We start from the raw sequence: 55,813 nt of genomic DNA on the forward strand, positions 1-55,813 counted from the left end.
TGAAACTCAGTATGTTGTTTAAGAACTGAACAACATGGGGCTACCATGTCTTCTCATCGAATTAAGCAACAAAGCCCCTTTTTTCCATCGTATAGCGAGGACTTGGCTATTAGACTCCTTTTCTAAGGTCATCGCATTAAAGGGGGTCGCCGTTGCAATTTGAACGGTGCCATTTTCAAGCGCAACCGCGAGCTGACGATAATTTTTAAATACCTTTACCGCCCCTTTTGCGTAACCATATTCAGCCATATTTTCAGTTACATACTGGGTAAGGGGCGTCGCTTTTTTGATTTTGCTTTGGGCTTTATTCGACACAATGCCAAACGTGAATGTTTTCTCAATATTATCTTGTGCACTGACGACAAAAGGTGAACTCAGCAAAGTGAGTAATAACAGAGTGCAGGCAGGTTTCATCCGGCTTCAACTTCCTTCTGGTGCATGTCAGTAATATTTAGTATTTATCAATGTGCCGAAATCAATCTTAAAAACAGTATGATGTACAAATTTCGTTGTGTGCGCACTTTTTATAATGTGACTTGGTCACTTATTCCGTTCAAATAGTACCGAATTTGACGTTTATGTACAGGATGAATGTATCACCGTGAGTCTGAATTCACTGGATTCTTGGTCAAGCGCTGTATTGGCTGTGAGCTAATGCGCCTTATGTATCGCTATTTTGTACTAAGAAAATTTTTCCAATTGTTTTTGATACTTTTTCTCGAGAGCTTCATTGCCTGCTGCACGTTCAAGTTGAATCATGAGTTGCAAAGAGGGCTTCTTCACGCCATACATTTGATTGAATCTCATTAATCGAATTCTAGCTTCAGTATAATCACCGCTATCAATTTCTATTTTAGCGAGTTGCAAAATCGATTTTGGTCTATGGGGATCATGATCGATAGCTCTAGTAAAGTAGTATCTCGCTTTGTCTTTATCTTGTGATTTTAGAGCACAAAAAGCTGCATTCTCATAGCTCGCTGGAATAAGGTAGTAATAAGGCTGCTCAATGGCTCGATTAAACATCTGATCGGCTTTTTCGAAGGCACCTCGCTTGCAAAGAAAAGTACCGTAGTTATTGAGCACATTTCCGTTTTTAGTGTGTTGGCGTAGAGAGCGTTTATACATCTGTTCGGCTTTAATATCTTCACCAACCGTTTCGTAGTAGTGAGCCATAGATAATTGCGCGCGATAGTATTGAGGTGCGTGGTTTAAGGCTTGTTGTAAGTTATCATGCGCGCGAATCATGTTACCGCCGTCTAAATAACCTAAGCCAAGTGCGATACGTGATTCTGCCATTGCCACAGGATCGGCTTTAACGACAGGGCTTCCATCTTCTTTCACCGTCACGCAACCCACGAGTGCAAACTGAGACAATAATATTAGTGCACCGAGCTTTGCTGTTTTCATTCTTTATCCCTACATCCCTGAATCTTTCTGCATGATATGAATTACTTAGCAAAAGCCTATTGAGGAAAAAACACTATGCGATCAGGTTTGCAAACTGTTATGAAAAAGCCGCCATATGGCGGCTTGGTTCACATATTACATTTCGGTAATGATGAGTGCTTTGTTTGCTTATTTTGAAGCTAATCGTCTTTAGTGAAAGCATCTTCACTGAAGTGATCGAGGTCGTACGGTGTTTGCTGATAAACACAGTAGTTCAGCCAGTTTAAAAAGAGGAGGTGTCCATGGCTTCTCCAGCTTGCAATTGGTGGGTTATCTGGGTTGTTGTTTGGGTAATAGTTGACAGGAATAGCGGGCTCCATACCTTCGCTTAAATCTCGGATATATTCATTATGTAAGGTGTGAGAATCATACTCAGGGTGTCCTGTGACAAAGACATTGCGTTTGTCTTTTGTGGTGGCCAAGTACACACCTGCGACATCCGATGTCGCTAAAATGTCTAAGTCAGTATGCTCTTCTAGAAAGTGAGGCGAAAAATCTGCGTAACGCGAGTGAGGAGCCAAAAACGTGTCATCAAATCCACGTAAGATAGGGTGAAATTGATGATGGATTTGGTGATGATACACGCCTGAAAGTTTTTCTTTACGCGTTTTTTTAGGTAGATCGTAGAGTAGCTTTAGTCCTGCTTGCGCAGCCCAGCAAACATAAAGAGTGGATGTCACATGATCTTTTGCCCACTCCATGATGGTTTTGAGATGATCCCAATAAATGACATCTTCAAATTGCACCAAACCTAATGGAGCTCCAGTAATGATCATGCCATCGAAGTTTTTATCTCTCACCATTTCAAATTGGCGATAAAACGTGTCTAAATGTTCAGTTGGCGTATTTTTACTCGGGCGGTTATCAATGCGCAGTAATTCGACGTTAACCTGTAGTGGGCTGTTTGAGAGTAGACGCAGAAACTGAGTTTCAGTCTCTATTTTTTTTGGCATCAGATTAAGGATCAGCACTCTTAAAGGACGTATTTCCTGACTCGCTGCACGCGTTTCACTCATCACGAAGATGTTTTCTGTCCTTAATACATCGGTAGCTGGTAATTGATCTGGAATTCTAATTGGCACGACTTTCTCTCCCTAAGTATAGTCAATCTAGACGTCTATACTTCTAAAGCTAACTTAATTAAGTTTAGATGTCGATACGAAATCCGACTTTTCAATCTACTCTTTACATTATGGTAAACCGTACTCGGGGTTGTCACACAATTGTGACTAAAGCAGAGTTTCTGATGAGATAGGTTTGAAACGCAGTGTGTACTATTTGCTGGTAATTATGCGATCACGTTAATATGTGAAGGTGACTTCGTAGTAAGGAAGTCTCAAATTAATGAGCCATACTAAAAACAATCAGCTCACCATTTTGCATTAATGTGCATATTTGGAAACATCGTCAGTGGAGGACATTATGTTCGGTATTTTCAAGAGAAAGACAAAGATTCAGAGCATAGCTCAAGAAGTTCCTTGCGTGCTACTGCATTCGTTTGGTGATAAAGACATTTATACGCCGGAAGAGATTGATCAAGCTCTTCAAAAGCTGGGTTATGATAAGAGCAAGGATATCAGTCATTATCAGTATGCGTATGGAATGTTTGCCGATGAAGCCTCTTACGAGCTCCTAGAACTAACGGATGAGCTAGGTAATTATGGTCATTTCCAACGTGAAGTAGGTAAGATGCTACTCAATACACCTGAGCCGATTGATATGCATATCTACTTTGAAATTTCTCGTCAGCACAAAAACGTCAGCCTTTCACCTGGTCATCAAAAAGTAAGCGAAAGTGATGGTGTGTAAACATCGTTAGTGGTATTCCATCGTGAGATGAGTTGGGTATAATGCGCGGCCTAATTATCCGGACATGTTGTCGGTTACATTTCTGTTGAGCGTTAATGCCTTATGTTCAAAATGCTTGTCTCTATGCCACCAATGTTGGCGCTGTCGATAGCGATTGTATGTGAAGTGATTGCCACTTCTTATATTCCCAAAACAGAGCAATTTACGAAAGTAATGCCGAGCACAGTCGTTTTGATTGGTTACGGCATCGCTTTCTTCTTGCTTTCCGTCACAGTGCAAACAATGCCTGTCGGGGTTGTTTATGCCATATGGAGTGGTGCTGGGATCGTTTTGGTTGCGACGGTTGGTTACTTTGTTTACGGACAGCGGCTAGACTTACCAGCCCTAGTTGGTATTGGGTTTATCATCGCTGGTGTGTTGATCGTAAATTTATTATCCAAAACAGTAGGGTACGAATAACGCCACTCTACTTGTTAAGTGAATAAGAAGCCGCAGCGAGAAATTGCTGCGGCTTTTTAGTACAAATTCAATCGCTAATGGCGAGTATTGATATGATGTCTTATTGTTGCATTCATCACGGTCGCATTATGTGATTGAACAATAGGCATTATTTAGCGCATTGAAAATACAAAGTTATGTTTCTTCAAACTTTAGGAAAGGGCAGTAGATAAATCACTCCGATAGATGTTAACGTGGCGACTCATCTTTACTGCTTTTTCATTCCCTACATATTTCTGCAAAGTTCTTATTGTGTAGTGTGTCGAAGAACCATAGAATCCGCGCGCTTTAATTTATGTTATTAGCGTTATCAATGATAAAAGTGCAGTCCATTATCATTGTTTTTATCACTTATAGATGGGCACATCTGACAATACTTACATGAACAAATACAAAAAGCCTGCATTCAAGGCCGAATTTCTTTTGCCTCGTTACTGGGGAACGTTAATTATCATTAGCGTGATGTACTTACTTAGCCTCCTTCCTTTTAAAGTTCAACTAGCTTTGGGACGCAACATTGGTCGTTTAGCTATGCGAATCATGAGAAAACGTCAAGTTACTATCAGACGCAATCTTGAGCTTTGCTTCCCTCATATGGAAGAATGCCAACGCGAAGCAATTCTAAAAGACAACATCGACAATACTGGCATCGCACTTTTTGAGACCGCAATGGCATGGTTTTGGTCAGATAAACGGGTAAACAAACACGTCACGATAAAAGGCATGGAGCATCTAGAGGCTTTAGAGAAGTCAGGCAAAGGTGCATTAATGTTGGCCGTACACTCAATGAATCTAGAGTTAGGTGCTCGAGCTTTTGGCATTAAAAAGTCTGGAACCGGTGTTTATCGCCCAAACAATAATCCGTGCTTTGATTATTTTCAGTATAAGGGACGCTCTCGCTCTAATCGTACACTGATTGATCGTAAAAACGTCAAAGCCATGCTTGAATCACTTAAAACGGGTGAGCGGGTTTGGTATGCACCGGACCACGATTATGGTAACCGACGCTCGACATTTGCACCGTTATTTGCCGTTAAAAATGCTTGTACTACGACAGGTACAAGTTTGTTGGTTGATTCTACAGATTGCGCCATTGTGCCTTTTACGATGGTAAGAGGAAAAGACGGACACTATACCCTAACCATTAGTGCGCCCGTCGACGGTTTCCCGAAAGAGGATCATCAACGTGCCGCCGCATTCGTGAATCAAATAGTTGAAACATCAATCATGGCAAGTCCGAGCCAGTATATGTGGCTTCATCGTCGGTTTAAAACTAGACCAGAGGGTGAGGACTGTTTGTACAAGCCTAGGCTCATCCCTAGCTTGGCATAACACATAGAGAGCCTACAAAAAGCCCAAGGAACATACGAACCTTGGGCTTTTACTTTCTATTCTTTTCGCTTTATAAGTAGCGATCTTTTAGGTGAGCTTGAAAGTGTTTAGCATTCAGTGTTTCACCCGTGGCTTGTTTTACCAATTCATCAGTGGTGAATAAGCTACCTTTACTCCAGATGTTTTCCGAGAGCCAATTGAATATCGGAGCTAAGTCGCCAGAACGAATAACCGCATCTACATCGACGGTTTGTTTCATTGCTGCCATAAATTGTGCAGCGTACATCGCACCGAGCGTGTAGGACGGGAAATAGCCAAAACTTCCGTCTGTACAATGTATAGTGAAAACTTACGGTTTATGGTATGGTGTAATTATGAGAAAAGTATACAGCTATATGCGCTTTAGCCGCCCAGAGCAGGCTAAAGGAACATCAATCGAACGCCAGTCGAGTTTCGCTGAGCAATACGCTCTTGCGCATGGTTTAGAGCTTGATAAGAGCTTAACTATGATGGACAAAGGGCTTAGTGCATTTCATGGAATGCATAGGACTAAAGGCGCGTTTGGTCAATTCTTAGCAGCAGTAGCGGCAGGCAAAGTTCCGTCTGGCTCAGTGTTGGTGGTTGAGTCATTAGATCGTTTAAGTCGTGAAGACCCGTTGATTGCTCAAGCTGCGCTCACCGATTTAATATTGTCTGGCATCACCGTCGTTACAGCCGCAGATAATCAAGTTTATTCTCGGGAAGAGATTCAACAAAACCCATTCAAGTTAATCATGTCTCTTGTGGTAATGATTCGCGCGAATGAAGAATCTGAAACTAAACAGCGTCGATCTAACGCTTTCTTAAAGAGTGCTTTGAATCAATATCAAGCGAATGGGAATATTCGACGACTCGGTGCTGACCCTAGTTGGCTTGATTTCAACAAAGACGATAATACGTATTCCTTTAATGCACGTGTAGACGTAATTCGCCGAATACTGAGTTTGTACAATCAAGGAATAGGTTCTCTCAAGATAGCTAGACAACTGACAGAAGAAAGCATACCGACACTATCAGGTAAGCGTAACGCTTGGGGACAGACAACAGTTGCAAACATCGTTAAGTCTCATGCTCTATATGGAATGAAGCGAATTAACGTTCAAGGTGTTGACTACGATCTTGAAGATTTCTATCCCGCGTTGATTACAAAATCAAAGTGGTTGGCATTACAACAACACAGATCAAAGCGAAGTAAAACAATGCATGGTCGAGGTGAGGTTGTTCACTTGATTACTGGTCATGGTAAAGGGTTTGCAACTTGTGGGTATTGCGGTGGTGGGTTAGGTGCTCAAACACAAAAGCAATATAAACGCTCGGGTGAATACAGTAGAACCGTTACAAGATTACATTGTTTAACGCATAAAGAAACAAGTTCATGTTGTTCATCTGTGTTTCTTCAGCCTATAGAAAGTGCGGTATTGTTTGCAGTTTGTATCGGTGTTGAACCTCAGTCTTTAGTGCCTACCGTTAACAATGTTAACTACTCTGCTTTAATCGACGAAGTAGAGAACAAAGTTAAACATATTGTCGAGCAGGTTACAGCAGGTGCACCTTGGGATTTGTTCAAAGATGTTCACGACAGACTGAAGTTGGAAAAGCAAAAGCTGATTAAAGAACGCGATTCACAAAAGCCAGATGTTAATCAAAGTGATGTTCAAAAATGGGTGAACAAGCTGGTGGAATTGGCTGATAAAGCACGAGCGAATGATAAAGAAGCTAGATTGAAATGTAGAACGCTAATCAACAGCATTTGTAAGAGTATCGTGATTAAGTTACGGGGTCATGATTTAAAATCAGAGCCAGTGGTTACGATTACGTTTGTCACTGATGAGCAGTTTGAATTTAAAGTCGGCAAGAATGGAGCAGTACAGTTTGTTGATAATGGTATGGCAGTCAACAGAAGGCTAAAACCGCTACTGGCTTAGTGTGTTCATTGATGATTTGAGAGGGAAGCTTTTCGCTTCCCTTTTTAGTTTTGAATAGGTCTACTCAAACAGCGAATTGGCATCGGTGCCTAACACGACACACAAATCCCTGATCATCTCGTCAGTCACACGAATCATTCCACTTTCAATCTTGGCGAGCTTACTTCGCGTCATATCAATACCGCGTAAACTACATTCACGCTCTACATCTGCTTGAGACCAATCCCTACTTAGCCGTATCTCTTTGATTCTAATGCCAGTAATGTTCTTTTTTTCTGTGACTTGGTTCATGATTTTTTCTGCACCATTATGGGTGCAGATAGCGTTACATATAAGATAGTACCTCATTGCACCCATACGGGTGCTAAGTGCTTTTATTTTGAGGATGTTATGAGCAAAAAAGTAAAACTAGGCGTAGTCAGTGCGCTATCGGTGGCTGTATTGGCAGGTTGTCAAACTACTACAGTGCAGAGAAGTGTTGAGAAGCAAATTGAAGACAATCGATACCAATTTGTTAAGAACCCTAAAACGGTTGAAGAAGTATTTGGTGACATGACTTGTAACGAGTTTATGCAAATAGACAAAGGTCAGAAAGTTGAACGTTTTGGCGATTTGAACTCTACTGGGTTATTAATAAAACAACGTGATGCGGCTTATATTACTAATTCAATGTTGGCTGCCATTCATTGGGACAAGCGTAGATTCAATCACCCATACGGCAATACGTTGAGTGCTGAAACTACGAGAGAGTGTTTAAAGAAGGGTGGTGAGTCACTTGTTCATCAAGTGATTTCAGAGTCTAAGTTTTTAACACCAGACGTGATGACCGATCACGGTGACTACAAAGTAGCGAGTACAAATGATGTTCTTTATGCTGTGTATACAGGTTCTAAAGAAAGAAACGCAGTACTTCAAGTGATCCCTAGTGTTATACCTAAAAAGGGGAGCCGAGAATATAGAAATAGAGATAAAATGGCTAAGATTAACTCATTCTACATTCATACAGATATTAAGTGTGAAGACATGAATTACTATAATGTTTTGCCTAGTATCAATAATAAAAAGTATTACGTTCAGAACACTTGTGGTGAAAACAATAGAATGCGCACGTTCATTAGATACAATGCTGGTGATAAGTCTGCTTTGAATCTTCATGAACTCATTTCAAAAACGAATGACGACATCGTTATTGATTATGATGGAATGAAAACCTATCGTTTTAGTTCAAAGGGTTATACTTCTGCTTTGAATCACGGAAGAAAATTAAATCAAGTGTTTCAGTTTGGCTATGAAGATGAATGGTTTAATTACAAAGTGAAGCAATCTGCTTTGTTAAACAAGTAAAAAACAAGACTCGTCTTTATTAAATTTGACTGAATTAACGTCGTATTCAATAAAAAGCCGCCTAAAATGGGCGGTTTTTTATTGGTTTCAATCTGTTGAATAAATATATCTGTATTAATGAACAGGTTGAACAAGTATGAAAAAAGAAAATCTTCATTTCACTGATAACGAGAAAGCCAAAGAAGCAGGGCGACGTAGTGGTGCTGCGAGGCGCAAGAAAGCCGCTGAACTACAAAAGCTAGAACGCAAAGCAGAATTGCGAAACATCGAAAATCGAGAGAAGAAGTTAAAAGATATGTCAATGCCTTTGACTGGTGCTGGTGACATCGACACAAGTCAAATTCTTAAAATGGTGTTGTCTGGTGCGTTTGGTGTAGTACTAGCTGAAAGAGCAATCACAGCGATCTGTGAAGCTGAAATAAAACGAGTTACTAACCGTGCGTCCAAGTTGGAACTGTCAATCATCAATGACTTGTCGCGGTCGGAAAAAGAAGCTCTTCTTGCTTCACTTGAAGCTGATTTGGAGGCGCTATGAGTTTCTTAAATTTAGTTCGAACCAATAGCAGTAAAGAAGAAGATGAACAGAGATGGACTGGCAATTCTCTTGATTTGTTGAGAATGGTCGGTTCTTTAGATGAGTATCGTCGAGAACAGCTTAAAGACCAAGAATACCAAGAAGAAGCTGAGAAACGAATCAACGCCATTCGAGAGAAGATGAAACAACACGAGCAAAGTCGTTTGGTGTCGCAAGAAGAAGCGTTACTTGAGCAATCAGAGCGAGAACGGAAACGTAGAGAACTACTTGAACAATTGGGTGGTATAGATGAATAGATTACTAGCTGGGTTGTTAGTCATTGTTATGCCTTTAGCGATTTCAAATATTTCGTTTTCAAATAACTATGGTGAACTGCATTCAACACTTGATACTCTGGCGACACAGCAAGAAGTGGTGTTGGAAAGAACAGATATCATTCTTGATGATATTGATCTTGTAAAGGCAACGACTAAACACAATGGTGAGCGAATTGAATCACTTGAAAGGCTTCTTGCCGATTAAACTAAGCCCTCGTAGAGATACGAGGCTTTTTTGTATTCATTTGACTACTGTCTAAGAACACATTTTAATGAATACGGTGACTGTATTCATTACGGTTGCTTTTTCCATTGAACACAGCCTATTGTAGTCTCATCTAGAGTTAAATGAATACAAAGAGTGAAATATGAGCAAGGTTGGCTATGTTCGGGTGTCTACAGTTCAACAAAATACGGTGCGACAACTTGATGGTGTTAAATTGGACAAAGTGTTTATTGATAAATGCAGTGGCTCAACAACTGATAGAGTAGAGCTACAGAGATTGAAAGAATACGTACGTGAAGGTGACACAGTTATGGTTCATGACATCTCACGTCTTGCTCGTGACATGAAAGATCTATTAGGTTTGATTGAGTTCTTCAATTCTAAGTTGGTAGCGGTTCAGTTTATCAAAGAGAACATGCTTTTCAGTGCTGATAAAACCAACCCGATGAATGAGCTGTTGTTGAACTTGCTAGGTTCGGTATATCAATTTGAGCGTCAAATGCTGCTTGAAAGACAAGCTGAAGGCATAGCGAAAGCAAAAGCGGCAGGGAAGTACAAAGGGCGCACTGCGACAGTAGATAGGCAAGCGATATTAGATTGTCTTGAAAGTGGTCTATCGATTCGCAAAACAGCGCAGAAGCTAGGTGTTGGCGTGTCAACGGTGCAGAGAGCAAAAGCAACGATTTGAACTTATCATTCAAAAGACGAATAGCGGCAGAATGCCGCTATTTTTGTATCTGAAGCGGAATAAATGTGAACTTGAGCTTCGTAAGCTTAGTCTTTGTTTGGTAGCATCGATTTTTTTGTAGTAACGAAGAAGTAAAGCAATGAAACTAATAGAAAAATATGCACCAAAGACACTTGATGAACTGGTATTGAATGAAGCAGCACACCGTCTAGTTAGTAAATACCTAGAAGATGACTCAGCATTAGATAACTTAATCTTCCACAGCCAAGAGAACGGAACGGGCAAGACATCTGCTGCTAGAATGATTGCTGAAAAGTGGTCAAAATCGGTATTTTCTGAGTTCACAGAACAAAGAGAAGCAATTCTTGAGTATAAAGGTTCGCAGTTTGGTACAGGTGATGTTTCTGCTTTAGAAAAAACGCTATCTATGAATGGCAAGAGAGTTATCATTATTAATGAAGTAGATCGAATGTCGACTCAAGCTTTGACTAATTTGTCTGAGACAATAGATGAATTTACAAAATCTGATTCAAACACGTTTATTATGACAACTAATAAGTTCGACAGACTGCCTAGTATACTAACGAGTAGATGCCAAGAGATCGACTTTACACCGAATGGAATAGAAGAAGGAGTTATAAAACGCCTAATTCATATCTTTAAACAAGAGAGAGGTGAACCGACAGAACGTGATATAACTGTAATTCAAGACATAGTTGGAAAGCAACGAGGTAGTGTTCGTCAATCTATTATTGAACTTGGGAAGTATATGACTACAGAAGAATATGTTTTGGCAGATAAAGCGGATCTGGACGATCTTGATTCGATTCGAGCCCAAATGCAAGAATATAAAAAAGCAATGGAGAATCTAGCTTCAAAAGAAGAGCAGATACTCCAAGAGCAAATGGAAGGTTGTTTTGATAGTGCTCTCGAATCAATTAAAGACTATAAGATTGAACAATTTATCGAATATCTTGTTGAAAAGGGTGTTTATTCTATTGGAAGTAAAGAGAAAAAAGAACAAAAATCAACAGCAAAGAGAGAAAGTAAAACAGGTGGTAACTATTATTACTTTAAAGATGAAAATGGCAAAGAACATTTCTTGAATACAATGGCTTCCAAGACAATAAAAGTCACTGAGCCGTGGAGAACGCTTGTTAAAGAAACTGTGATCGAAAATGGAAATCATGTGCGTGGTATTCAAGACCATCTTATCAGATTTGTAAAAGAAGAAGGTGGTAAGTACACGTTTTGGACAGATGCGACTTTGGGCGGTGCAGAAGATCCAAATGATGAAGGCGCAATTGAAACTAAATTCAATGGGCTCAAAGTGAAAACAATCGAGTCAATTAAGCACGATTTAGTTAAACCAGAATCAGAAGCAGCGTAAAATAGCCTAGAAGCCCCGAGTTCGGGGCTTTTTTATTCTTCAAGCATTTCAAACTGTTGCTCTACTTCAGCCCAGTTTTTCTCAGCTAAGGCAGCACTGGCTAATCGGTATTCTTCTGCGGTGATAATGTCTTCGGTTTGTTGAAAGTTCTCATTGCAGAACATTAAGGGATAGAACTGAGTGATCTTCTCAATCGTGAACCTATCTGGCAGCAGTCTAAAGCCTCTATCAAGTAGTTTAACTATGTCTTCAAGATATTCGACATGCTCTGGTTCAACTAACGGCTTAATCGCTTTTAGCAAGTCGCGGTTGTAGTTAATCGCTAGTGAACTGATCATTTTATCGATTTTTTGTTGGTTTACTTCTGGCTCTTTCTCGAATAAAGCTTCAATCTCATTCTCTCCAATAACTAGTTCGATTTCTTCTACTTGCCAGTTCGCAGTTAGACTAGCCTCAACAGGGATACGTTTTGGTTTCGACTCAGGCACTTGTGTTTCCTCAGTGTGATTTTTAATAATCGATAGTATTTCGTCTTTTGAACGACTAAATGTATCGCACGCATTCTGGACAATTGCGTCGAAACTGAGTTCGTCATTGATTAAAAGAGTTGAAGTCTCTTTTAGTTTGCCGTGTACGTTTTTCGCGTCGCCGTTATGAACGTCACCAAGTTCATTGCTGCCTAAGTGTTTAACACAAGCAATGGTAACTTCATGAGTATTGATATCGGCAAATAGTACTTGGGCGGTAGTCGCGTCAAGAGCAATAAAGTAATTGCCAGTAACTGCCGTATACAAATCGGAAGTGTTGTGCAGTTTACTAGAAATCTTATTAGCTAGTTGCCTGTGTCTTAAATCAAGCTGTTTATCTTTGCGATCGTATTCAATCAATGTGCGAACATTCAACTTGTCTGCTTTCTTCAAAGTCACACGTTTGATCAAGTCTTTATATGAGCGTTGACCTGTTTGTTCTTGTAAGCGAACTTGAATCAAGTTGTTGTTAGTGAATAGTGTTGCTTTTTTAGTTAGTAGTTGGTTCATGTGATACCTCATTACTCGCATTGGAGTTGTTCTTCAGTTTTGATTGGGTTAAGTCGCAAATAATTTGCGTAATCGATTTGTTCTTGTATTCAGGTAGTTCTTGCAGTGCCTCAGCGATAGCAATCGGAACACTGACTTTTAAGTATGCCTTAGCTCTCATTTTCAATTTCTCTCACGATTTTGTAGATAGTCGATGTTGATATTTTGCATTGCTTGCTTATCTCATCGATGGTTAATTCGCTGTTCAAGTACAAGTCGTAAATGACTCGCTTTTGTTCTGGGGTTCTACGTGGCTTTCTGATTCTCATCTTTTCAATTTCTCTCTTTTTTGTATTCTTACAATTCTATTTATATCGATGAAATCGATGAACGATGTGGTTTTAGTAAAAAAGTTGAAATTATTTTTAAATAGACAAGGTGAGGAAGAGGAGTAGGTTATAACTTCGCGTACGTTTTGACGTACATTTTTTGATGAAATCTCGACATGACTGTAGACATGATTTTATTGAAATCTCGACATGATTTTCGACATGGTTTTATTGAAATTTCGACATGACTTTCGACATGGCTTTGACATGATTTTTGACATTGTTTTCTGACGCAGGATTAATAAAAACAACAGGTTAGTGGTTGAGATTCAAGGGGAACATAAACACAAACAACGAGAAAGAGAACGAGAGTCCAAGGGAGGACAACAAGAAGAGAACTGGGAGCGAAGCGACCGACGCGAAGCGTCTAATTGGTCGTTCTTGGAACGCGGCTTCAATAGGTCTTCAATTGGGGCTACGCCCGTTCGCCTTCGGCTCACCTTGTTATCGCTTATTACAAGTAGATGGTACTTGTGGTTCTTTGAACAGTCTTGACTGGTAGACTAAGAGACTGCTACGCAGTCACCGTCTTTCGATAGCACTACGTGCTACCGGACAGTATAGCTTTTGATTGTGTATTGGTTTGTATTGACTTGTATAGCGCAAGCTAGAAGCATCTTCAATGCGATTCTAAGATGGTTTCGACTGGTCGGCAGTACACTTTGTCTGGTGAGTCTTTAAATTCGCTTAGAATCGATTCTAGATGGGATTTGACTGGTATAGCGTAAGCTACTGGTTTCAACTGGAAATGACTCATTTCTAATATTACTAATATCTCTAACTTCACTAAAACTACTAATACTACTAAGATGATGCGGAATTTTTCCGGTTCTTCCAATTTGGTTCTTCTGGGTCTTCAATTGGTGCCTTCGGCACGTTCGCTTCGCTCACAATGTATTTGACTTGTATAGCGCAAGCTAGAAGCTCTTCAATGCGATTCTAAGACGGTTTCGACTGGTTAGTTGTATGTTTTACTGGATATGTCTTTGAAACCGCTTGGAATCGATTCTAGATGTTTTTAAGCTGTCTCCAGTAGCTTATAAATACGATTGAATTCGTTAATCGTTAATTCATTCAATCGTAATACCTCTCGTTTTGTTAAGCAGCCGTAAGGCTGCTTTTTTTGGGCTTGAATTTTTAGTGCCGTTAAATACAACAACAAACGAACAAGAGGTAACAATATGCTTTGTCCAAGCTTATTATCAAGTCAAAATATCGATCCAGAAGAACATTTTTCAAATCAACAATTCGACCGTTCCTATTTGATTAAACGAATATTCGAGTCCATCAATGAGACTCATAAAAAAAGAAAAAGAGGTTTAACTGATGCTGACAAGAAGTACTTTGACCGCTTACTAACGGCTATCTTCGAATGGAGCCAAGAAGAGCTACTAGAACTTGCAGATGCAACACCTAGCGAATTCAGAAAATTGATGCGTGGGTGGTAAGGTATGCTTGTTGAATCAATCAGAGCTGCAACACATGAACCACCGATGCGCTTTAAAACCGACGTAACAGAAGCGCGTCAGCGTGTTGTAGACCTCGCTGTTGCTGAAGTGCGTATTAAAGCTGAGCAAGGCGAAACTGTTGCAGTGTTGACGCTAGACCATATCGCTAACGCTCAATATCGGCTAGTTGACTGGCTACGGTCTTATTTCATCAAGGAAGGGTTTGATTTTAGCGTGTCGTCAACGCCAGAGCGTATAACGGTCAGTATCAAGTGGTAATATACGGTTTTACTTTACAGGTTTTAGATTAAGATTATGATTTTATGGGGTTTATTTCTAAAGTGTGTGCTTTTTATACACCAAGCTTTAATATCTTTCTAACTAGTCAGCGTAACAACATTGTGGTATAAAGCGTCCACTTATATGAATAGCATGTTTGCATGGAAAGAATTGACAAAAATATCATCATATTACTGTTGGTTGTGATCGCTACGTGCTTAGTGATTACTACATACTTTATTGTTTCTGACTTTTATGCTTATGATTTTGAAAAGATAAAGGCTTATTGTCTTGATAAGTCAGAAGGTTGTGATGCTATTGCAGTGGCTTACCAGCTTGGTAGGCTTGATTTTGTAAGTGTTTGTTTGGCTGCATTAGGTGTGATAGTCGGTCTGTCCGCCGTGTTTGGTTTCTTGGGTATAAAAGAGAAATCTGAATATTTAGCTAAAAAAACATCAGAAGAGTCGACTCTTGCAAAATTGGAGGAGTATGATCAAATGTTGCCGTCTATACTTGAAACTAAAGTTACGGAACTGTTCGATGATTATATGGCTCTAAGAAAGGAAGAGTTTAATTGTGGTCAATCGCCTCAAGAAAACTGGGGTGACAACGTGGAGGATGATTGAGATGAGAATGAAATCACAAAATCGTAAATCGTCTTTTGAAACAGTTTTAGACTACATGAAGGCAGATATGCCTGTTGATTTACATCGCCTGTGTGATGAACTTGGCATTAGGCTTTCTTATGTTGAAATGGACGATGAAATATCTGGTGAAATTGAAAGCAGAAAAGATGGTACTTTTGCCATTAATGTTAATAAAAATCATCACCCTAATCGTCAAAGGTTTACAATTGCCCACGAGATTGGTCATTTCATACATCACAGATCGTTAATTGGTGATGGAGTCGATGACAATAAAGCCTATCGTAGTGTCAATTCTGGTAAGTACTTCAATCGAAGTATTACTTCTGGACATGAGCGAGAAGCCAATACGTTTGCAGCCTCTTTACTTATGCCTAAGGAGTTGGTTCATAACCTTAGAAAGCAAGGTATGTCTATAGAGAGCATGGCTTGCCACTTTGGTGTCTCTAAAGCTGCAATGTCATACCGTTTACAAGGCTTAGGTCTTTGACCTAAGCGTGTTAAGAATTTTATAAAAGTAGTAGGCGAGCGTTAGCTCGCTTACTCGTTGTTCCGTTTCAATCTTCTTTACCCAATATCTTATCGATAACTTGTTCTATCTGCTCAAATGAACCATTCATTCGCGCCTTTCTTAAAGCCACTAAATCAGACAACTTGCCAGTTGAACTGTTAAGAATTGAAGTGGCATCATGCTTTAACAAATCATCGGTAAAGTCAGACACGTCCATTTCTTCTTGAACTCTATCTAGTTCAAATAAAGCATTAAAAACAGCAAGTTGAGTAGTTACTTTTGAACCTAGTACGGACTTAATCGAAACGTCACGAGCTAATTGACCGATAGCTGTTGCTGAACAACTAGCTGCTTTAGTTCTCATTAACTGCTTTTCGTGATCAAGTACTTGTTGTGGCGTACGGCAATGAATGACTTGCCAACGTAGTTCGCCAAGTGCATCAACTTGACCAGTACTCAAGTACTGTGATGCGGCAACCGAGTCATCAATAGCGCGGCTATGTTGTTTAAAGCTAGTTAACTCGACAGGCTTAACCGTAATGCTTGATTTAGTAACCTTCTGTTCTTCAGCTTCTTCTAAGCGTTCCAATTTTAACTCGGCAGAGTACAAGGCGGCTTCAAGTTCAGCGATTCGTTTTTGTTCTTTAGTTAGTCGCATGTCCAATATCCTTTAATTATGTTCTATTGATTCGAAGCCAGTCTCGGAAAGCGTGGCTATCTGTTTTAGCTACTGGTTTAGGCATGCTAGAGTAGTGCTGACACTCGCGCATGAACTGGTCGAGGTGCTTGCCATGAAGCAAGTACTTAATATCATCGGCTAAGTCTTCCATATTCCTTTTACTGCCTATTCGTTTTTCGACTGTTGCTAGGTATTCAATTGATTTGTCTTTTAATGCGATTTCAAATTCGTGTTGATATACCTTTACAGCGTTTGGTGACTGTTGTTCAAGTGTTGCTAATCGACTAACAACGCTATACAGAAAGCCACTGTCCAACGCTGAAGCTGCCTTTTTTAATTCTTGAAAATACATGTTTTAAATCCTGTTTTTTATGATTATTGTTTGTGCCTTCGCTAGCCAGTAGTTGGCAGCTAACAAATCTTCTCGTTGTGACACCGTAATGTCTTTACGTTCTAGTTGACGTTGAACCCAGTTCTTAAACTGAGAATCAGTAAACGTCATTTGCTCGCGGTCTAACGTCGTTCTACCAACAGCGAACTTAAGATCGTCGTTTGCTTTGTCGTAGGCGTAGAGTACTTGTGACTGTTCTTTAGTTCGTTTGCGTTCTTCATATTCGGCTTGCTTTTGAACTTGCTTTAGTTCATTTGAATGAGCAGATAAGAGTATTTCAAGCTCTTCTTCGTCTAACCAAGTATTCAATCCACCAGCGACACGACAAGAAGCGGGAAACGCTTCAGGCGCTTGATGCTGAATGGCATCAAGCACCGAACTAGCAAGCCAACGATTTGAAGTGTCACGTTGAACGTGATTTAAGTTAATCTGCATACCCAAGCACCTCTAGTTGTTCTTTGAAACGATTAACATACTTAACCACTGTATTGCGTGAGCAAGCATTTTCACGAGCTAGTGAACTAATCGATTTGATACCTAAACAAGACAAAATCGCTAGTTCAGCACTGGCTATCTCATCAAACCGTTCTGGTCTGCCGCCTGCGTTTTTCATGTTATTGCCTCTATGTTGTAAATTTAGAAATACCGCTTTTCGCACCACTAGCGCGGCTAACTAGCAGGAATTGGAATCATTCGGTGCATGAGCAAGAGCAACTTTGCTTCATACAGTTATTTATAAAGAGTTTTTGAGCGGGTTATTGAACAAAAAGCCCTCGACGTGATGCGAGGGCTAGAGGGACTAAAGTTTAGCGTTGATGACCGCTTGTAGTTGTTTACTAGCGGCTTCTATGTTGTCTATTGCTAGAAATGCCGCTGCCTTTGATGTCTGGTCACAGAGCTTTTCTATTGCTTCAAGCTTGCGAATGGCTTCGGCGTATAGCTTCTTGTCGATCTTGCCTTTAATAAGAGTTAATTTGCCGCCTTTAGTGCTTGAACGTCGGTAGTCTTCTAGAGTCGTTAAAAACTGGCTGGTCAGTTGTCTTGTTTCTATCGCAAGGGTTTTAAGCTGCTTAGATTGATTGGCTTGATCGTTGGTGTCGTTAACAACTTCTTTGGCGAGTTGTTGCAGTTCTTCAAATGAAGCCACAAGAGTCGTTGTGTATGAGTTGATCTGGCGACTTAACTTTGTTGCTTCACTTGGCTCAAACAAGCTTGATAAAGCACGCTCAAGTAGTAGTTTTAGTCTTTTGTTGAGTACTTTGCCTGTTTTAGCTGTGTTCTTTGTCAACCATTTACGAGCCGAGTCGATAGCACGAGATTCAGCAAGGAATTCGTCGAATGTTAGGGTGGTTGATGTTGGTTTCATGTAAATATCTCCCGTTTTGAAGATATTTATGGTTAGAATATCATGATGAATTGGGATACTGTGTTATCTACAATAAACTTAATATCAAATGGTTAGTATAAGTATGAGACAAATAGTAAAGCTAATTTTGGTTTTTTGCGTATTTTTTACTCAGGGCGTTTATGCTGGTGAGTCGCTTTCTACGGAATCAACTATAGCGAAAACTGAAGCACTTCATATTGCCGCAGGTTTAATGAGTTGGTGTGAGGTTAAGCATGGAGGCAAAATCGTAACTACTTTTAGGAACACTGGCTATGATGCGCGAATGATTTTGGAAATTACTGGGGAATGGAACACTGAGCACATCAGAAAGATTTTGCTTGAAGCCCAAAAGCGTTCATTTGGCAATAAAGATTGCTTGCTGGCACTTGAAGAAGCTAAACATATTGTTAATACAGCATTAGAAGATAGTAGTCTTGATAGGAAACAGCTTAAAAGTCTATACATGACGTTTCTTAACAAAAAAAACGACTAGTCAGGCCTAATAGCCTAAATGGGCTCACCAAAACTCTAGTTAGTGAGCCTTTTATATTGATATGACTTAAAGATAACGACTTCGTAAGTGTTCTTTAAAGTAGTTGGCGTTCAGTGTCTCGCCAGTTGCTTGTTTAACTAGCTCGTCGGTAGTTAATAAGCTGCCCTTGCTCCAGATCTTCTCTGACAACCAATTAAAGATTGGCGACAAGTCACCAGAGCGTATAGCGCCGTCAACATCTACGGTCTTCTTCATAGCTGCCATGAACTGTGAGGCATACATAGCACCTAGTGTATAACTCGGGAAGTAACCGAATGCACCTTGAGTCCAGTGAATGTCTTGTAAGCACCCGTCTTTGTAGTTATGCACTGTACATTTGCTTTCTGTCCAATGGATATCTTGCATACAGCCATTTTTGAAGTTTCCTTCGGTTGATAGCCCCAAGTACGCTTTCATCTTTTCGTTCCAGAGTTCTGGTACATCTGTATGTTTGATGACGCCGTTCATGAGATCTCGCTCAATTTCATATCGAAGAATAACGTGAGCAGGATATGTTAGTTCGTCAGCATCTACGCGAATAAAGCCTTTTTCTACGCGAGTGTAAATTTTGGCTAAATTGTCTTTTTCGAATTCACTACCAGAAAAATGGTTAGAAGCCAGTCGAGCGAGGTGATCGATAAACGCGCTGCTTCGTCCTATTTGCATTTCAAAGAAGAGTGATTGTGATTCATGAATACCCATAGAGCGAGCTTCTCCCGCGGGTGTTCCTGATAAATCTTTTGGTAGCCCTTGCTCGTATCGAGCATGGCCGGTTTCGTGGACAATCCCCATCAATGATTGGACAAACTCGTTTTCATTATAACGTGTCGTAATACGCACATCTGTCGGTACACCGCCACAAAATGGGTGGGTACTCTCATCAAGTCGACCGTGTTCAAAATCGAATTGAAGTAGCTTCATGACTTCCAAACCGAGCGCTTTTTGCTTTTCCGTAGGGTAGTGCGCAGTTGGCAATAAGATGTTGTCTGATTGTTGTTTTTCAAGCGCTTCATCGATCAAAGTAGGAAGCCAGGTTTTCACGTCAGCAAAAAGAATGTCTAACGACGCAGACGTTGTGCCAGGCTCATAAACATCGAGCATGGCATCATAAGGAGTCGTGCCATTTGCTTCGGCTCTAATTTGCGCTTCTTCCTGCGATAGCTTTACGACTTCAGCCCAGTTCTTTTCAAAACCAGCCCAGTCATTTTCTCCACGTTGTGTACGCCATGCATGTTCACATTTGGAACCAGCAAGAGATTGAGCTTGAACTAATGATTCTGGTAGTAAGTTAGCTTGCTGCCACCCACGCTTCATTTCTCTTAGGATAGATTTTTCTTTTGTAGACAGCGTCTCTTCTTCTGCCTGAGCGAAAAGCTCTCCCAAGTGCGGTTGAGTCATTAAAGAATGGATATGTACATCGAGCTCTGCCGTGGCATTCGAGCGTGCTTCAGCGCCACCAGGTGGCATGACCGCCGCTTGATCCCAATCTATGATGGCTGATAGATGCTCAAAATTTGCCACTTTTTGGAATGTTCAACGAGTTTTGTAAATGCGTTCATGTGACTACTCTTATTCTTTTGTTCTTTCCCTAAACACCCGATAACGGGTCCTTCATATGGTGTTGCACTAAGCAACCTGCGTTAATTTACTAATAATTAACAATTAACTCCAACCCATTGTCCATAAACTCACCCAGTTGTATAGCTCTCTTAAAAAAGAAGCTTGCGAATCTTGTGGATTGGCGGTATTGATGAAGGATTAACAATTAATTATCACGATAATATGGATATTTTGAATTTCGAGGCATTTATTATTGCCATTACGATTTTAACGTTAACGCCAGGTTTAGATACTGCACTTGTTATCCGTAACACTAGCCGATCGGGCCTAAAAGATGGATGTACAACCAGTCTAGGGATTTGCTTTGGCTTATTCGTACATGCTTTTTTTTCTGCGGTTGGTATCTCGGCGATTCTTGCGCAATCAGCAGAGTTGTTCCAAATCGTAAAAATGATTGGCGCAGCTTATCTTATCTGGCTTGGTTTGAGCAGTTTAAAAGTGCTAATGTCGTCGAAAGATGGATTGACCGTGACCGAGCAGATTCACGAAGTGTTTAATGGTAAGCGCTCTTTTAGAGAGGGCTTTCTTTCTAACGTCTTGAACCCGAAAACGGCGGTCTTCTATTTGGCTTTCTTGCCACAGTTTGTGAATCCAGAAGGTTCACCCTTGCTTCAATCAATGATGATGGCATCTGTACACTTTGCTATTGCGATGGTTTGGCAGTGTGGTTTAGCTGGCGCGCTTAACTCGGCTAAAAATCTACTAAAGAATGCAAGCTTTATGAAGTGGATGGAAGGCGCGACGGGCGCAGTATTAGTCGCACTTGGTGTGAAGTTATTAATTGAAAAACCCGTTTAATGCGTAATATTTATCGATTGTTGATACTACTCGCTGTATTTATTGTGGGGATAGGTGCCGCTGTAGCTTGGCATACGTGGCCACAAGTACAGTTTGCGCAACGCGGCATGATCTGGTCTTGGCACTGGGGCTACTTCGAGCCTTTTGCTAATGGAATACAACAAACGCGAACTCAAGACACTAAACAGTTATTGCTCAGGCGTGTGTATTTGCATGACGCTATTGTCGTTTTTGTTTCGACAACTATGGACAATAAATTTGAGGTCGACGTTGTAAAAGAGCAAACCTGTGAACCTAAAACGACGACTTGGGCTTCGGTCTCTGTCAATCATCAACGTGTCAGGCATGTACCTATGGTGTGCGATGCGTTTGGGCAAGGCTACTTTTATCGCTACATCGGGAAACATCTGGAGTCGATTGAGGTTGGTGTCGGCGACTCGTTTGTAACAGAAGCATTTTTAGACTGGCCGCTATCAGAGTTGAAAGCGGATCAATTCAAGCAAAAAAATGCGAAGTTTTTTGAAGAACGTGGAGAAAACGTTGAGCATCAATGGTTGAGAGATTAACCATTTAACCGAAGATAAATAAAGCCCGCTAAATAATAGCGGGCTTTATGTTTTTACCATTTCTAATGTGCTTTGCTCTCTGTGACTGACAGTTTGTGACCGCAAACCTGCCGTTTCACTAAGCTTTCACTGCTTCAACTTCACCTGATTGCGATGTTGAGCTAAAGAACAGTTTGGTTTCTGCCAGTACGACGTGACGCAGTGCGATCAAACCAATCAGGTTAGGAATTGCCATCAGACCGTTTACGATATCAGCCAGTAGCCAAATCATATCGAGGTGAAGGAATGCACCAGATGCCACCAAGCCAACGAAAATCAGTTTGTATGGAAGCACAGCTTTAGTTCCGAACAGGAACACAACGCAACGCTCACCGTAGTAGTTCCAACCAAGAATGGTGGTAAAAGCGAAGAACATCAAACCGATTGAGACGAGCATAGGGCCAAATGTATCTGCATTTAAACCCACCGCAAAAGCATGAGTCGTCATCGCGGCACCTGCTAGGTCACTTTGCCATGCACCGGTCAGGATTAGAGCAAGGCCTGTCATGGTACAAATAATGATGGTATCGAAAAAGGTACCCGTCATTGAAATTAGGCCTTGTTTAACACAAGAGTCTGTCTTCGCTGCTGCTGCTGCCATAGGCGCGCTACCCAAACCTGATTCATTTGAGAACACACCGCGAGCGATACCTGATTGGATTGCCAACATGATGCTTGCACCTAGAAAACCACCAGTCGCTGCTGTTGATGTAAAGGCTGAAACCAGCACTAATTCAACGGCATTGAACAATTGGTCTGCATTCATGATGATCACGCTTAAACACGCCAACACATAAAATACAGCCATGGTAGGAACCACTTTTCCTGCAACCTTAGCAATGGATTTGATGCCACCCAAAGTTACGAAAGCAACCAAAAGAGTTAGTACAAAGGCAGATAGCTCACGGTTAACACCAAGAGATATCTCACTTGCATCCAGAATCGCGTTTACTTGTGGAAACGTACCGATACCAAAACAAGCAACACCCAAAGCAAACACTGCAAACATGATCGCGAGAGCTTTTGAGCCAACACCGTATTGCAAGTAATACATTGGGCCACCAATCATTTGGCCTTTATCATCGACTCTTCGGTACTTAACCGCCAACAAACATTCGGCGTATTTAGTCGCCATTCCGAAAAGGGCAGCGAGCCACATCCAGAATAGAGCGCCTGGTCCACCGAGTTTGATTGCTGTGGCAACACCAACAATGTTACCAGTACCAATTGTTGCTGAGAGCGCAGTACAAAGAGCTGCAAAGCTAGAAACGTCACCTTGAGTATTAGATGACTTATCTTTACTGAATACCATCGCTAGCGCTGTTGGGAGGTGTTTAAACTGGATCAAGCCAAGGCTAAAAGTGAAGTAAACACCTGTACCTACTAGCAAAATAAGCAGCGGTGGACCCCAGACAAAATTATCGATGGTTTGTAGTAAAGATTGTAGGTTGTTCATGATTTCCCCTTAATAAAACAACTAATAAGGAGAAGAGGGAAAGGACGAGATCAACGATCTCTAAAAGAACTAAGCTATTGGTTGTAGGCGGGAAGGCCAAGCCAAAATAGTTAGGTTGTAACTTTCCACTCCTCTGTCCTTTTGCCTGAGAGTTTCACCTTGCGTGAGTGCAAGACTTGCTCCTTCGGCGACCGATTTAACGGTTCTCTCCAGAGGTTCCTCCAACTACAGTCTCCGCTACCTAGGTAGCACCTGAAATAGTTAATTCTTCGGCGAGTTATGCTAATCAAATGTTAAAATTTGATTAATAACCACTCTCCTGCAGTCTTCATCGGAACAATTACCTTTGATTTATATAAGTTTCTCAGTTGTTACTAAGTTGTTACATAACTCTCAGATAATCAGATAGTTAGCCTATTGCTAACAGCGCATAATTTACCAACTATGAGATATAGGTCAAGTATTTTTCATAGTGTTTTAAGTCGATGTACTCCAATTTGTACCCCAACTTGTGTATTCGATAGTATAAAAAAACCCCACCAATAAGGTGGGGTAATGTCATTACTGTAAGCCTTAATTTGAAGCTGATAGGTTTTGATAAAAGCCTATCATCCTTTGCTCTTCAGCGTTGTCTATCTCTGTTCTCACTACAGGGATGATGTTACCTGAACTGTCAATATCACTCCGTACATGAATATTAACGTCTACTTTCTGCTGATTAGAAGTTATTTCCTTGCCAGTTCTACGTAGATGCTCAAGTACAGGAGTGTCCCACCATTTAGCAGTCTTAGAATCGCCGAACAATGATGTAAAGCTCATACTGCCGCCCGGTCTTGCTTCCCAAACTGCAAGCAATCCGGTTAGGTACACATTCAAACGTGAGAAGAGTGATAATGTTCCACGAAGACCAGTGTTAATACCACCAACACCTTTAGCCATTGATGAAGCAGCTTGGCTACCACCAGTGAAGAATCCAACCGCCTTACTACCAATATTCCAAAGCATCTTGAATCCTTTAATGAGCTTAGCTAATCCAAATGATAAACCTAATACTTTTGCGCCAAAGGTTGCAAACTTGGTAATTCCTTCGTCAGTAGCTCCTGTTAGGTCTTTGAATGCATTATATAAATCAATACATAGAGCACCTAACATAGCGAATGGAAAGGATGCGGCTTTGATAGCTGAGCCAAGTCCTGTACCAATCACTTTAGCTAAACCTTTACCTTCACCTGCTAACAGGTTGAAACTCTTGGTAATTGCCATTAGAGCGGGTTTTAGACCAGAAAAGAATGAGTTAGTAATCTCTTTGATATTCGTCTGAGCAATCGACAATTGGGGTTGTAATCCTGTGCGCAAGCTCCATGCTAATTGATCGTTAGCATTAGCAATTTTGCTTAACTCTTTACCAAACTGAGGCATGATTTCGTGGGCGAGGATTTCTCCACGTTCCATTAACTTCCTAAGTTGTTGTTCTTGCTCTGCTGGGGTTAAGTTTCTGCTTATCTTGCCAATTTCTACGGCTGCTGAAGTCATCGCCCTTGTACTGATACCAAGACTTTCACTTAATTGACCTACCAACTCCTCACTTTGGACGCGACCTTTTGAAATTATTTGCGTGGCGGCGGTGAAAACACGTTGTTGCTTTTCTTGTGATAAACCGAGGGCAGTGCTTGCCTCGGATATACCTACGAAAACTTGACGTAAATCAGCTTGTGAGAGCTTATTACCTGCTGCTGCCTGAAATTGGACGTATGCACTAGTTAAGTTTTGAATATCTAAACCGAGCCGTAAAGCTTCCTCTCTGACAAACTTGAAGTTCTCTTTCGCCTTCACAGCGCTACCCGAAGTCACCAACATAGATCGTTCTAAGCTCTCAAATGTGAGTCCTGTTTGAACCACTGCATGACTACTAGCTGCTACAGCATAAACACCAGCAAGGTTAGCGGCTAAATTCTTAGAAATGCCTTGTTGCTTTTGAAGTTCACGAGTTCGAGTGCGTTCACGTCGATTCCGGTCTGTTATTTCATGCTTAAGTCGTTTTTCCAAAGCAAGTAAAGATTCAACGGTTTTAGCATCACGCAATTTATCGATGAGTATCTTTTTTTGAACCCCAGACATTTCACGTAATTCTCTATTTGAACTGACGAAACGACGGATCACCTCTCGTTGCTTCTTCTCAAAGCTTTCCTGATTTCTAAGCTTCTTCTTAGCTAAGGCATCCTCCTGTCTCATCTTTTCTGCGAAAACTGTCTGTGAAGCTTTCAAACCTGATGTTTCTGTCAAACCTGCAATACTTGATTGAAAACCAGCCTTACTATCTTTTGCAGCTTGACGTTTGTTCTGCTCACGTATCTTTGCATCTTCTCTGCGTAGTTTATCTGCCAGTTTAGTTCTTGATGCAATCAGTTCTTTCTCTTGTCGTCTACTGGCTTTTACCATTGAAGCTGTTGGAGCATCACCTAACTCTTTACCAAGTTTTTGTGCATCCTTTTTTAGTTTTCTCCATGAAGGTAAGTGATTACGCCAACTCACTTCATTTACAAATTTGTGGAGTTTTCTAGCCATTTGCACCTCTATTATTGAATTCTTTAATCACTTGTTCGTTTGATTTCTGCTTTTGGAGGTCAGTTATTCCGTTGTCGTTGTAGAACTCCCACACTTGTTCGCTCATCGATTTCTTTGTTTCGCTCTGTGATTTTGCACTAGAGTCGCTTTGAGAAGTTTTAGACTGTGCATCAATAGATTTAGAGGTGTCTGCAAACTGCAAAAGTGTTGAACGGGTATAACTGACGTTTCTTATGTGTTCGAGGTTTACACTGTATTCCATAGACCCAGTGGTTCCGTGTTGCCTTGGCTGATATGACACAATCACATATGAGTCCAAATTAAAAAATTCGTTCACGATCGTAAGCTTGGAACTGTTGTTGAACCACTTAAGTAGAATTTCGTGTGCATTAGTTGGGCGTTGTGAGTTATCAGTACCACTTATTAGATTACCGTTAAAATCTTTAATGGGGTTCTGGCTAATATAGAACGTCATATTTAAAGTCGGGTTTTGACGAATAACATGATTTGCGATAACGCTTTTATCTGAAATTGGGTATTTACTTGCATTAGCATTCCAAGTTGGAACGAGTTCTGTGAATGCATCGGCGTAGAAACGCCCTTGTTTGTCGTCCATTAGATACGTAGGGACAATCATTTTTATTTATCCTTATTTATTTTCGTAGTTCTTTATCAATTAGCCTTTTTAAATACTGCAAAAGCTTTCTATACTCATCTTCTTTTGTTTTTGGTTGCTTTGTACCAAAGAAGGTATTAAAGAGTGCAATTATTAAGAAGGGGATAAGGAACAAAAAGGAAGGGTGTAAGTTATTTAATAGATCCATAGGCATTTTATTAGCCCCTCAGTTAAAAAGGGGCATTTATCATTTTATTTGTTATATTCGATACTCTTGTAATCGAGAGTTTCAGCTTTAGATTCATGAACCCAAAGTTTACGCTGCTTACCATCTGCTAAATATTTTCGGATGGATACAAATTTAAGATAATTTAAAACTTTTTCAATATCTTTATTCGCAGCATCACCACACATTGCTTGTACATCTTCAAAGAACCAATAATCTTTTGATTCAATCTCATCAAAGTATTGTGAGAAATTAACATACATATCATTTAGGCTATTAGCTTCACTAGCGGCTAATTCAGCAATAGCTTTATCATAAGCTGCTTTCTGTTCAGAATGCTTGTTTTTAGCCCATTCTTGAGCTTTGACAACATCCATTTTTTCTTTACGTTCGATTTCGTTGAGTTCATCTAGAATTAATACAACTTGTTCTTTGATAGTTTTAATATCTTCCTCAATCAAGCAATCAGGCTTCTTCATGATAAGCTTATTAACACTCAATTGATGGAATAAATTGTGTTCTTGACTAGAGACTGTTTTATATCCTTCTTTCAACAATTCATCATGAGTCACTAAAAGGTGTTGCAAACCTTCTCGGATAAATTCATGGTGATATGCACACAGTTTATTCTCTTTTACAAGGTTGCTACCACTTAAAAGGTATGTAATTTCATCCTTACGTGAACTAAATGCTTTAGGTGCGGACGTGGAGATATAAGGAAGGTTATAAGAGGCTAGGTTGAAATTAACCACCTTATCAACACGTTCCTGATCAATTTGTTCTGGTTTAGTCACTTGAGTGCGATAATATTCTTTGATAAGTTCTTCAACAGTTTGGATATTTGGTAAGGTGTCGGTTGCAATGCTCATTTATTGTTATCCTTATTTTGTTTTTTAATTAGGGATTGGAGAGTACGGAGTTTCTGTAAAACTAGTTTGGTTTCTTCTGCCATATTACAAACCTCGTTTCTCTTTAGCTCTACGAACTGCCGCTTCAAGTTTAAGTTTGTGTTCTAATTTCTCTTGCTCGTAACTTAGTTCTTGTTCTGGTTCACTCTTAACTACAGGCTTTGAAACACTCGCTAATGCGGTAGCTTTGGCTTTATCAAAAGCAGGGGTATTGCTATTACTTGCGGTTGCTTTGGCGGTTGGTGTAGGTTTATGGCTGTATACGCTATTACCATGCATGTATGTTAGAAACTCTTCTTGAGTCAGCAATTTATCGACAAGTTTCAAGCTTAATGCTTTATCAGCACTGTAAACTTTTGCTTGAGTATCAATGACCTGTTGCTTACTAAGTGGACGATAGTTAGCTACATGTTCAACAAATTTGGTGTAAGTTTCGTTTACTGATTCTTGTAAGTCGTCTAAAAACTCTTGTTTAAAGCTACCGTCGGCTGCATAAGGGATTTTATTATTTCCAGCGTATACGAAGCTACGTGAAATACCTTGCTGTTCTAGTGCTTTACTGTCGTTTTGCAATTTTATAACCACACCCACCGATCCAATGCTGTAGCTCTCTGGGTCTGCAATAACATCATGTGATGTTGAGGCTAGGGCGTATGCGGCGCTACAGGCTTCACCATCAATCCAAGCAGTTAACTTAATACCGTTAGCGTCAGCGATTTTTCGTAGTTGTTTGGCACAGTAGAAGCAGTTAAAAGCTTCGCCACCACCGGAGCTAATATTCAAAACTACCTTTTTCTTACCTGAATCAGCTAGGCTTTGCATGTTGGCAATTAGATCACTGTAGTTAGTTCCACCACATAACGCTTGGAAATTTGTTGGTCTGGCGGTGAGGACTCCAGAAACGTCCAATACACCAAAACCTTGCTGTTCTAGTTTATCTTTTAATGGGTTTGGTGAACTCAATGCTTCACCAGATAGTGCTAGTTGGCGCGCCTCTTTGTTTTCGATAACCTCTGCGATTGTTTCAAAAAAGTTTAGGCTGCAAAGTTGAGGTTTTTGTAAAACTGCTTTACTTAAGTAATTCATGATATTCCTTATTATAGTTTTATGATTTTATAGATTCCGGAGATATTGAGAGGTTTGCCAGTTTTGCAATATAGATAGAATGTAGACTTGCTGACTTCAAGGTTGTCTTTAATCCTCTTATATAAGTCATGTAAGCATTGAATTATTTTCTCTGTTCCATCTGAAAAATAAATTTTATATGTACCAACTAGAGTTTCTTTAAAGTTTTCACTTTGGGATTTAATGCTACAGTTCTCTTTACAATAATCGCCAACATCCCCGAAACGACAAACGGAGACTACTTCTTTTTTACGCCTTTCAAAGTATTTATGGTTTAATAGAAATTCATAAAATTCGACAATTTCAAACTTATTCCTTACATCTCTGTAATTAGGGTGATTCTTGCATCTCCCCGTAATCCCGTAATAAATTTCTAGAGTTTTGTTTAGTTCTTGATCAGAAATGTTCGGATAAGACTCTAATAACGTTTTCTTATTATTCCTTTTCATCATATTGTTTCTCTATTATTATTCTATGTTGCTGCTATTGAACTGGGGGGGTTAAAGATCTATTGATTTTATTTTTCTAGAAGCTTGATACATTTTTAAAGCGGCATCGATAATTTCAAATTGCTCTTCATCCTCATATAGATTTCTAGCTCTCAATCGCATGATATATACATTTTTAATGCTACGACTTCCGGTTATCAATTCATTTAATAGTTCTTCAGGTGAACTATATAAAATCCGTTTTCTAGGCATGGGTTGACCTCCATTGTTAAATTGGATTAGGTTTAAATTAAGTGAGAGTATAAGATTGTTAATTCACTGTGGAAGTGATTAGAAGGTATAGAGTAATTGTAAACTTTTTGACTACAATTAAATGGTGCAAAACCTCAACTTTATATTAGATAGAGGAAAGGAGGAGCCTCATCACTAATAAAATAAGTTGAGTAAAACGCTTGGAGTAACGTTTTTAGCATTGCAACACTAGAGATAACAAAGGAAAATTTTATCGAAAACATAGGAAGGATGTCGAATAAAAATATAGAACTCTTTTAAATCACTCTATACAACTATTATATCAAAAATATATTTATTTGTATAGTAAATACATTAAAATAATATAGACTATTACTTATTTTTGTGTTAGCTGATTATGAGTTTCTTGAATTAAAATACATAGTTCAGCATGGGGTATCTTAGTATTATAAAACCAATCGTAAACGGTAGGTTGTTTTTTACAGTTTATAACATTCTTCATATATGGAATTAATCGGTTTACTTCGGTTAAAGTTGTCATGTGTTTATCTACACTTGCGCCAGCGTCGAAGTCTTTGAGCATCTTAATGAACCTTGCACTCAGTGTCTTAACGGGTTTTTGTCTCTTAGGAGGTGATAAAGAACGTTCTAACCAGTTATTCAAATAAGGCATTCGCGCCTTTTCAGGTTTGCTTTTATAAGCGTTGAAACCTACATCTAAAAGAACGGTTTTGCATGTCTGTGAGTGTTTTAGGTAAGCTTGAAACCTCATCTTAGAAACTGATAATCCACCACCCATAGGTATCAATTGAGGGCTTTGCTCGATGACATAATCAGTGTTAGCTAGGACACAAGCTAAATCTTGTTTGTAGATTGGTAGCCATTCATCAACCAGTGCATTAAGTTTTACCTGTTTCTTTGGCTCTAGTTTTGAAAGGAGCATTTCGTACTTTTTGTGTAAGTCTTCCATTTCACACCAACCTTGCATAGTTAAAACGGCGGCGAAATTGCTTCAGCTTTCTAATTCGGTATTTCTTCACGTTATGATTTCCTTATTGTTATTACCTCCCCATACAAAGGTGTGAACGTGTCTACAAGCTATTCAGCATGTATACGAGAGGTTTTGTATTCGGTTGTATTTAGAGAGAGGGGTTAGGTTGGGTTAGGTTGCCTTATGAGTTTGGTAAAACTCGTACAACTCGATATCTAATCGATCTGTCACTTCTTCAATGTCTTTATAAAACTCCCTAGCTATTAATTTGCCAATCACACTAGGGTATCTTATCAACAAGGCTAGAAAGTCATCTGAATCCAGTTGGTCATATACAAAAACGTCATTCTGTTTTGATGTTGGAACTTTAAATTCGTTGTCATTCAAATCTAACCACTGATCTTCATATAGCTCGATAATCTCCTTTGTTTCCTTAGTGGAAATAGGTAACTCAGTGAGCATTAGTTCAACCGAACTATTTACAAAAATCTCCTCGATCTTGTGATCTTGGCGAGTAATAAAAATGGTGTCATAACCTTGCTCTGGCTTTAATACCGTGAAAGTGTTCATATCATTGTTTCCTCTTGTTTGGAGTGATACATACAAGTAGCCCTACATTGTGCTTCATTCAAGCATGTATCAGGTTTGTTTTAGTGTTGTTTGGATTAGCCTGTAGAGGCTGAATAAGGTGTTAGCGTTGCGCTAAAAGGGGATTGGTTAGAATGGGATTACGGATTCGTGTTCGGGACAATCACGGTTTAAGCAGTACCCGAGATCATCTAAATTGTCACCACAAACTTCACAGATTAGCTTTTTACGTATAGCTTCTACGGTTGTTTGATCTGGTGAGTAGTCATCCCAAAAATGTGTATGTAACACTGTGAGCCAACGTTTTGTGTCTACTCGGTTAAGTTCACCTCTCGCCAGTGGTGCAGCAAACCAACCAACTCCTTTAGATTCAACATCTATATCTGAAACATCGACATTTCCGATCAGGCTGACCAGCTTGGACTTGTCACCTTTCGGTGCTGTTACTTCTGTTGATGTTTCAACAATCTTTGTTGTTGCTTCTGCTTCTTCAACAGGTGCCAGGTGTTTTACTGGTTCGGGTTTTCCATCACTAGACTGAACAAAACTATATACTGCTACGTCCTCTCGTTCTTCTGTTTCTTCATCCACCATTAAACACTGTTTGTAACTTGCTAACTCTGCAGCACACATATAGTAAGTAGGGCATGGATCGTTAGTTGTAGTGTTTATATCATCGACAAATCCGAAATTTGCATCTGTTTCGTCGTCATAACCATCTGGTTCCGTAAGAGCAAACATATAACATTCGACGTGTGGGTGTTCGGTGAAGTATGATTCTGTTCCGTAACAAGGTTGCTTTCTGTCTTCTTCTCGTTGTTTCTGTTCTTCTAATCGTTCAGCTTTAGCCTCATTACGTTGCTCGGTTGCTTCTGGTGTATCGAAAGTAGCGAGGGCTGGGTTAATCACATCATAATCTCTCAACACATTATCAAGCTTACGGATTGACTTCTTACCAGCATTTTTTATCGAACCTTTAGAAGTTGTTGCCACATCAAGCAAACCAATCTGCATTAGCTTTTTTATACGTGCTCTGTTACTTCCACTAGAACGATATGAACTACCAGTAACAGCAGTGCAAATCCTGTCTAGGCTTTCGAAGTAGGGAGAATGTTTAACGTTCTTGAAGTAGGCTTCACGTTGAGTAATAAAGGTAATGATCTTGAAGTCCACACCATCAAAAGGAATGATCTCTCCTGTCTTTTTATTCTTAAATCCAGTTGCCAGCGTATATCTAGCATCAATCTGAACAAATCCAATATTCTTGTTATAGTCGTTTACCATTGTGTGTATTCTCCTTTGCCTCCACTTGGGCACTTGTTTCAGAAAGTTGACGTTGTAATTGCTGCATTAGCTCGATTGTTAATTGAGTCGGGCTGAGTCCTGTCTGATCTGCCAAATCACCAACCAATTTGTCGTATGGGTGTTTGAGTTGAATTTTCATTTTTAGATTTCCTCTTTAATATTCTGGTTGAACTCTTCGAGCAGTCGAAACATGCTGACAGCTAGAGCAAAGTAAAAAGCTTCTTCGTGCTTACCTTCTTTATTTCGAACATATTTACGTTGACTAACATTAGATGGAGTGGTGTCACCATTCATTAACCGCCGAAGTTGTAACTGAGTAATAAGCGGTAGGGTAGTTAAGTTGATTTCATCTGGTAGTGTGTATGTCATATTAAAAATCCTTATATTGCAGATACGAGAAAACCACCAACGTGTGGTTCTGAACAAGTTCAGCACGTAGTGTGTAAATTAGATTGTGAGGTGGTAAGGTGATCGGGGACGATCTGGATGCTAGAGTAGTAAACTGAATTACTATTCTTATATAATAACACTAAATGAGAATGATTGTCAACAAATATTTGTGATGAATGTCGCTTTTTAAGTTATTTGAGTTGACTTTTGTTTATATCTATACTTACCAATCTACCATTTAAAAATAGTTTGTCAAGCGAGGGTGGGTAAGTTGTTGAAATCACTGGCAACGCTGTTTTATAGCGTTTCCGAATATATCAACCACGGACAACGATTTCCGACAACAATGTCGAAAAGTCCATCCCATCTTGACGGATTTTTGGTAACACTTCTTCACATACCCAATCTTGGAATTTTTCAGCATCAGGCTTATTAGAACGCATGATTAGGCGGTAAATATCGAACTCCTCAATCCATACTTTCTTACTGATAACTTCATTATGTGTGTAACCCTTCTGCATTAAAGCTTGATAAGGAGTAATATTGGCACCTAAGTCCTTGAATTCTGTGGACTGTCTGTTATATAGATTGTCCGATTTATCTTTCTCTAAATCTAGGTAAGATTTTTTAATCCCATGCTTACATAAGTTTTTAACTGCCTGTGTTGTATTCTCATAACCTAAGATCGTAGCAATTGTTTCAGCCTTAAAGTAAGGAACAACCTTCCCCTTATGATTCTCCCACATAATTGTTTCAATGTTCATACCATCGTAATCAAAAATCTGCATTTCTTTGTTCATATATTATTTCTCCTTATTTAATTTCAATAATTTCACAATTGTTTGTTAGAGATGATACAAATGAATCTACTTCATCCTCGTATACATCAATCTCTTTTGTTTCCCACACTTCTTTCTTGAACACCCACCAACCTTTTGAAGATACAAGTTCTTTGTATTTGATCGTCTTTGTTGGTGTTGGTAGGAATTCTACAAGGGGCAAAAACCAGTCCGTATTTCTGCCTAAATCTAGGCAATTCTAAAAGTTAACGTCGTTTTGAAACTGCCTAAAATCAGGCAGATTTATCCTACCAATAAGTAAAAGTGCCTAAATTTAGGCAATCTTAACCTCAAAACTGCCCGCTAGAGGTCACCTATGTTATATATACAGATAATACTAAGTCAGATCAGAGACTCGTAAACTCGTCAAACCAATATATGTCAGATCTTCACTACGTTCATAGACTCATTACATTCGTCCTAAACACCATATGTTAGATCTCGTTCGCTGTGCTCACTCAAGACTCACCATGTTCGTCTAACCAACACAGTAATATTTGTATTAACAATATTAATATATAGATATGTAAGATCAGAGACTCACTGTGTTCGTCTGCCCTAAAGGGCTTACTAATATGTTATATAGAAGAGACTCGTAACCTCGTCCTCAACGCTACGCTTATGTGTTTTCTATGTTCACTGTGTTCACTAAGAAAAGAAACCCTGTGTTGTCTTTAAGCTCCGCTTACACATGTTGTGTGTTTATCACTTCGTGATAGTGAATGTGTTTTATAGCTCCGCTATCTATGTATATGTAAGATTCACGATACAACCCACCTGTAAAGCTCATAGACAAGCTATTTCACTTTCCATGTGTGATGTGTTCATCTAACCCCTAAAGGGGCTGTGTGTTGCTTTCATAAATCTTGTGTTATTCAAAGAGTTCGCAGTGTCGTAATCCAACACATTGCTATACTTAACCTCATGATACTTTTAACTCTGTTCAACGCTGAGACATCACCATGAAACGATTATTACTAGCTGCTATGTGCTTACTTACGGCTACAGGACAAGCAGAAACCATCTGTAAAACCGATGCGATAGGAATAACACGTTGTAAGGACTCCAATGGGGTAGTGATGGATCAATCTGTAAGAAAGATCCTCACGGTGCTGTAAGGTGCAAAAATTGAAGGTGTTATGGTTGAACTGCTTTCAAGGGCTCTCATTTATCTTGTGGAGAGTAATCAATCAATGGTGAGAGTTGAACACAGACACCGCCTTGATCAATCTGGTATTTAAAACCAGCTTGAACATTTGCTTTATTTAGCCACTTTATCACTCGATCGCCTAGTTGCTTTTCTGTTGGGCTATATAATCCAAAAGAGGCTGGTAGAATGATTATGTTTTCATATGATTCAAATAACCTATTTCTTCCATCTAATTCTGGTCTGTAAGTAAACTCTGTTTTAAAGTACTCAGTGAGTAACTTCGTCAATAAATTATTAATCTGATTATTATCCAGCATGTTTTATAGACTCCTTTTTATGACACTAATTGTATATTAGAACACCCAGTAAGTTTAATCAGTACATCGCTCACAAAGAAGGATCAACATATTTACAGTTCTATTCATAGGTAGTAAGCAGTACAGATAATTGATTCAGATTTATAGAAGGTTTGTTTAGCAAACCCCTCTATCCATTCTTACCCCCACAGATTAAAACTTTTCATAAATGGTAATCAATTTACCAAAAATGCAACATTCGATACTGAATAATAATTCAATCAATGAATATAGACCATGTGTGCAATATAAATGAAAATACTCAGATATTAAGTCGATTTTGGGCACTGGATGTGTGAGTGTGGGGTAATTGGTGTGCAAATGCTTCTATGCGACTCAGACAAGCGTTTTAGCGGTGAATTAATATAGTTGGGTTAATATTGATTAGGACGTTCTGAGAGGCTTTGAGGAGTTATTACAGGGAGGTAGAACAAGTTCTAGCAGACAATAAAAAACCGCCATGATAGGCGGCTTGATTGGGAGGAGGTATTTAAGTAATCAGTAGATTTCTACTAGCTTCAAAGCGTTATTAATATCTTCTTGTTCAATACCAATATAACGCAATGTCTCGGAGCTTGAACGGTGCTGCAATATACGCTGAACCATAGCGATATCACCAGTTAAGTTATAGTAGTTGTAACCCCATGTTTTACGGAATGAATGAGTACCAATGTGCACACCTACAATTAAACTTACTTCTTGAAGAACCTTAGCTATTTGTTGTCTAGAAATAGGCTTGTCAGCACCTCCAGAACGGTTTGAATCACTAGTGAATAGGAACGTGTGACCTTTACCTTTCGCAACGTCTACACGCTTTTTGAGTAGTTTCTGCAAGGTATCAGTCATTTGAAAGGTATCACTCTTACCTGTCTTAGATGCCTTAAACTTAACGGTGTTACGCTGTACGTCTACATCATCTACCTTTAGACCTAGAATGTCACTGATACGTAAAGGTAGGTTGAAACCCACTTTGATCACATCAATCACAACTTCACTGTAGTTCTTCCCAGCAAAACTGATCACTTTCTTAACTACATTCTTATCTTTAATCGCTTGTACTGTTTCCATCTTAATAATCCTCCCATAGGTTACTTATAAGTAAACATAGTACATTTGTGTCAATTAGAAAAGAGGTTTGTAGATATGAATTTAAAGAAGACAAGCACTGGTAAGGGATCTCTAATTGACACAATCTGTTTCTGTCAATTAGAAATGAGAATGCCTCTCATGTATCACCACTATCATTTGTTACTTAAATGATTCTTAAAATGTCCACAGAAAAGGGTAGTGATTGGTGAGATAAATAGAGTGTCTTCTGTATGCAGGTAAGGTGCATAAATATTTCTACATTTCTACGATTTTCACATCTGGGCGTGTGTGCCGTGCTCAGTGACTCGATCTCTCAATTTTGAACTTCAAAACCTTAGTTTATAATACTTTCCTGTAACAAAGGATATTTTAGATATAAATGAAACACCCATTCATTTATATGTTTATGTGTAACAAAAATTTTTATATATTATAAATATTTCGCTAATCATGATATAATTGTTACATGCTATTATGTAAGGTGTTAGATATTTTTATAGATATTCCACACTTTTAAGCAGCACAAAATCACCTCGATATTTCATTTTAAAAATCATCATAAATTTACGCTTATTTTATTCAGTTTTTACTAAATTTAATTCAACCATATTATGGTAAGTTATTGATTTATAGATAAGCAGTACACCTTTATTATAACATTCAGGACTCTTACTCATGAACCGAAATCAAAAGATTTTGTATGTTCAAGGGGAGATCTTAAGCCTAAATTCCAGTCTATTAAGCAATACAAAAATTTCACCAGAAATTAAGCATGTAATATACCTATTAGGTTTAAATCTACCTTATTCATACATTGAAGAAACAACTGGATTTAAACAATCCTACCTAAGAAAAATTAAATCTGTACACAAACAGGTTGTTGATTGCTTACAAGAAGAAACAGCCAATCTTTACAGTATTAACGGCATTAACTAATAAGGATAATAATAATGAATAGTAAGCCTTTACCCGTTGTAACAAACATCGGAAACCGTCACTCTTTACAAAACCACCTCGATACACTTCTTGATGTAGCATCGGCACAGGATAAGAACCTGCAAGCCATTAATAAAGCTTATAGCGGATTAATCAAATCTCTTATTTCCGCCGCCCAAGGAAAAGAAGAAATCAATAAATCACAGTTAGATTGCATCAAGATCTTACTAGCCGAACATAAGCACCTTAACAAAGTGGTAGCGGATATTGAGGAGTTGATTAAAAAGGTTCGTATCTACCAAGATGAAGAGGCTAAACACACTCCAAGTAAATCTGCTTCAAAACAAAAAATTTCACTCCCTAAAATTCCACTAGATACACCAATGTACGGAGGCGAAAAATAATGCACGTTAATTACTTCGGTGTTCATGCAGAACTTTGTCACAGCTTACTATCTGTATGGGGATATGATGAAGAAACCCTTAATCAGCATCATATCTACCTACCACTGATTACGTTATCCTCACCAGAAACGAAAGCTACGCTATGGCGGTCGATTCTGCAGCATCAAGAGGTATTACAAGTCGTTCTAATCAACAATGAAGATTACGGTGTTAAATACCTTTTATACGTCCTTCAAGAGTTCTGTACAGCTTGTAGCGATAAAGTAGGGTGTTTATATGATGATGTAGAAGAAGGGACGTTACAAGCCGCTTGGGAACATGTGGAACAGCATGTGATCCCCTCTTTGGGTGATGAGAAATGTGTTATTACGTTTGGTGCAGTGTAATATCCTTGCTCTTACTACTGAAGTGTCACAACCCAGTTACCACCTTTATCTTCAATTTCATATTCATAGTAAAAGTTGTTACACACCACCGTAAACCCTCTAGATAATATCATTTCTCTAATTGCTGAAATTGAGTCACATTTGTAACCAGTAAGTTGAATCATACGCACCATTTGTGGGATTACTTCTGGGTGCTCTTCAACTCCTTTTGGTAGGTTCACTCCAGATTCAAGCAGGTTCATTGAGTTATTATATGTCGTCCTTGCTGGTTTGCGCTCGGTCTCTGCTTGCTGAACAATCACTATTTCTCTTTGCTTTTTCTCGAATTGATTAATTCTACTTTGTAGTAGGGTTTTAGAGCTATTAACCTGACTCAGAACGTTTTTATACCTATCTTGCTTCAGGCAAAATGTGTCCATACTTGGAGATAGATATTTAAATTTTGAAACTTCTTTTAATTGATCAAGTTCAGAATCTAGGTCTAACAGTGATTTAGTTAGCGTCACGCCCTTCAAATCATTATCTTTAACTTTTTGGTAATTTTGGTCACAGAAAGATAGACGTTCACTCTGTTGTTTTTCTATTGAAGCCAATAGAGCAGCGTTACTTTGTTCTATTGACTCCAATTCCTGTTGATGTTGTTCGAGTTTTATTCGAGCATACTCATCACTAAAAAAGTTCAATTGCGGTTTGTATTTGCTGATTTCCCCTTTAAATTCTTTACAAAGTTCTGCAATTTGATCGTTATTGAATGGATTCTCGATGCAACGAGTAGAACCAATAGACTTTAAGTTATTGATTGTATCTTTTAATGCAGTTCTACACTCAATCTGAAGATTACCTGATCTAACTTGTCCAAAACTATCTTGATATTCTTTCATTATATGAGGTTCATTTCCGCTAAACACCGAACAGAAGTTATCTACACTTGACTTAATCATTCTTCCCTGTGCATTGAGCGAAACAATTACTTCTCCTCCAGAATTGAACTCGTATGGTAAGTATGAATTAGCCGCTTCCAAGCTGGCGGAAGCTACCATAAGTGATATTAAATAGTATTTACGCATTTATTGATAACCTAGTAGTGTTCGTACTTAACCTTAGTATCAATGTGAACTAACGTAAATATTCCATCTTTACAAAGTGTTGGGTATGTCACTTACTCATTTAAAGCGTTTATAAGGGCGTGAGGTTAAACGCTTTCAGTTATGGTTTCCCTATATCAAAATCTAACCTCTCTATTACTTCCTGTAACAACCTAGGCTTGTAGTCCTTACCATATCGACCATATGTCATTGTTTCATCTGTATGACCCAACAGGTAAGAAGCTGGACTATATTCAACACCCAACTGTTTGAACTCATTGGCTACAGTGTGTCGGAAAGAGTGGAATGTCTTTTTGTAACGTTCATTCTTGTTTAGAACTTTATCACGCTGAATACTGAACCACTTAGAAGGGTATTTACCGTAACCATCTTCTGGTAAGTATTTGAGAGTAGGGAACACTAGCCCTAAAGGTAAGCTTTTAACGTAGTCGATAAACCCTAACTTAATTAGTTTACTGTGTATCGGGATATTCCTAAATGCAGCTTTGGTTTTGAGCTTTTGATCCGGTCTATCTGCATTGATGGAGATACACCAAACTCCATCTATTTGCTTGATGTTGTCGGTATATAATTGACACAACTCATTAATTCTAGCTCCCGTGTACAAACCTAGTAGTGGTATCCAATAGTGCCAAGCTTCTTTGGGGGTCGTTTTGTATGGTTCTATAGTGAATAACTTTTTAATGTCTGAACGTGTGAAAACTTTCCTTTCTTCACTTGCTTTGATTTCTTTACGTACTTGCAACTTAGTAAACGGGTTTTTATCTGATTTTTCATTCAAAACCAACCAGTCAAAGAAACCGCTAACCACCTTCAACGTGTCGTTAATCGTATGAATACCGATAGGTTTATCACCAAAAGCAATAATTTGTTTAATCGGTTTCCCTTTGTAACGTGGGTTGTTGTTGATATTGGGCGGTAGCTGCACAAGTTGGTGTTTAAATGATAAGGCATCATCACGGGTGAATGAGTTAATCCCTTTATCTTTAACAATGCGTAGTAGTAGTTCAAGTCTAGACCGATACCGAGCTAGGGCTTTTGGAGATACCCTATCTACTGTTTTAGCTGTCATAAATAATTCTATGCATTCGGAGAGTTTCGGCTCTTTCTTCTTTGCTTGCTGCTGAAGCTTAACTTGGGGTCGTTCGGCTATAAATTGATTAGTTACAACAGGAGTCTGTGACAATGTTATGTATTGGAGTTGAAAGAATTCTCTATCGTAATTTGCAGTATGTTTCGTTGCTAGTATTACAGCCTCACGAGGGTTGGTTGTATGAAGAGAAAACCGTACAACTTTAGCATTTTGATAGTGATGTTGAAGGTGGGAGGGGATTCGCCTCTGATAGTAAAAGGTGTTGTTTCGTTTGGTGAGATGTCTCATTTAAATGTACCCCAAAATGTGGGTAACATCTAAGAAAGTTAATAATATCAGATAGGTAACTCTAGAAATTTAAATCTCCAGAGGTTCCTCCAACTACAGTCTCCGCTACCTAGGTAGCACCTGAAATAGTTAATTCTTCGGCGAGTTATGCTAATCAAATGTTAAAATTTGATTAATAACCACTCTCCTGCAGTCTTCATCGGAACAATTACTCAATTAAATGAGTAAAGGTTAGTTAATGATGCTGGTCATCATTAACGTGTGAACTCTATCATGTTTTTGGTCCATTTCAACACCCTATGTCAATTTATTTTCAATGAAATAACCTCATCTATTTTCATGAAGGTATGTTTGCCAATCTTTTTGTGCGAGTCACGGCATAAATAAAATTTATTGGGTTAGGGAATGGAACCCAAAAACACTTCAGAACGATAAATGTGTTTCGATCGTTACGACATAAGTTATTCAATTAAGAACACAAAATTGATTAAAATCGGAGCACTTATTTTAAAATCTACGCTAAGTTGACCTTATGGTACGTATAAATGGGTTACAATGAATCTTTGTGAAACAGTCTACGGACCTAGGCAGTTTTTCATGAGTGGACAAGGAGGCGGTATGACCAGATTATTAGCCATTGCGGTGTTGATTGCAGTAGCATTTGTGCTGTTTCGTTATCGAACCAATGAAAAAGTCCAAAAAGCGACCGTTATAACATTAATTGGCGCATTTCTGATTTATACAGCATCAATTATGTTTGCGGAATTGATCCGCTAGCAAAGTAAAAGAGTCCTTGGAGTAGTATACGGTGAGTTCTCAGAACAAAATGGAAGAGCAAGACGACGTAGTTGTCATTGAAGAGCGTGACAAACGTACGCATATCTATATCGCAATCGCTGCGGTGTTAGGCTTGGCATTTGGTGGCCTTGTTGGATCGGTTGTCACTGCGAACAAGTGGGAATCGACTTACCACGTATTAGAAGAAAAGTATCAAGCACTAACGCAAGATAGAACCCAGTTGGCATCTCAAGTAAAAGTGCGTGAAGAGGCGCTCGACCAAGAAATACAAAACCAAGTTAGTGAGTTACTCGCCGCGAAAGATGAAGCTCATCAGAAAGCACTTAAGAAGTTGCAAAAGCAATTGACTGAGGTCGAGAAGGTCAACTTGTCACTAGAGTCTCAATTGAAGCAGCAGGCAGATAAGATCAACACGACGAAGTCAGAAAATGAGAAGTTGAGTCGTCAAGCGGATATGCAAGCGACTATGTTTGAGCGGTCCCGCGAAGTATTCCAGAAAGAGCTAAAAATTTCGCAAGAATTAGAGTCTCTCGAGAAAGAACGGTCAAAATTATTACCTAAGATTGAGAAACTCAAGAAAGAGTGTGACGTATTTTTAGAAGGCAAATCTTGGGACGTGAAGTCGGACGCGTGTGATAAACATGATGAAGCTAATTCACGACTAAGTCAGGTCGATCAAATGATTGAAGTCTATAAAATGGACCTCAAACAAATCAAAGCAATAACGGAAGATATCGGCCTTTAAGTCTTTTGTATCCGATTTTTGAAAAGCAAAAGGAGCTCTTTAAGAGCTCCTTTTTCGTTGTTAGCTATGACTTTTAGCCTATCGCGTATATTAGATTCGTGAGGCGTCATAGCCTGAGGCGAGCAGGAGTTCTCGTTCGTGTTTAATCAGCTGAGCTCGATCTTCAATTAGTTCATTGAGTGCTTGAGATGGCTTACCTGCTAATGCTTTGAACGAAGCAAAAGATTCCGCGGTGTCGATTTTATCAATCATCTGACTGATGACATTACGAGCCTTACACGGGTTACTCGTCGTTGTAAAGTATTCTACTTGCTTTGCTGCCGATTTCATCTCAGTTAATAGCTCAAGCGGGCTACTTTCTTTGGCTACTGCCATGTAGTTATCCAGCACGCGCTTTGCATAAAGCAGTTCTTTGAGGGGGATATCTCTTCCGCTCTCGATTAGGGATTCGCTAAGGATCATACTTGAGCTCATGGGCATTCCTTCTTATTACTACGCCGCTTTTGATGTTTCCTTGAGTCTAATTTATTGAAGTCACATTGGGAATGGGTAAAAAGCATTTTTAACGCATTTTTATTCATTTATGAAAACACGAATGCGATGCTTATCTGGATCGATAGCCATAAAATTTAACCCATACACTGATGTCGCTGGTGGTTGAACAAACTCAACACCTAGGTCTTTCCAGCGCTTGTAAATGCGCTCTAGCATATGACTATTGGGCACTGATAAAGACAACTCGGTACCACCACCTCGAATGCCGCTGTAGGGTGAAAGATTATCTCTTTGCTTGAGTGTCAACGTTAAGCCTTCGGTCAGTGGAATAGCGGCGAAGGTTGGAGACAACTGCGTGACTTTGCGTTCGAACAGTTTCGAATAAAAAACTTGGCTTATGTGGATGTCCTCAACGTAGAGAACGAATGAATTGATAGTCAGCATGGTTTGTTCCTTAATCAATTAGAAATAGTAGGGGCAATCTAACGGAAAGGAACGACAGGAGTTGTCAGTAGCACATTCTCGAAGGTAAGTGAAAGAATAAGAAAAAGGAGCCGTTTAGCTCCTTTTTATCAGCGGAATCATTGGTATTAATGAGTGTGTTTGGAAGAATACCAGTTGTTTTGATAAGCTTTAGATGCAAATAATGCGTTTGCTTTTGCACGCTCGACAATAGACTCGTCCACCTCTAGCGGCTCCATGGTTTGGCCGTTAAAGTCGTACGCCAGGGTCGATACCTTTTCACCAGGTGAAAGCACAACGAGATTGTCGCGCGTTAAATAACCAAAGTTTTTGTCGTATTGCATCATTGCGCGCTCATCTTCGCGAGCTAGTGGCTTCGTTAAATCACGACCAATCATCGGTGTTTTAGCATCTACCCCAATTAGAGATAACAGTGTAGGCGGCATGTCGATGTTGTTTGCTATGCGGTCATCTTTACGTGGTTGAATGCCTTTACCAAGGATCAATGCTGGAATGTGAAAGTGCTTAACTGGAACAAGGTTAGCGCCAGAAACACGTGCATCATGATCTGCAATTACAATGAAAATGGTATCATCCCAATAAGATGACTTTTTCGCCTTTTCAAAGAAAGTGCCCAAAGCGTAATCGGAATATTTAACGGCGTTGTTACGCGTCATATATTCTGAATCGTATGGCTCAATTTTGCCTTTTGGATACTCATAAGGGCTATGATTACTTGACGTAAAAACTAAGCTAAAAAAAGGTTTGTCGCTTTTTGAAAGGCGTTCAAACTCTTCGTTTGCTTTGTTATATAGATCTTCATCACTAACACCCCAAGAGCCAACAAAGCTTGGGTTGTTATAATCGTCTTCTTCTACTATTTGATCAAAACCGTTACCAAAGAAGAAAGTTTTCATGTTGTCAAAGTTGGCTTCACCGCCGTAAATAAATTGCGTGTGATAGCCTTGAGCTTTCAGTAAGTCCGCGATAGTAAAGAAACCCGTTTGGCTTTTACTCAGCTTCACTACAGCGCGAGAGGGAGATGGAGGAAAGCCCGTGGTTACGGCTTCAATTCCACGAACAGAACGAGTACCAGTGGCGTACATTTGTGTGAACTGCCAACCTTCCTTCATGAGTTCATCAAGGTTTGGTGTTAGAGGCAAACCGCCCAAAGCACCGACAAATTGGGCGCCTAAGCTTTCTTGTAGCAAAATCACTAAGTTTTTATGTTTACCCTGGTAAGTCGCGGGGTTACTGTTCATGGTTGGGAGTAATGAAGGGGTGAAGTCGGACTTTGTTGATGAAGTGCGAACTAATTCCAACATCTTTTGAGTGTCCATTTTTCCGTAGAACTGCTCCGCGCTCTTTTCTGACTTCATGCTATTAACCGCAAACAACAATGAGTAAGATGAGTTCAGTGCTAAGTCGTTAAGCAGTGGATCGTTAGAAAAGGCGACCATAGCAGGATTTAGCGGGCGGTGACCTAAAGATGAGCGAGCACCTGCAACCCCAAAAAGAATAACGAAAAGTGCCAATAGTGGTCGCCATTTCCAGTTGACCTGCTGCGCCTTATCGGTCAGTTTCTTACTCCACTTCCAACCTAAAGTGATGGTTAAAACTGTACCTAACGCACCAATAAACAGTTCTAATTTGTAGCCAGTCCAGAGCATACTCAAGACTTCTTTTGGGTAGATTAAATATTCCACAAACAGACGGTTTGGACGTAGGTCGTATTCCTGAATGAATGGCGCTGTTGCTAGCTCCATGTATACAAGCACCCAAAGCCCTAAAACCATCCATATGCGTAATATTCGCTTCCAACACTCTCCCATCTTACCGGTTAATGGCATGAAGGTTGAAAACAGTGCTGGAAGAATAAATAACCAGCAAAGCGTTGCAATATCTACGCGCAAACCTTGGCCTAGGATGTAAATTAAGTCGTTTAGAGAGTCAATACGGTCAATCTGCCAAAAGGCTAGCAAAACTCTTGAAATAGACAGAAATAGAAGCGAAAACAAAGAAAAGGCAGCAATTGGCTGCAAAGGCCCCCACACAGAGCTCTTTGATAAGTTTTTCATATTTATTCGAATAGTTTAATTGTTATGTTGTGTTGTTTTTAGCAAAGCAAGCGTGAAATAAACGTGAATTATAATGTGGGTTTATGGTCGAGTAGTGTAAGTGTTGGTATGTCTATGTAAGGGGGAGGGGCGTTTGTGTAAAAAAAGAGCCAGTTGATAACACCAACTGGCTCTAGAGATTGATAAAGGCATGATTACATTGCGGCTTTCTTCGCTTCTTCGACCCATGCGTCGAACTTTTTCTGGTTCGCTTTGATCCAGCCATTTACATGAGACTCGATGTCCGCTGAGCTGTTCTTACCTTGGCTCATCATCATATTCTGAGCACTAACATCATTGATATTTAGTTTGATGATTTCAAATAGCTTCGCAGCAGCAGGGTTTTTTTCCGTAAACTCTTTATTGGCAACGATGCGCATAGAGTTCATCTCGAAGCCGTAGTTCTTACCGTTCTCTAGTGTCGTATCAATGTCCTCACGCTCACCAGGAAGTGAAGAGAATGGCACTTCTAACCACACAACATCTTTCCCTGGAACTAAAACGCCACTTACCCAGTACGGTGTCCAAGTGTAGTAAAGAATCGGATCGCCTTTTTTGTAACGTGAGATTGTATCAGCGATAATCGCCGCGTAGTTACCTTGGTTGTGTGTTACTGTGTCACGAAGTTTGAAAGCATCCAACTGATGCTCAACAACCATTTCACAACCCCAACCTGGGTTACAACCAGTTAAGTCCGCTTTGCCATCGCCGTTTGCATCGAATAGCTTCGCCAATTTTGGATCTTTTAACTGACCAATGTTAGTGATGTTATATTTTTCCGCGGTTTTCTTATCGATCAAATAACCTTGCGCAGCACCACTTACGTATTGGCCTTTACGGAAGAACTTATCATCACCGCCAGACATCGTGTACTTATCGGCGTGAAGAGGGAACCAACCAACCGCTAAGAAAGTAGCATCACCTTTAGCAATAGAGGTGTAGCCTACGTTGTAGTCCACTTCTTTGGTCGGTTTAACATCGTAACCAAGCTCTTCAAGTGCGCGGTTTACGATCAACGTTTGAAATGTTTCTTCTGCAACGGTTGATTGAACAGGCTGAACAGTGACACCTTCACCCGGTAGTTCACTTGCCACACCATAAGTTGAAAATGCGATAGTACTTAGAGCTCCAACAGAGAGCGCTTTCTTCCATGAATTATTCATTGATGTTTCTCCTAAGTTTTAGATCGTCTTGGTTCGTCTTTGTTTTCAGTTTTAATAGGTATGAAACAGGACCTGTGTGATACCAGCGAAGTTTAGTGTTGCCCGCATTAACCCCTAACACCTGGGTGATACGGTCTAACAAAATCGCAAGAATAACGATGCCTAAGCCACCAACGGCAGCAAGACCCATATCAAGTCGGCCAATACCACGAAGCACCATTTGGCCTAAGCCGCCAACAGCAATCATTGAAGCAATCACTACCATAGAAAGTGACAGCATTAAGGTTTGGTTTACACCTGCCATGATAGTTGGTAACGCCAACGGTAACTGGATGCGATAAAGCATCTGTTTTTTGTTTGCCCCGAAAGAGTGGCCAGCTTCGATAAGCTCTTCAGGTACTTGCTGAATACCCAAAATAGTCAGGCGCACAACGGGAGGCAGGGCGAAAATGATCGTTACTACTACGCCAGGAACGTTACCAATACCAAACAACATAACAATTGGCACAAGGTAAACGAACGCGGGAGTCGTTTGCATTGCATCTAATATTGGCCTAACAAATTTGGCAGCGGTTTGGCTCCTTGCCAACCATATCCCCATTGGTAGCCCTATAAGCAAACAGAAGAAAACGGCGGTTAACACCAGAGCTAGCGTTGTCATCGCTTGTGACCACGCACCAATTAGGCCGATGAAAACAAGGGATACAAGAGTAGAAAAACCAAGTTTTACATTGGAAAACTGCCACGCTAGCAAAAATAAAATGAGTACCATTATAGGCGCAGGTGTAGACACCAAAGCAGTTTCAAACGACGTTAGAATAAAGTCGATTGGAACTCGTATTGCTTGGAAAACAGGTCGACCATGTTCCACCAGCCAGTTCAAACCGGACTCTACCCAGCTATCGAGGGGTAAAACCGCATCTTGGAATGGGTTCATAATATCGAATGGCGCTTGCTCTACAGTTTCTGAGTTGAGCCAATCATTACTTGGTGTGGTCTCTGTACCTTGCGACCAAGGATCATCTTGCGCAGGAGCAGTATTTGACCAGGGATCATTGTTAGTTTGCTCTGAAGACATCGTGTTAATCCTTATCTAGTGTTTGTAGAAGACGTGATTTAGTCACGACACCAAAGTAAGTTCCTTTCTCATCTACGACAGGCACGGCATAAGGAACACCAGCAACCAGACCCAAAATGTCATTAATTGACTGATCAGGCTGAAGAGTAACTTCATCCGGTAATTGAGCACTGGCTAACGAACGGTTTTCTTTATGAGCCAAACGTAGTGAATCAAGAGATACGATGCCGGAATATCGGCTAGATTTATCGACGACAATGCCGTAATCACGGTCGTGATCCATCAGAATCTGCATCGCAGAGCCTGGACCGTCATTTTCCGATTTCTTAAAAACAGCCGCTGGCTTCTTGCGCGCGATATCTTTTGCTGTCAAGACACTTGCGATGTTTACGCCGCGGAAAAACGCTTCGACATAATCATTTGCTGGACTGTGTAATATTTCATCAGGTGTACCAACCTGAACAACCTCACCGTTTTGCATGATGGCGATACGGTCGCCAATGCGCATTGCTTCATCCAAATCATGAGAAATGAAGACAATTGTGCGTTTGTCATCGTTCTGTAGACGAATAAGCTCATCTTGCATCTCAGAACGGATCAATGGGTCTAAAGCGGAAAACGCCTCATCCATTAATAGGATGTCTGGATCACAAGCTAACGCTCTCGCTAAACCAACGCGCTGTTTCATACCTCCGGATAATTCGTCAGGGAAAGATTCTGCATAAGGGTCTAAACCCACTCTTTCTAAGGCGGAAAGGGCACTTTTCTGACGCTCATTAACGTCGATGCCGGCAAGTTCTAAACCAAAGGCGGCATTTTCAATCACCGTCATGTGTGGCATGAGTGCGAAACTTTGAAACACCATTGAGATATTGTTACGACGAACTTCTCGAAGTTCATTTTCGGAGATGTGGGCGATATCTCTTCCTTTGAGATAAACACTACCTTTAGTCGGCTCAATGAGCCGGTTAAGAAGTCGAACAAGGGTGGATTTCCCGGAGCCAGAAAGGCCCATGATTACGAAAATTTCCCCTTCATTTATGGTGAGAGATACATCGTTTACGCCGACTGTTAAACCTGTCTGTTCAAAAATACCGTCTTTATCGACGCCTTTGTCGATAAGCGAGAAGGCTCTCTCTGGGTCTTCTCCAAACACTTTATACAGTCCCTTAACTTCCAGTATGGGATCCATGTTATCTGTCCTTTTTCGTGTGTTTATAACTGTTTAACGATTTGTACTCTAATTAATTTTAGTTCAACTTTCAACGAAAGGGGGTTGGTTAACTAGTTCTGCCGTGCATAGAGAATTCGTTGAGCAAGGTGTGTTCAATTCTTGCTTTTTATATTTAAAACAATTGCTTGTGATGTGTTTTTATCCACCATAACGTTGCCCTGACGTAGGGTTGAATTTATTTTGAATTTTTTTGTACATTTCAACTCAACTCGCTTGCATAGATATAAGCTGTGATAGCTTAGAACTCTACATGTAAAAAGGTTAGAGCTCTAATTTTTGGTTAAGGCTTGGTCCTGTGAAATCGGTTAGGTACTGTTATCCTTAGATTTATTTATTGCTTGATTTCACTCAGAGTGATATTTATCGCTGTAGTTTAGGCAACGTATGGAATAAAAAATGGAAGCCGAACAGTTAGAAGTGCTCAATTTCATTAGCCAGTACCCACCTTTTGATGACCTACCTGAAGAGCAGCTTAGAAAAATTGCTCTCAATGCCGAAGTTGCATACTTTCGGCAAGGAACAAAAATCCTTAACTTCGGAGATACGATCCGCGACTTGTATATGGTGAGAAGTGGGGCGGTAGAGATTTATCGACGTAAAGGTGAACTCTATAACAGGATTGATGCTGGTGGACTGTTTGGTCAGATGGGGTTGTTGATGAACAACCGCGTACGGATGCCAGCCAAAGCGATAGAAGACACTCTAGTTTACTGTATTCCGGAAAACATCTTCAATGAACTTTGTGATGAGTTTGAAAACTTTGCGGACTACATGGAACTGGAAGATAGCGCGCGTTTGCGAAGCGCAATATCTAGCCGCTCCGAAAGCAATGACTTTACCACCGCTAAGGCACGTAAAATCTTAGCAAGAGAGCCAGTAACTCTGGAGGCAACGGCTTCAATTCAGGAAGCTGCGATACTAATGGCAGAGGAAAATGTCACCTCTCTGCTCATTATTCGCCCGACAGAGGAGCTCACAGAAGAAGATGATGAACAGCTGCTTGGAATATTGACTGATCGCGATCTTTGCATTCGCGTACTAGCTCAAGGTATTGATACCAATATTCCAGTGAGTGAGGTCATGAGTTATGACGTGGTTTCATTGGATTATAACGCCTATGTGTTTGAGGCCATGTTAACCATGTTGCGTTACAACGTGCATCATTTACCAATTTTAAAAGATAAAAAGCCGATAGGAATTATTGGCATGACGGACATCGTTCGTTACGAATCTCAGAACAGCCTATTGCTAGTGAGCTCTATTTTTCAGCAAACCAGTGTCGAGGATCTCAAGCAGGTTTCTGAACAAGTAAAAGACTGTTTCGTAAGAATGGTCAATGAAGATGCCAACGCGCACATGATTGGTCGAGCCATGTCGGTTATAGGCAGTAGTTTCAAACAACGCCTCGCTGAATTAGCTGAGCAAGAGTTCGGCCCAGCGCCCATTCCTTATTGTTTAGTCGCAATGGGTTCAATGGCGAGGGATGAGCAGCTAATTGTAACGGATCAAGATAACGCCCTTATTCTCGATAACAGTTATGACGTTGAGATTCACGGAGAGTACTTTGAAAAGTTTGCTAAATTTGTTTGTGATGGTTTAGCGGCATGCGGCTATGCTTATTGTACTGGAGACATTATGGCTACCAACCCAGAATGGCGAAAAACTCGTGCAGAATGGGAAGAATGCTTTGGAAACTGGATAGACAATCCAACCCCTGAGAGATTGTTAAATAGTAATATCTTTTTTGATCTCCTCGGTGTGCATGGGCGAGTGAAATGGGCGGAGCAATTAAGCAGCTTTATTGTGAGACGAGCGAAAAGAAATAACCGCTTTCTTGCTTGTATGGCGTATAACGCAATACGTAGGACGCCTCCACTGGGCTTTTTCAAAGACTTTGTGATGGAGAAAGATGGTCGTCATCGCAACTCGATTAACTTGAAGCGAAGGGGGACGGCTCCGTTGGCCGATTTAATACGGGTGCATTCTCTGGCAATCGGTTCGCGATCGCAAAACTCTTTCGACCGTTTAGATGACATTAATGATGCTGGCATTTTACCGAAAGGTCGAGGTTTGGATTTAAGGGATGCGATGGAGCTAATCTACATGGTTCGAATTCGTCACCAAGCCCTTGATATAGAAAATGGAGAAGAGCCAGACAACAATATTGAGCCGGAGAACATGTCTGAATTTGAACGTCGAAACTTAAAAGCAGCATTTCAAATTCTAAGTAACGCTCAGAACTTCATTAAGTTTCGATACCAGAGAAGTAGCAAATAATGTGGTTCTCAAAAAAAGTAGAAAAAGAACAGCCGTTGTTGGATACATCCCAGACGCCAGAGTGGTCAATGTTGTTCAAACAACTAGCTAAAGAAGCGAAAGACGAGAGGCTCAAACGCTACTATTCGACACCGATGGTTAATGGGGAAACACCAATTGAACAAGTGCCATTTGTCTCGGTAGACTTTGAGACAACAGGATTGAACTCGGAAGAGGATGTCATTCTCACGATCGGACTTGTGCCGTTCACTATTGATCGTGTTCAATGTAATGGTTCTGCCCATTGGGTCGTTAACCCAAACAGAGAGTTAAACCACGAGTCTGTCATTATTCACGGTATCACTGACTCTGAGGTTAAAAACGCGCCGCAGCTGTCTCAGATCTTGGGTGAAATATTGGATGCGTTGTCAGGCAAAGTGGTACTTGTTCACTACAAGAACATTGAAAGGCAGTTCTTTAATAACGCCTTGCTAAATAGCATCGGAGAGGGGATACAGTTTCCTGTTGTTGATACGTTAGATATTGAGTATGCGATACAACGCCGTGAATGCAGAGGTTTTATCAATAAGTTGAAAGGCAAGAAACCCGGTTCTGTACGATTAGGGCACGCTCGTGAAAGATATGGCCTCCCTGCTTATCAACCTCACCATGCCCTGACGGATGCGTTAGCAACTGCGGAGCTGTTTCAAGCACAACTGCAGTATCACTTTAATCGAAACATGCCAATATCTTCGGTTTGGCAATAGGCGTTATTTATGGTGAAAACAATAAAATGCAATGAGAGATAGGGGGCTTTAAGATTATGATGGCGGATTGAGTAACCGCTTATAAGAACAATGTTTTATGAACATGTGCTTGGTAGTGATGAAGACGTTTCATTACTCGAACTCCGACGAAAGTAATTTAAACTTGGTCACGTATTTTTAAGGAGATTATCCGTGAGCACCGATAATAACGGTGGCATTCAACGCCCCGATGGAAAAGTAAACGCAATAGATACTGACTATCAAATTGGTCAGGATAACGTTGCGCTAAAGGTAGGCCCATTTGGCCTTGATATTCACAACCGTGTTTTTGCAATTTCTGGCTTAGCAATCGTCATGTTTGTTGTGATAACACTATTATTCCGAGAACAGGTAGAGCCGTTTTTTTCAGACCTACGAGCGGGTTTGTTACACAATTTAGACTGGTTTTTTCTCGCTTCAGGTAATATTTTTGTCATTGTCTGTGTCGGATTGATCTTCACACCATTAGGCCGTGTACGAATCGGTGGTACTGAAGCAACACCGGATTACTCCTATGCTGGATGGTTGGCAATGCTATTTGCTGCGGGTATGGGCATTGGTCTCGTATTCTTCGGTGTATCAGAACCGATGTCCCATTTTAGTTCTGCGATTGGTGGCGTGAACGTTGAGAATGGTGTACGTACTGACTGGGCACCGCTAGGTGGTGCAGAGGGCGATGCAACTGCAGCTTCGGCATTAGGGATGGCTGCGACGATTTACCACTGGGCACTTCATCCGTGGTCAATATACGCGCTCTTGGCTCTTGGGCTGGCTATCTTTTCATTTAACAAAGGTTTGCCACTCACCATGCGCTCAATTTTTTACCCTTTGTTTGGTGAGCGTGTATGGGGTTGGACTGGTCATATTATCGATATTCTTGCAGTGGTAGCGACGGTTTTTGGTTTAGCAACATCGCTAGGCTACGGTGCATCTCAAGCCGCAACGGGTTTGAACTTCCTGTTTGATGTCCCAATGACCAATACGACGCAGGTTATATTGATTATTGGTATTACTGCGCTCGCTTTAATCTCTGTTGTGGCTGGACTCGATAAGGGCGTGAAGATCTTATCTGAAATCAATATGGGTCTTGCAGCACTGCTATTGCTATTTGTTATTGTTGTTGGCCCGACGATTGCGATTTTAACTGGTTTCTTCGAGAACATCGTTTCCTATGTGGCTAATATCCCTGCCTTATCTATGCCATTTGGACGAGAGGATGTGAATTACTCTCAAGGCTGGACGGCGTTTTACTGGGCGTGGTGGATTTCTTGGTCACCATTTGTGGGTATGTTCATCGCACGTGTGTCTCGCGGTCGCTCGGTTCGTGAGTTTATTATTTGCGTTATTCTTATCCCATCTTCAGTTTGTGTGTTATGGATGACGGCTTTTGGCGGTAACGCAATTAGCCAATACGTTAATGATGGCTATGAGGCGGTGTTTAACGCAGAACTGCCTTTAAAACTTTTTGCCATGTTAGATGTTATGCCATTGGCTGAGATAACATCTTTTGTCGGCATTATCTTAGTCGTGGTGTTCTTCATTACCTCTTCTGACTCAGGATCACTGGTTATTGATACTATTGCTGCGGGCGGTAAGGTCGATGCACCAACGCCACAACGCGTGTTCTGGTGTACGTTTGAAGGTTTGGTTGCGATTGCATTGATGTTGGGTGGTGGTCTAGCTGCTGCTCAAGCAATGGCGGTGACGACTGGTTTACCATTTACTATTGTTTTGCTTGTTGCAACGGTATCTTTGATAAAAGGTTTGATGGATGAACCTCGTCCAAAGGCGGTTTCTAAGAAATCAAAATAACTAGTATCAGCAGTTAAATTATTGATAAAAGCGGTATGCGAAAGCATGCCGCTTTTTTTTGGATTTCTATTTTTCTCTGAGAAATGACCAGCATGGAAAATGGTCTTATTCTGGTTGTTTTTTGTACTGTGTATTTAGGTGACTATTTAATAAATTAGACCTCGAACTATTTTAACTTTTGGTTAATAGGTTTATTTTTGTGATCCATATCACAAAAATACCGATAAAAAGGCGGATTATTTGATTTTTAGTCGCGAGGGATGCCCATAATAAAAAGGAAATTTAATTAGACCTCAAAGGATATGTATTTTCACATGATCACATCAGCACCTTGGGTCCTTTATCCAGAGATTGGAGAAGACTCAAGTAAAAAATGGATTTTTCGTGAGCCTAAAATCTCTGATGGTGACGACATTTACAGCTTGATTGCAGACTGTCCTCCATTGGACATGAACTCATCTTATTGCAATTTCCTACAGTCTACGCATTTCAGCAAAACCAGTATTTTGGTTGAGCAAAAAGGCGAAATCGCAGGTTTCATTTCCGGTTATCAGAAACCAGACGAGCAAGACGTTTTATTTGTCTGGCAAGTTGCAGTCTCACCTCGCTTTAGAGGTCATGGTTTAGCATTCCGCATGTTGAAAGAACTTCTCACCCGAGAGGAATTAGGCGGTGTTAAATCGGTAGAAACTACCATCACGGAAGATAATAAAGCCTCTTGGGCACTATTCAAAAAGTTAGATGCGATGAACGGCAATTCTGGCCAAGTAAGCACATTTTTGGATGAAGAAGCCCACTTTAAAGGCAAACACGATACAGAATATTTGTATCGCATTCCTCTCAAATAATCCTCAAACAATAGGAATTAAAAACGGTCTCATCATGGATATTTTCAAAAAGCAGGAATCCAACGTACGCTCATATTCAAACAATTTCCCGGTCGTTTTTCGTAAAGCGAAAGGCTGCTGGCTAGAAACAGAACAAGGTGAACGATACTTAGACTTCCTTGCTGGAGCGGGATCTCTAAATTACGGCCATAACAATCCAGTACTAAAACAAGCGTTGCTTGAGTACATTGAAATGGACGGTATTACTCACGGTTTGGATATGCACTCAGAAGCGAAAGCATCGTTTCTGGAAGCGTTGGATACTTACATCCTTAAACCAAGAAACTTGGATTACAAGGTTCAGTTTACGGGCCCAACAGGTACTAACGCTGTTGAGGCGGCATTGAAGCTGGCTAAAAAAGTAAAAGGCCGCGACAGCGTCGTTGCGTTTACTAACGGCTTCCATGGTTGTACTGCTGGCGCACTGGCTGCAACGGGTAACCAGCATCACAGACAAGGTAACGGTTCTAGTCTAAGTAACGTCACTCGTATTCCATTTGAAGGTTACGCTGGCGTAGATGGTCTCGCGCTGTTCGAAACCATGCTAAATGATAACTCTGCAGGTATAGATAAACCAGCCGCTGTACTTCTTGAAACTGTGCAGGGTGAAGGTGGTTTAAATGCTGCTTCAAACGAGTGGTTACAACGTTTGAGCAAAATCTGTAAAGCCAATGACATTCTTGTGATTGTCGATGACATTCAAGCAGGTTGCGGACGTACCGGTACTTTCTTTAGTTTCGAGCCGTCTGGTATCCAACCGGATATCGTGACGCTATCGAAGTCGATCGGTGGTTACGGTTTGCCGATGGCTGTCGTATTACTTAAGCCTGAGCTTGACCAGTGGAAGCCAGGCGAGCATAACGGTACGTTCCGTGGCAATAATCACGCCTTTATTACTGCTGCAAAAGCACTAGAAATTTACTGGGCAAACGATGATTTTGAAACACACATCAAGCAGTGTTCAGACAAGGTAAGTGCAGTGATTGACCGTTGTGTTCGTCGCTTTCCTCAAATGTTTGTGCAGAAAAAAGGCCGCGGCATGATGGTTGGTATTGAATGTATCAATGGTGACATGGCATCTGAAATTGCGAAAAACTGTTTCGAGAATGGAATGGTGATAGAGACAGCGGGTCCAGAAGATGAAGTTGTGAAGTTCTTCTGTCCACTAACCATCAGCGAATCAGAGCTAGATCAAGGACTAAGCATCTTTGAAAATGCAGTAGAGACTATCGCTGCGAAACATTTCAAACAAGCATCTTAATAAGGATTTTAATTATGATCGTCAGAACTCTAGATGAATGCCGCAACAGCGAACGACGTGTTGTTTCAGATAACTGGGAAAGTGTCCGCATGTTGTTGAAAGACGACAACATGGGTTTCTCTTTCCACATCACAACAATTTATGAAGATACAGAAACTCATATTCACTATCAAAACCACCTTGAATCGGTGTTTTGTATGAGTGGTGAAGGTGAGATTGAAGTTGTAGGTGGAGAAACGTACCCAATCAAACCAGGTACATTATACATCCTTGATAAACACGATGAGCACTACTTGAGAGCTTATAAGAATAAAGAAATGGTAATGGCGTGTG

At 40.2% G+C, this 55,813-nt stretch carries 63 protein-coding genes, 2 pseudogenes and 1 riboswitch (1 of these 66 cut by a window edge); of the genes and pseudogenes, 29 read left to right on the forward strand and 36 right to left on the reverse strand.

Features of this window, described 5'->3' with window-relative positions; translation table 11 throughout:
* Positions 1-18 precede the first annotated feature (18 nt).
* The 3 genes from R7070_RS21020 to metA all read right to left on the reverse strand — a co-directional run bounded on the left by R7070_RS21020 (position 19) and on the right by metA (position 2,528).
* Complete coding sequence (locus R7070_RS21020; protein WP_318141287.1) at positions 19-414, reverse strand: PhnD/SsuA/transferrin family substrate-binding protein; 396 nt, start codon at positions 412-414, stop codon at positions 19-21.
* A 267-nt stretch (positions 415-681) separates the two neighbouring features.
* Positions 682-1,407, reverse strand: a complete 726-nt coding sequence (pilW, locus tag R7070_RS21025; protein ID WP_033905207.1) for a type IV pilus biogenesis/stability protein PilW — start codon at positions 1,405-1,407, stop codon at positions 682-684.
* A gap of 179 nt (positions 1,408-1,586) precedes the next feature.
* On the reverse strand, positions 1,587-2,528 hold the full coding sequence (metA, locus tag R7070_RS21030; protein WP_005377792.1) for a homoserine O-acetyltransferase MetA: 942 nt from the start codon (positions 2,526-2,528) through the stop codon (positions 1,587-1,589).
* Positions 2,529-2,868: 340 nt separating this feature from the next.
* On the opposite strand from metA, the gene R7070_RS21035 reads away from it, so the two are divergent.
* The 3 genes from R7070_RS21035 to R7070_RS21045 all read left to right on the forward strand — a co-directional run bounded on the left by R7070_RS21035 (position 2,869) and on the right by R7070_RS21045 (position 5,085).
* Positions 2,869-3,255 (forward strand): DUF6559 family protein, encoded by a 387-nt coding sequence (locus tag R7070_RS21035; protein WP_256900557.1) that lies wholly within the window; start codon positions 2,869-2,871, stop codon positions 3,253-3,255.
* A gap of 123 nt (positions 3,256-3,378) precedes the next feature.
* Positions 3,379-3,714 (forward strand): DMT family transporter, encoded by a 336-nt coding sequence (locus R7070_RS21040; protein ID WP_169644527.1) that lies wholly within the window; start codon positions 3,379-3,381, stop codon positions 3,712-3,714.
* A gap of 420 nt (positions 3,715-4,134) precedes the next feature.
* The gene (locus tag R7070_RS21045) at positions 4,135-5,085 is read left to right on the forward strand and encodes an LpxL/LpxP family Kdo(2)-lipid IV(A) lauroyl/palmitoleoyl acyltransferase (RefSeq protein WP_031778977.1); all 951 of its coding nucleotides are present in this window, start codon (positions 4,135-4,137) and stop codon (positions 5,083-5,085) included.
* Between the two features lie 70 nt (positions 5,086-5,155).
* Here R7070_RS21045 and R7070_RS21050 read toward each other — a convergent pair.
* Positions 5,156-5,425 (reverse strand): annotated as a pseudogene (locus tag R7070_RS21050) (carboxypeptidase M32); the annotation flags it as partial.
* Positions 5,426-5,459: 34 nt separating this feature from the next.
* Here R7070_RS21050 and R7070_RS21055 point away from each other — a divergent pair.
* Positions 5,460-7,049 (forward strand): recombinase family protein, encoded by a 1,590-nt coding sequence (locus tag R7070_RS21055; RefSeq protein WP_318141288.1) that lies wholly within the window; start codon positions 5,460-5,462, stop codon positions 7,047-7,049.
* Between the two features lie 60 nt (positions 7,050-7,109).
* On the opposite strand, the gene R7070_RS21060 is transcribed toward R7070_RS21055, so the two are convergent.
* Positions 7,110-7,340: a helix-turn-helix domain-containing protein gene (locus tag R7070_RS21060; RefSeq protein WP_080532037.1), complete on the reverse strand. Its 231-nt coding sequence runs from the start codon at positions 7,338-7,340 to the stop codon at positions 7,110-7,112.
* 99 nt (positions 7,341-7,439) lie between these two features.
* Here R7070_RS21060 and R7070_RS21065 point away from each other — a divergent pair, with 99 nt between their 5' ends.
* From R7070_RS21065 to R7070_RS21090, 6 genes are all read left to right on the forward strand, one after another.
* On the forward strand, positions 7,440-8,393 hold the full coding sequence (locus R7070_RS21065; RefSeq protein WP_318141289.1) for a hypothetical protein: 954 nt from the start codon (positions 7,440-7,442) through the stop codon (positions 8,391-8,393).
* A gap of 136 nt (positions 8,394-8,529) precedes the next feature.
* A complete protein-coding gene (locus R7070_RS21070) occupies positions 8,530-8,928 on the forward strand; it encodes a hypothetical protein (RefSeq protein ID WP_016791678.1) in 399 nt (132 codons plus the stop codon).
* Positions 8,925-9,224 (forward strand): hypothetical protein, encoded by a 300-nt coding sequence (locus R7070_RS21075; protein ID WP_080532014.1) that lies wholly within the window; start codon positions 8,925-8,927, stop codon positions 9,222-9,224. Before R7070_RS21070 ends, R7070_RS21075 begins: the two co-directional genes overlap by 4 nt.
* Positions 9,217-9,450 carry a hypothetical protein gene (locus R7070_RS21080; protein ID WP_080532015.1) on the forward strand — a complete coding sequence of 78 codons (234 nt, stop codon included), beginning with the start codon at positions 9,217-9,219 and terminating at the stop codon, positions 9,448-9,450. The genes R7070_RS21075 and R7070_RS21080 overlap by 8 nt, the downstream gene beginning before the upstream one ends.
* 163 nt (positions 9,451-9,613) lie before the next feature.
* Positions 9,614-10,159 (forward strand): recombinase family protein, encoded by a 546-nt coding sequence (locus R7070_RS21085; protein WP_318141290.1) that lies wholly within the window; start codon positions 9,614-9,616, stop codon positions 10,157-10,159.
* Positions 10,160-10,298: 139 nt separating this feature from the next.
* Positions 10,299-11,549 (forward strand): AAA family ATPase, encoded by a 1,251-nt coding sequence (locus R7070_RS21090; protein ID WP_318141291.1) that lies wholly within the window; start codon positions 10,299-10,301, stop codon positions 11,547-11,549.
* A gap of 32 nt (positions 11,550-11,581) precedes the next feature.
* Here the strand turns inward: R7070_RS21090 and R7070_RS21095 are convergent, their stop codons facing one another.
* Positions 11,582-12,586 (reverse strand): hypothetical protein, encoded by a 1,005-nt coding sequence (locus R7070_RS21095; RefSeq protein ID WP_318141292.1) that lies wholly within the window; start codon positions 12,584-12,586, stop codon positions 11,582-11,584.
* Entirely contained in the window at positions 12,567-12,746 is a 180-nt protein-coding gene (locus R7070_RS21100) for a hypothetical protein (protein WP_080532021.1), read from the reverse strand. The genes R7070_RS21095 and R7070_RS21100 overlap by 20 nt, the downstream gene beginning before the upstream one ends.
* Positions 12,747-14,135: 1,389 nt before the next feature.
* Here R7070_RS21100 and R7070_RS21105 point away from each other — a divergent pair.
* The 4 genes from R7070_RS21105 to R7070_RS21120 all read left to right on the forward strand — a co-directional run bounded on the left by R7070_RS21105 (position 14,136) and on the right by R7070_RS21120 (position 15,815).
* On the forward strand, positions 14,136-14,402 hold the full coding sequence (locus tag R7070_RS21105; RefSeq protein WP_080532022.1) for a hypothetical protein: 267 nt from the start codon (positions 14,136-14,138) through the stop codon (positions 14,400-14,402).
* A gap of 3 nt (positions 14,403-14,405) precedes the next feature.
* Entirely contained in the window at positions 14,406-14,681 is a 276-nt protein-coding gene (locus R7070_RS21110) for a hypothetical protein (RefSeq protein WP_318141293.1), read from the forward strand.
* A 161-nt stretch (positions 14,682-14,842) separates the two neighbouring features.
* A complete protein-coding gene (locus R7070_RS21115; protein ID WP_140323784.1) occupies positions 14,843-15,307 on the forward strand; it encodes a hypothetical protein in 465 nt (154 codons plus the stop codon).
* Positions 15,308-15,314: 7 nt separating this feature from the next.
* Positions 15,315-15,815, forward strand: a complete 501-nt coding sequence (locus R7070_RS21120) for an ImmA/IrrE family metallo-endopeptidase (protein ID WP_180796586.1) — start codon at positions 15,315-15,317, stop codon at positions 15,813-15,815.
* Positions 15,816-15,882: 67 nt separating this feature from the next.
* Here R7070_RS21120 and R7070_RS21125 read toward each other — a convergent pair whose 3' ends face one another.
* The 5 genes from R7070_RS21125 to R7070_RS21145 form a co-directional block, all read right to left on the reverse strand.
* Positions 15,883-16,494, reverse strand: a complete 612-nt coding sequence (locus tag R7070_RS21125; protein ID WP_318141294.1) for a hypothetical protein — start codon at positions 16,492-16,494, stop codon at positions 15,883-15,885.
* A gap of 16 nt (positions 16,495-16,510) precedes the next feature.
* Positions 16,511-16,867: a hypothetical protein gene (locus R7070_RS21130; protein WP_318141295.1), complete on the reverse strand. Its 357-nt coding sequence runs from the start codon at positions 16,865-16,867 to the stop codon at positions 16,511-16,513.
* Positions 16,868-16,870: 3 nt separating this feature from the next.
* Positions 16,871-17,341 (reverse strand): hypothetical protein, encoded by a 471-nt coding sequence (locus R7070_RS21135; RefSeq protein WP_318141296.1) that lies wholly within the window; start codon positions 17,339-17,341, stop codon positions 16,871-16,873.
* Positions 17,331-17,519, reverse strand: coding sequence for a hypothetical protein (locus R7070_RS21140; RefSeq protein WP_080532027.1), 189 nt, complete (start codon positions 17,517-17,519; stop codon positions 17,331-17,333). Before R7070_RS21140 ends, R7070_RS21135 begins: the two co-directional genes overlap by 11 nt.
* 186 nt (positions 17,520-17,705) lie before the next feature.
* Entirely contained in the window at positions 17,706-18,272 is a 567-nt protein-coding gene (locus tag R7070_RS21145) for a hypothetical protein (RefSeq protein ID WP_080532028.1), read from the reverse strand.
* A gap of 103 nt (positions 18,273-18,375) precedes the next feature.
* On the opposite strand from R7070_RS21145, the gene R7070_RS21150 reads away from it, so the two are divergent.
* Positions 18,376-18,786 (forward strand): hypothetical protein, encoded by a 411-nt coding sequence (locus R7070_RS21150; protein ID WP_318141297.1) that lies wholly within the window; start codon positions 18,376-18,378, stop codon positions 18,784-18,786.
* A 66-nt stretch (positions 18,787-18,852) separates the two neighbouring features.
* Here R7070_RS21150 and R7070_RS21155 read toward each other — a convergent pair.
* A pseudogene (locus tag R7070_RS21155) lies at positions 18,853-20,384 on the reverse strand (carboxypeptidase M32).
* A gap of 223 nt (positions 20,385-20,607) precedes the next feature.
* Here R7070_RS21155 and R7070_RS21160 point away from each other — a divergent pair.
* A complete protein-coding gene (locus R7070_RS21160; RefSeq protein ID WP_256900556.1) occupies positions 20,608-21,243 on the forward strand; it encodes a LysE family translocator in 636 nt (211 codons plus the stop codon).
* A complete protein-coding gene (locus tag R7070_RS21165; RefSeq protein ID WP_005385713.1) occupies positions 21,243-21,809 on the forward strand; it encodes a hypothetical protein in 567 nt (188 codons plus the stop codon). Before R7070_RS21160 ends, R7070_RS21165 begins: the two co-directional genes overlap by 1 nt.
* Before the next feature lie 118 nt (positions 21,810-21,927).
* Here R7070_RS21165 and R7070_RS21170 read toward each other — a convergent pair whose 3' ends face one another.
* The 13 genes from R7070_RS21170 to R7070_RS21230 all read right to left on the reverse strand — a co-directional run bounded on the left by R7070_RS21170 (position 21,928) and on the right by R7070_RS21230 (position 33,519).
* Positions 21,928-23,304 (reverse strand): alanine/glycine:cation symporter family protein, encoded by a 1,377-nt coding sequence (locus R7070_RS21170; protein WP_132936622.1) that lies wholly within the window; start codon positions 23,302-23,304, stop codon positions 21,928-21,930.
* A gap of 123 nt (positions 23,305-23,427) precedes the next feature.
* Positions 23,428-23,527: riboswitch (glycine riboswitch) on the reverse strand.
* Positions 23,528-23,877: 350 nt separating this feature from the next.
* Complete coding sequence (locus R7070_RS21175; protein ID WP_262596373.1) at positions 23,878-25,869, reverse strand: tape measure protein; 1,992 nt, start codon at positions 25,867-25,869, stop codon at positions 23,878-23,880.
* On the reverse strand, positions 25,862-26,506 hold the full coding sequence (locus R7070_RS21180) for a phage baseplate protein (protein ID WP_262596371.1): 645 nt from the start codon (positions 26,504-26,506) through the stop codon (positions 25,862-25,864). Before R7070_RS21180 ends, R7070_RS21175 begins: the two co-directional genes overlap by 8 nt.
* A gap of 231 nt (positions 26,507-26,737) precedes the next feature.
* The gene (locus tag R7070_RS21185) at positions 26,738-27,580 is read right to left on the reverse strand and encodes a hypothetical protein (RefSeq protein ID WP_262596369.1); all 843 of its coding nucleotides are present in this window, start codon (positions 27,578-27,580) and stop codon (positions 26,738-26,740) included.
* Between the two features lie 84 nt (positions 27,581-27,664).
* Positions 27,665-28,705, reverse strand: a complete 1,041-nt coding sequence (locus R7070_RS21190; protein WP_225491432.1) for a S49 family peptidase — start codon at positions 28,703-28,705, stop codon at positions 27,665-27,667.
* A gap of 11 nt (positions 28,706-28,716) precedes the next feature.
* Positions 28,717-29,196: a hypothetical protein gene (locus R7070_RS21195; RefSeq protein WP_318141298.1), complete on the reverse strand. Its 480-nt coding sequence runs from the start codon at positions 29,194-29,196 to the stop codon at positions 28,717-28,719.
* Between the two features lie 48 nt (positions 29,197-29,244).
* A complete protein-coding gene (locus tag R7070_RS21200; protein ID WP_069547984.1) occupies positions 29,245-29,445 on the reverse strand; it encodes a hypothetical protein in 201 nt (66 codons plus the stop codon).
* Positions 29,446-29,821: 376 nt separating this feature from the next.
* On the reverse strand, positions 29,822-30,415 hold the full coding sequence (locus R7070_RS21205; RefSeq protein ID WP_258476985.1) for a hypothetical protein: 594 nt from the start codon (positions 30,413-30,415) through the stop codon (positions 29,822-29,824).
* 192 nt (positions 30,416-30,607) lie between these two features.
* Complete coding sequence (locus R7070_RS21210) at positions 30,608-31,006, reverse strand: hypothetical protein (RefSeq protein ID WP_262596365.1); 399 nt, start codon at positions 31,004-31,006, stop codon at positions 30,608-30,610.
* 147 nt (positions 31,007-31,153) lie between these two features.
* A complete protein-coding gene (locus R7070_RS21215; RefSeq protein WP_262596363.1) occupies positions 31,154-32,308 on the reverse strand; it encodes a DUF6945 domain-containing protein in 1,155 nt (384 codons plus the stop codon).
* Positions 32,292-32,468 (reverse strand): hypothetical protein, encoded by a 177-nt coding sequence (locus tag R7070_RS21220; RefSeq protein ID WP_180770569.1) that lies wholly within the window; start codon positions 32,466-32,468, stop codon positions 32,292-32,294. Before R7070_RS21220 ends, R7070_RS21215 begins: the two co-directional genes overlap by 17 nt.
* A 2-nt stretch (positions 32,469-32,470) precedes the next feature.
* Positions 32,471-32,698 carry a hypothetical protein gene (locus R7070_RS21225; protein ID WP_262596360.1) on the reverse strand — a complete coding sequence of 76 codons (228 nt, stop codon included), beginning with the start codon at positions 32,696-32,698 and terminating at the stop codon, positions 32,471-32,473.
* Between the two features lie 338 nt (positions 32,699-33,036).
* Entirely contained in the window at positions 33,037-33,519 is a 483-nt protein-coding gene (locus R7070_RS21230; RefSeq protein WP_318141299.1) for a Bro-N domain-containing protein, read from the reverse strand.
* A 1,001-nt stretch (positions 33,520-34,520) separates the two neighbouring features.
* Between R7070_RS21230 and R7070_RS21235 the strand changes: the two genes are divergently transcribed.
* On the forward strand, positions 34,521-34,676 hold the full coding sequence (locus tag R7070_RS21235) for a hypothetical protein (protein WP_262596357.1): 156 nt from the start codon (positions 34,521-34,523) through the stop codon (positions 34,674-34,676).
* A 46-nt stretch (positions 34,677-34,722) separates the two neighbouring features.
* Here the strand turns inward: R7070_RS21235 and R7070_RS21240 are convergent, their stop codons facing one another.
* Positions 34,723-35,025, reverse strand: coding sequence for a hypothetical protein (locus R7070_RS21240; RefSeq protein ID WP_193285561.1), 303 nt, complete (start codon positions 35,023-35,025; stop codon positions 34,723-34,725).
* Positions 35,026-35,562: 537 nt separating this feature from the next.
* Positions 35,563-36,132, reverse strand: coding sequence for a tyrosine-type recombinase/integrase (locus tag R7070_RS21245; RefSeq protein ID WP_262596354.1), 570 nt, complete (start codon positions 36,130-36,132; stop codon positions 35,563-35,565).
* A gap of 696 nt (positions 36,133-36,828) precedes the next feature.
* Between R7070_RS21245 and R7070_RS21250 the strand changes: the two genes are divergently transcribed.
* The 3 genes from R7070_RS21250 to R7070_RS21260 are packed head-to-tail and all read left to right on the forward strand — an operon-like array spanning position 36,829 to position 37,879.
* Complete coding sequence (locus R7070_RS21250; RefSeq protein ID WP_029849079.1) at positions 36,829-37,089, forward strand: hypothetical protein; 261 nt, start codon at positions 36,829-36,831, stop codon at positions 37,087-37,089.
* Positions 37,090-37,103: 14 nt separating this feature from the next.
* Positions 37,104-37,493 (forward strand): hypothetical protein, encoded by a 390-nt coding sequence (locus R7070_RS21255; RefSeq protein ID WP_151515583.1) that lies wholly within the window; start codon positions 37,104-37,106, stop codon positions 37,491-37,493.
* On the forward strand, positions 37,493-37,879 hold the full coding sequence (locus R7070_RS21260; RefSeq protein WP_213886052.1) for a hypothetical protein: 387 nt from the start codon (positions 37,493-37,495) through the stop codon (positions 37,877-37,879). Before R7070_RS21255 ends, R7070_RS21260 begins: the two co-directional genes overlap by 1 nt.
* A 14-nt stretch (positions 37,880-37,893) precedes the next feature.
* Here the strand turns inward: R7070_RS21260 and R7070_RS21265 are convergent, their stop codons facing one another.
* Positions 37,894-38,946: a hypothetical protein gene (locus R7070_RS21265; protein WP_318116063.1), complete on the reverse strand. Its 1,053-nt coding sequence runs from the start codon at positions 38,944-38,946 to the stop codon at positions 37,894-37,896.
* Positions 38,947-39,085: 139 nt separating this feature from the next.
* Positions 39,086-40,366 (reverse strand): site-specific integrase, encoded by a 1,281-nt coding sequence (locus R7070_RS21270; protein WP_318141300.1) that lies wholly within the window; start codon positions 40,364-40,366, stop codon positions 39,086-39,088.
* Positions 40,367-40,984: 618 nt separating this feature from the next.
* On the opposite strand from R7070_RS21270, the gene R7070_RS21275 reads away from it, so the two are divergent.
* On the forward strand, positions 40,985-41,143 hold the full coding sequence (locus R7070_RS21275) for a hypothetical protein (RefSeq protein WP_005377784.1): 159 nt from the start codon (positions 40,985-40,987) through the stop codon (positions 41,141-41,143).
* A gap of 31 nt (positions 41,144-41,174) precedes the next feature.
* Positions 41,175-41,909 (forward strand): chromosome partitioning protein ParA, encoded by a 735-nt coding sequence (locus R7070_RS21280; protein WP_054865581.1) that lies wholly within the window; start codon positions 41,175-41,177, stop codon positions 41,907-41,909.
* Positions 41,910-41,999: 90 nt separating this feature from the next.
* Here the strand turns inward: R7070_RS21280 and R7070_RS21285 are convergent, their stop codons facing one another.
* From R7070_RS21285 to proV, 6 genes are all read right to left on the reverse strand, one after another.
* Positions 42,000-42,383 (reverse strand): hypothetical protein, encoded by a 384-nt coding sequence (locus tag R7070_RS21285; RefSeq protein ID WP_213913815.1) that lies wholly within the window; start codon positions 42,381-42,383, stop codon positions 42,000-42,002.
* 99 nt (positions 42,384-42,482) lie between these two features.
* Positions 42,483-42,848 (reverse strand): VOC family protein, encoded by a 366-nt coding sequence (locus R7070_RS21290; RefSeq protein ID WP_005377781.1) that lies wholly within the window; start codon positions 42,846-42,848, stop codon positions 42,483-42,485.
* A gap of 146 nt (positions 42,849-42,994) precedes the next feature.
* Positions 42,995-44,944: an LTA synthase family protein gene (locus R7070_RS21295; RefSeq protein ID WP_256900555.1), complete on the reverse strand. Its 1,950-nt coding sequence runs from the start codon at positions 44,942-44,944 to the stop codon at positions 42,995-42,997.
* 194 nt (positions 44,945-45,138) lie between these two features.
* On the reverse strand, positions 45,139-46,146 hold the full coding sequence (proX, locus tag R7070_RS21300; protein WP_256900554.1) for a glycine betaine/L-proline ABC transporter substrate-binding protein ProX: 1,008 nt from the start codon (positions 46,144-46,146) through the stop codon (positions 45,139-45,141).
* A complete protein-coding gene (proW, locus tag R7070_RS21305) occupies positions 46,139-47,224 on the reverse strand; it encodes a glycine betaine/L-proline ABC transporter permease ProW (RefSeq protein WP_005385701.1) in 1,086 nt (361 codons plus the stop codon). The genes proX and proW overlap by 8 nt, the downstream gene beginning before the upstream one ends.
* A gap of 4 nt (positions 47,225-47,228) precedes the next feature.
* Positions 47,229-48,416, reverse strand: a complete 1,188-nt coding sequence (gene proV / locus R7070_RS21310; RefSeq protein WP_005377777.1) for a glycine betaine/L-proline ABC transporter ATP-binding protein ProV — start codon at positions 48,414-48,416, stop codon at positions 47,229-47,231.
* Positions 48,417-48,854: 438 nt separating this feature from the next.
* Between proV and R7070_RS21315 the strand changes: the two genes are divergently transcribed.
* From R7070_RS21315 to R7070_RS21340, 6 genes are all read left to right on the forward strand, one after another.
* Positions 48,855-50,735, forward strand: coding sequence for a DUF294 nucleotidyltransferase-like domain-containing protein (locus tag R7070_RS21315; protein WP_130546075.1), 1,881 nt, complete (start codon positions 48,855-48,857; stop codon positions 50,733-50,735).
* A complete protein-coding gene (locus tag R7070_RS21320; RefSeq protein ID WP_017820938.1) occupies positions 50,735-51,481 on the forward strand; it encodes a 3'-5' exonuclease in 747 nt (248 codons plus the stop codon). Before R7070_RS21315 ends, R7070_RS21320 begins: the two co-directional genes overlap by 1 nt.
* 192 nt (positions 51,482-51,673) lie before the next feature.
* Positions 51,674-53,332, forward strand: a complete 1,659-nt coding sequence (locus R7070_RS21325) for a BCCT family transporter (protein ID WP_170893819.1) — start codon at positions 51,674-51,676, stop codon at positions 53,330-53,332.
* 314 nt (positions 53,333-53,646) lie between these two features.
* On the forward strand, positions 53,647-54,180 hold the full coding sequence (gene ectA, locus R7070_RS21330) for a diaminobutyrate acetyltransferase (protein ID WP_005393379.1): 534 nt from the start codon (positions 53,647-53,649) through the stop codon (positions 54,178-54,180).
* A 34-nt stretch (positions 54,181-54,214) separates the two neighbouring features.
* On the forward strand, positions 54,215-55,480 hold the full coding sequence (gene ectB / locus R7070_RS21335) for a diaminobutyrate--2-oxoglutarate transaminase (protein ID WP_213912142.1): 1,266 nt from the start codon (positions 54,215-54,217) through the stop codon (positions 55,478-55,480).
* 14 nt (positions 55,481-55,494) lie between these two features.
* Positions 55,495-55,813, forward strand: partial view of an ectoine synthase gene (locus R7070_RS21340; protein WP_005377769.1) — the 5' portion only. The gene runs 68 nt beyond the window's last position; only the first 319 of its 387 coding nucleotides appear in the window; its start codon is at positions 55,495-55,497; the stop codon falls past the right edge of the window.

Origin of the sequence: Vibrio sp. 1557, from assembly GCF_033340175.1 — a bacterium.
Lineage (GTDB): Bacteria > Pseudomonadota > Gammaproteobacteria > Enterobacterales > Vibrionaceae > Vibrio > Vibrio alginolyticus.

Excerpts from the sequence above, each read along its gene's own strand:
- R7070_RS21020 (WP_318141287.1), bottom strand. The coding sequence starts at position 414 with ATGAAACCTGCCTGCACTCTGTTATTACTCACTTTGCTGAGTTCACCT.
- pilW (WP_033905207.1), bottom strand. The coding sequence starts at position 1,407 with ATGAAAACAGCAAAGCTCGGTGCACTAATATTATTGTCTCAGTTTGCA.
- R7070_RS21035 (WP_256900557.1), top strand. The coding sequence starts at position 2,869 with ATGTTCGGTATTTTCAAGAGAAAGACAAAGATTCAGAGCATAGCTCAA.
- R7070_RS21040 (WP_169644527.1), top strand. The coding sequence starts at position 3,379 with ATGCCACCAATGTTGGCGCTGTCGATAGCGATTGTATGTGAAGTGATT.
- R7070_RS21045 (WP_031778977.1), top strand. The coding sequence starts at position 4,135 with ATGAACAAATACAAAAAGCCTGCATTCAAGGCCGAATTTCTTTTGCCT.
- R7070_RS21055 (WP_318141288.1), top strand. The coding sequence starts at position 5,460 with ATGAGAAAAGTATACAGCTATATGCGCTTTAGCCGCCCAGAGCAGGCT.
- R7070_RS21060 (WP_080532037.1), bottom strand. The coding sequence starts at position 7,340 with ATGAACCAAGTCACAGAAAAAAAGAACATTACTGGCATTAGAATCAAA.
- R7070_RS21065 (WP_318141289.1), top strand. The coding sequence starts at position 7,440 with ATGAGCAAAAAAGTAAAACTAGGCGTAGTCAGTGCGCTATCGGTGGCT.
- R7070_RS21070 (WP_016791678.1), top strand. The coding sequence starts at position 8,530 with ATGAAAAAAGAAAATCTTCATTTCACTGATAACGAGAAAGCCAAAGAA.
- R7070_RS21075 (WP_080532014.1), top strand. The coding sequence starts at position 8,925 with ATGAGTTTCTTAAATTTAGTTCGAACCAATAGCAGTAAAGAAGAAGAT.
- R7070_RS21080 (WP_080532015.1), top strand. The coding sequence starts at position 9,217 with ATGAATAGATTACTAGCTGGGTTGTTAGTCATTGTTATGCCTTTAGCG.
- R7070_RS21085 (WP_318141290.1), top strand. The coding sequence starts at position 9,614 with ATGAGCAAGGTTGGCTATGTTCGGGTGTCTACAGTTCAACAAAATACG.
- R7070_RS21090 (WP_318141291.1), top strand. The coding sequence starts at position 10,299 with ATGAAACTAATAGAAAAATATGCACCAAAGACACTTGATGAACTGGTA.
- R7070_RS21095 (WP_318141292.1), bottom strand. The coding sequence starts at position 12,586 with ATGAACCAACTACTAACTAAAAAAGCAACACTATTCACTAACAACAAC.
- R7070_RS21100 (WP_080532021.1), bottom strand. The coding sequence starts at position 12,746 with ATGAGAGCTAAGGCATACTTAAAAGTCAGTGTTCCGATTGCTATCGCT.
- R7070_RS21105 (WP_080532022.1), top strand. The coding sequence starts at position 14,136 with ATGCTTTGTCCAAGCTTATTATCAAGTCAAAATATCGATCCAGAAGAA.
- R7070_RS21110 (WP_318141293.1), top strand. The coding sequence starts at position 14,406 with ATGCTTGTTGAATCAATCAGAGCTGCAACACATGAACCACCGATGCGC.
- R7070_RS21115 (WP_140323784.1), top strand. The coding sequence starts at position 14,843 with ATGGAAAGAATTGACAAAAATATCATCATATTACTGTTGGTTGTGATC.
- R7070_RS21120 (WP_180796586.1), top strand. The coding sequence starts at position 15,315 with ATGAAATCACAAAATCGTAAATCGTCTTTTGAAACAGTTTTAGACTAC.
- R7070_RS21125 (WP_318141294.1), bottom strand. The coding sequence starts at position 16,494 with ATGCGACTAACTAAAGAACAAAAACGAATCGCTGAACTTGAAGCCGCC.
- R7070_RS21130 (WP_318141295.1), bottom strand. The coding sequence starts at position 16,867 with ATGTATTTTCAAGAATTAAAAAAGGCAGCTTCAGCGTTGGACAGTGGC.
- R7070_RS21135 (WP_318141296.1), bottom strand. The coding sequence starts at position 17,341 with ATGCAGATTAACTTAAATCACGTTCAACGTGACACTTCAAATCGTTGG.
- R7070_RS21140 (WP_080532027.1), bottom strand. The coding sequence starts at position 17,519 with ATGAAAAACGCAGGCGGCAGACCAGAACGGTTTGATGAGATAGCCAGT.
- R7070_RS21145 (WP_080532028.1), bottom strand. The coding sequence starts at position 18,272 with ATGAAACCAACATCAACCACCCTAACATTCGACGAATTCCTTGCTGAA.
- R7070_RS21150 (WP_318141297.1), top strand. The coding sequence starts at position 18,376 with ATGAGACAAATAGTAAAGCTAATTTTGGTTTTTTGCGTATTTTTTACT.
- R7070_RS21160 (WP_256900556.1), top strand. The coding sequence starts at position 20,608 with ATGGATATTTTGAATTTCGAGGCATTTATTATTGCCATTACGATTTTA.
- R7070_RS21165 (WP_005385713.1), top strand. The coding sequence starts at position 21,243 with ATGCGTAATATTTATCGATTGTTGATACTACTCGCTGTATTTATTGTG.
- R7070_RS21170 (WP_132936622.1), bottom strand. The coding sequence starts at position 23,304 with ATGAACAACCTACAATCTTTACTACAAACCATCGATAATTTTGTCTGG.
- R7070_RS21175 (WP_262596373.1), bottom strand. The coding sequence starts at position 25,869 with ATGGCTAGAAAACTCCACAAATTTGTAAATGAAGTGAGTTGGCGTAAT.
- R7070_RS21180 (WP_262596371.1), bottom strand. The coding sequence starts at position 26,506 with ATGATTGTCCCTACGTATCTAATGGACGACAAACAAGGGCGTTTCTAC.
- R7070_RS21185 (WP_262596369.1), bottom strand. The coding sequence starts at position 27,580 with ATGAGCATTGCAACCGACACCTTACCAAATATCCAAACTGTTGAAGAA.
- R7070_RS21190 (WP_225491432.1), bottom strand. The coding sequence starts at position 28,705 with ATGAATTACTTAAGTAAAGCAGTTTTACAAAAACCTCAACTTTGCAGC.
- R7070_RS21195 (WP_318141298.1), bottom strand. The coding sequence starts at position 29,196 with ATGATGAAAAGGAATAATAAGAAAACGTTATTAGAGTCTTATCCGAAC.
- R7070_RS21200 (WP_069547984.1), bottom strand. The coding sequence starts at position 29,445 with ATGCCTAGAAAACGGATTTTATATAGTTCACCTGAAGAACTATTAAAT.
- R7070_RS21205 (WP_258476985.1), bottom strand. The coding sequence starts at position 30,415 with ATGGAAGACTTACACAAAAAGTACGAAATGCTCCTTTCAAAACTAGAG.
- R7070_RS21210 (WP_262596365.1), bottom strand. The coding sequence starts at position 31,006 with ATGAACACTTTCACGGTATTAAAGCCAGAGCAAGGTTATGACACCATT.
- R7070_RS21215 (WP_262596363.1), bottom strand. The coding sequence starts at position 32,308 with ATGGTAAACGACTATAACAAGAATATTGGATTTGTTCAGATTGATGCT.
- R7070_RS21220 (WP_180770569.1), bottom strand. The coding sequence starts at position 32,468 with ATGAAAATTCAACTCAAACACCCATACGACAAATTGGTTGGTGATTTG.
- R7070_RS21225 (WP_262596360.1), bottom strand. The coding sequence starts at position 32,698 with ATGACATACACACTACCAGATGAAATCAACTTAACTACCCTACCGCTT.
- R7070_RS21230 (WP_318141299.1), bottom strand. The coding sequence starts at position 33,519 with ATGAACAAAGAAATGCAGATTTTTGATTACGATGGTATGAACATTGAA.
- R7070_RS21235 (WP_262596357.1), top strand. The coding sequence starts at position 34,521 with ATGAAACGATTATTACTAGCTGCTATGTGCTTACTTACGGCTACAGGA.
- R7070_RS21240 (WP_193285561.1), bottom strand. The coding sequence starts at position 35,025 with ATGCTGGATAATAATCAGATTAATAATTTATTGACGAAGTTACTCACT.
- R7070_RS21245 (WP_262596354.1), bottom strand. The coding sequence starts at position 36,132 with ATGGAAACAGTACAAGCGATTAAAGATAAGAATGTAGTTAAGAAAGTG.
- R7070_RS21250 (WP_029849079.1), top strand. The coding sequence starts at position 36,829 with ATGAACCGAAATCAAAAGATTTTGTATGTTCAAGGGGAGATCTTAAGC.
- R7070_RS21255 (WP_151515583.1), top strand. The coding sequence starts at position 37,104 with ATGAATAGTAAGCCTTTACCCGTTGTAACAAACATCGGAAACCGTCAC.
- R7070_RS21260 (WP_213886052.1), top strand. The coding sequence starts at position 37,493 with ATGCACGTTAATTACTTCGGTGTTCATGCAGAACTTTGTCACAGCTTA.
- R7070_RS21265 (WP_318116063.1), bottom strand. The coding sequence starts at position 38,946 with ATGCGTAAATACTATTTAATATCACTTATGGTAGCTTCCGCCAGCTTG.
- R7070_RS21270 (WP_318141300.1), bottom strand. The coding sequence starts at position 40,366 with ATGAGACATCTCACCAAACGAAACAACACCTTTTACTATCAGAGGCGA.
- R7070_RS21275 (WP_005377784.1), top strand. The coding sequence starts at position 40,985 with ATGACCAGATTATTAGCCATTGCGGTGTTGATTGCAGTAGCATTTGTG.
- R7070_RS21285 (WP_213913815.1), bottom strand. The coding sequence starts at position 42,383 with ATGAGCTCAAGTATGATCCTTAGCGAATCCCTAATCGAGAGCGGAAGA.
- R7070_RS21290 (WP_005377781.1), bottom strand. The coding sequence starts at position 42,848 with ATGCTGACTATCAATTCATTCGTTCTCTACGTTGAGGACATCCACATA.
- R7070_RS21295 (WP_256900555.1), bottom strand. The coding sequence starts at position 44,944 with ATGAAAAACTTATCAAAGAGCTCTGTGTGGGGGCCTTTGCAGCCAATT.
- proX (WP_256900554.1), bottom strand. The coding sequence starts at position 46,146 with ATGAATAATTCATGGAAGAAAGCGCTCTCTGTTGGAGCTCTAAGTACT.
- proW (WP_005385701.1), bottom strand. The coding sequence starts at position 47,224 with ATGTCTTCAGAGCAAACTAACAATGATCCCTGGTCAAATACTGCTCCT.
- proV (WP_005377777.1), bottom strand. The coding sequence starts at position 48,416 with ATGGATCCCATACTGGAAGTTAAGGGACTGTATAAAGTGTTTGGAGAA.
- R7070_RS21315 (WP_130546075.1), top strand. The coding sequence starts at position 48,855 with ATGGAAGCCGAACAGTTAGAAGTGCTCAATTTCATTAGCCAGTACCCA.
- R7070_RS21320 (WP_017820938.1), top strand. The coding sequence starts at position 50,735 with ATGTGGTTCTCAAAAAAAGTAGAAAAAGAACAGCCGTTGTTGGATACA.
- ectA (WP_005393379.1), top strand. The coding sequence starts at position 53,647 with ATGATCACATCAGCACCTTGGGTCCTTTATCCAGAGATTGGAGAAGAC.
- ectB (WP_213912142.1), top strand. The coding sequence starts at position 54,215 with ATGGATATTTTCAAAAAGCAGGAATCCAACGTACGCTCATATTCAAAC.